Origin of the sequence: Photobacterium sp. CCB-ST2H9 (assembly GCF_023151555.2) — a bacterium.
Lineage (GTDB): Bacteria > Pseudomonadota > Gammaproteobacteria > Enterobacterales > Vibrionaceae > Photobacterium.
On sequence record NZ_CP100425.1, the window covers coordinates 2,476,040 to 2,533,710 of the forward strand.

Annotated in this window: 53 protein-coding genes and 1 riboswitch (2 of these 54 running past the window's edge); of the genes, 27 read left to right on the forward strand and 26 right to left on the reverse strand. The window is 49.1% G+C overall.

The window, feature by feature from the left end; all coding sequences use genetic code 11:
* The 11 genes from L4174_RS11505 to moaA form a co-directional block, all read right to left on the reverse strand.
* Nucleotides 1-1,118, reverse strand: the 5' portion of a protein-coding gene (locus L4174_RS11505) for a methyl-accepting chemotaxis protein (protein ID WP_248141006.1). 997 nt of this gene lie to the left of the window's left edge; only the first 1,118 of its 2,115 coding nucleotides appear in the window; the start codon lies at nt 1,116-1,118; its stop codon lies off the left edge, out of view.
* 171 nt (nt 1,119-1,289) lie between these two features.
* Nucleotides 1,290-2,279, reverse strand: coding sequence for a murein tripeptide/oligopeptide ABC transporter ATP binding protein OppF (oppF, locus tag L4174_RS11510; protein WP_248141007.1), 990 nt, complete (start codon nt 2,277-2,279; stop codon nt 1,290-1,292).
* The gene (locus tag L4174_RS11515; protein WP_248141008.1) at nt 2,279-3,244 is read right to left on the reverse strand and encodes an ABC transporter ATP-binding protein; all 966 of its coding nucleotides are present in this window, start codon (nt 3,242-3,244) and stop codon (nt 2,279-2,281) included. Before L4174_RS11515 ends, oppF begins: the two co-directional genes overlap by 1 nt.
* Nucleotides 3,245-3,324: 80 nt before the next feature.
* Nucleotides 3,325-4,236, reverse strand: coding sequence for an oligopeptide ABC transporter permease OppC (gene oppC, locus L4174_RS11520; protein WP_248141695.1), 912 nt, complete (start codon nt 4,234-4,236; stop codon nt 3,325-3,327).
* Nucleotides 4,237-4,251: 15 nt separating this feature from the next.
* On the reverse strand, nt 4,252-5,172 hold the full coding sequence (oppB, locus tag L4174_RS11525) for an oligopeptide ABC transporter permease OppB (protein WP_248141009.1): 921 nt from the start codon (nt 5,170-5,172) through the stop codon (nt 4,252-4,254).
* A gap of 96 nt (nt 5,173-5,268) precedes the next feature.
* Nucleotides 5,269-6,900 carry an ABC transporter substrate-binding protein gene (locus L4174_RS11530; RefSeq protein WP_248141010.1) on the reverse strand — a complete coding sequence of 544 codons (1,632 nt, stop codon included), beginning with the start codon at nt 6,898-6,900 and terminating at the stop codon, nt 5,269-5,271.
* Nucleotides 6,901-8,164: 1,264 nt separating this feature from the next.
* A complete protein-coding gene (locus L4174_RS11535; RefSeq protein WP_248141011.1) occupies nt 8,165-9,286 on the reverse strand; it encodes a porin in 1,122 nt (373 codons plus the stop codon).
* A gap of 649 nt (nt 9,287-9,935) precedes the next feature.
* A complete protein-coding gene (gene moaE / locus L4174_RS11540) occupies nt 9,936-10,403 on the reverse strand; it encodes a molybdopterin synthase catalytic subunit MoaE (protein WP_371929341.1) in 468 nt (155 codons plus the stop codon).
* 3 nt (nt 10,404-10,406) lie between these two features.
* Nucleotides 10,407-10,652, reverse strand: coding sequence for a molybdopterin synthase sulfur carrier subunit (moaD, locus tag L4174_RS11545; protein WP_248141012.1), 246 nt, complete (start codon nt 10,650-10,652; stop codon nt 10,407-10,409).
* On the reverse strand, nt 10,649-11,149 hold the full coding sequence (moaC, locus tag L4174_RS11550) for a cyclic pyranopterin monophosphate synthase MoaC (RefSeq protein WP_248141014.1): 501 nt from the start codon (nt 11,147-11,149) through the stop codon (nt 10,649-10,651). The genes moaD and moaC overlap by 4 nt, the downstream gene beginning before the upstream one ends.
* A gap of 36 nt (nt 11,150-11,185) precedes the next feature.
* Complete coding sequence (gene moaA / locus L4174_RS11555; RefSeq protein ID WP_248141016.1) at nt 11,186-12,175, reverse strand: GTP 3',8-cyclase MoaA; 990 nt, start codon at nt 12,173-12,175, stop codon at nt 11,186-11,188.
* Nucleotides 12,164-12,309: riboswitch (molybdenum cofactor riboswitch) on the reverse strand. Its footprint overlaps the gene before it by 12 nt.
* Before the next feature lie 207 nt (nt 12,310-12,516).
* On the opposite strand from moaA, the gene L4174_RS11560 reads away from it, so the two are divergent.
* The 3 genes from L4174_RS11560 to yvcK all read left to right on the forward strand — a co-directional run bounded on the left by L4174_RS11560 (nt 12,517) and on the right by yvcK (nt 14,576).
* Nucleotides 12,517-12,744, forward strand: coding sequence for a hypothetical protein (locus tag L4174_RS11560; protein ID WP_248141017.1), 228 nt, complete (start codon nt 12,517-12,519; stop codon nt 12,742-12,744).
* Between the two features lie 207 nt (nt 12,745-12,951).
* The gene (locus L4174_RS11565; RefSeq protein ID WP_248141018.1) at nt 12,952-13,527 is read left to right on the forward strand and encodes an LON peptidase substrate-binding domain-containing protein; all 576 of its coding nucleotides are present in this window, start codon (nt 12,952-12,954) and stop codon (nt 13,525-13,527) included.
* 149 nt (nt 13,528-13,676) lie between these two features.
* The gene (gene yvcK / locus L4174_RS11570; protein ID WP_248141019.1) at nt 13,677-14,576 is read left to right on the forward strand and encodes a uridine diphosphate-N-acetylglucosamine-binding protein YvcK; all 900 of its coding nucleotides are present in this window, start codon (nt 13,677-13,679) and stop codon (nt 14,574-14,576) included.
* Here the strand turns inward: yvcK and L4174_RS11575 are convergent.
* From L4174_RS11575 to uvrB, 3 genes are all read right to left on the reverse strand, one after another.
* Nucleotides 14,538-14,897 (reverse strand): Hpt domain-containing protein, encoded by a 360-nt coding sequence (locus L4174_RS11575; RefSeq protein WP_248141020.1) that lies wholly within the window; start codon nt 14,895-14,897, stop codon nt 14,538-14,540. The genes yvcK and L4174_RS11575 overlap by 39 nt on opposite strands.
* Nucleotides 14,898-16,352, reverse strand: a complete 1,455-nt coding sequence (gene luxO / locus L4174_RS11580) for a quorum-sensing sigma-54 dependent transcriptional regulator LuxO (protein ID WP_248141021.1) — start codon at nt 16,350-16,352, stop codon at nt 14,898-14,900.
* Between the two features lie 395 nt (nt 16,353-16,747).
* Nucleotides 16,748-18,769, reverse strand: a complete 2,022-nt coding sequence (gene uvrB / locus L4174_RS11585; RefSeq protein ID WP_248141022.1) for an excinuclease ABC subunit UvrB — start codon at nt 18,767-18,769, stop codon at nt 16,748-16,750.
* 669 nt (nt 18,770-19,438) lie between these two features.
* Here uvrB and rsxA point away from each other — a divergent pair.
* From rsxA to gloA, 8 genes are all read left to right on the forward strand, one after another.
* Complete coding sequence (gene rsxA, locus L4174_RS11590) at nt 19,439-20,020, forward strand: electron transport complex subunit RsxA (RefSeq protein ID WP_027252796.1); 582 nt, start codon at nt 19,439-19,441, stop codon at nt 20,018-20,020.
* 2 nt (nt 20,021-20,022) lie between these two features.
* Entirely contained in the window at nt 20,023-20,607 is a 585-nt protein-coding gene (gene rsxB / locus L4174_RS11595; RefSeq protein WP_248141023.1) for an electron transport complex subunit RsxB, read from the forward strand.
* Between the two features lie 5 nt (nt 20,608-20,612).
* Nucleotides 20,613-23,093, forward strand: a complete 2,481-nt coding sequence (rsxC, locus tag L4174_RS11600) for an electron transport complex subunit RsxC (protein ID WP_248141024.1) — start codon at nt 20,613-20,615, stop codon at nt 23,091-23,093.
* A gap of 2 nt (nt 23,094-23,095) precedes the next feature.
* The gene (gene rsxD / locus L4174_RS11605; protein WP_248141025.1) at nt 23,096-24,142 is read left to right on the forward strand and encodes an electron transport complex subunit RsxD; all 1,047 of its coding nucleotides are present in this window, start codon (nt 23,096-23,098) and stop codon (nt 24,140-24,142) included.
* Between the two features lie 11 nt (nt 24,143-24,153).
* On the forward strand, nt 24,154-24,786 hold the full coding sequence (rsxG, locus tag L4174_RS11610; protein ID WP_248141697.1) for an electron transport complex subunit RsxG: 633 nt from the start codon (nt 24,154-24,156) through the stop codon (nt 24,784-24,786).
* Between the two features lie 5 nt (nt 24,787-24,791).
* Nucleotides 24,792-25,496 carry an electron transport complex subunit E gene (locus L4174_RS11615; RefSeq protein ID WP_248141026.1) on the forward strand — a complete coding sequence of 235 codons (705 nt, stop codon included), beginning with the start codon at nt 24,792-24,794 and terminating at the stop codon, nt 25,494-25,496.
* Nucleotides 25,497-25,564: 68 nt separating this feature from the next.
* Complete coding sequence (nth, locus tag L4174_RS11620; RefSeq protein ID WP_248141027.1) at nt 25,565-26,206, forward strand: endonuclease III; 642 nt, start codon at nt 25,565-25,567, stop codon at nt 26,204-26,206.
* Nucleotides 26,207-26,230: 24 nt separating this feature from the next.
* The gene (gene gloA, locus L4174_RS11625) at nt 26,231-26,623 is read left to right on the forward strand and encodes a lactoylglutathione lyase (RefSeq protein WP_248141028.1); all 393 of its coding nucleotides are present in this window, start codon (nt 26,231-26,233) and stop codon (nt 26,621-26,623) included.
* Between the two features lie 40 nt (nt 26,624-26,663).
* On the opposite strand, the gene L4174_RS11630 is transcribed toward gloA, so the two are convergent.
* Complete coding sequence (locus L4174_RS11630) at nt 26,664-27,008, reverse strand: hypothetical protein (protein ID WP_248141029.1); 345 nt, start codon at nt 27,006-27,008, stop codon at nt 26,664-26,666.
* Nucleotides 27,009-27,183: 175 nt separating this feature from the next.
* Between L4174_RS11630 and L4174_RS11635 the strand changes: the two genes are divergently transcribed.
* Nucleotides 27,184-27,795 (forward strand): superoxide dismutase, encoded by a 612-nt coding sequence (locus L4174_RS11635; protein WP_248141031.1) that lies wholly within the window; start codon nt 27,184-27,186, stop codon nt 27,793-27,795.
* A gap of 12 nt (nt 27,796-27,807) precedes the next feature.
* Nucleotides 27,808-28,251, forward strand: a complete 444-nt coding sequence (locus tag L4174_RS11640) for a DUF2753 family protein (protein WP_248141033.1) — start codon at nt 27,808-27,810, stop codon at nt 28,249-28,251.
* A 61-nt stretch (nt 28,252-28,312) separates the two neighbouring features.
* Here the strand turns inward: L4174_RS11640 and L4174_RS11645 are convergent, their stop codons facing one another.
* Nucleotides 28,313-29,200 (reverse strand): OmpA family protein, encoded by an 888-nt coding sequence (locus L4174_RS11645; protein WP_371929342.1) that lies wholly within the window; start codon nt 29,198-29,200, stop codon nt 28,313-28,315.
* Between the two features lie 183 nt (nt 29,201-29,383).
* On the opposite strand from L4174_RS11645, the gene rnt reads away from it, so the two are divergent.
* The 4 genes from rnt to L4174_RS11665 all read left to right on the forward strand — a co-directional run bounded on the left by rnt (nt 29,384) and on the right by L4174_RS11665 (nt 35,660).
* Entirely contained in the window at nt 29,384-30,049 is a 666-nt protein-coding gene (rnt, locus tag L4174_RS11650) for a ribonuclease T (RefSeq protein WP_248141036.1), read from the forward strand.
* Nucleotides 30,050-30,333: 284 nt separating this feature from the next.
* The gene (locus L4174_RS11655) at nt 30,334-31,581 is read left to right on the forward strand and encodes a porin (RefSeq protein ID WP_248141037.1); all 1,248 of its coding nucleotides are present in this window, start codon (nt 30,334-30,336) and stop codon (nt 31,579-31,581) included.
* 35 nt (nt 31,582-31,616) lie between these two features.
* Nucleotides 31,617-34,031, forward strand: coding sequence for a VolA/Pla-1 family phospholipase (locus L4174_RS11660; protein WP_248141038.1), 2,415 nt, complete (start codon nt 31,617-31,619; stop codon nt 34,029-34,031).
* Nucleotides 34,032-34,337: 306 nt separating this feature from the next.
* Nucleotides 34,338-35,660 (forward strand): Na+/H+ antiporter family protein, encoded by a 1,323-nt coding sequence (locus L4174_RS11665; RefSeq protein ID WP_248141039.1) that lies wholly within the window; start codon nt 34,338-34,340, stop codon nt 35,658-35,660.
* Nucleotides 35,661-35,714: 54 nt separating this feature from the next.
* Here the strand turns inward: L4174_RS11665 and L4174_RS11670 are convergent, their stop codons facing one another.
* Nucleotides 35,715-36,056 carry a Grx4 family monothiol glutaredoxin gene (locus L4174_RS11670; RefSeq protein ID WP_248141698.1) on the reverse strand — a complete coding sequence of 114 codons (342 nt, stop codon included), beginning with the start codon at nt 36,054-36,056 and terminating at the stop codon, nt 35,715-35,717.
* A 315-nt stretch (nt 36,057-36,371) separates the two neighbouring features.
* On the opposite strand from L4174_RS11670, the gene sodB reads away from it, so the two are divergent.
* Nucleotides 36,372-36,956 carry a superoxide dismutase [Fe] gene (gene sodB / locus L4174_RS11675; protein ID WP_248141040.1) on the forward strand — a complete coding sequence of 195 codons (585 nt, stop codon included), beginning with the start codon at nt 36,372-36,374 and terminating at the stop codon, nt 36,954-36,956.
* Between the two features lie 82 nt (nt 36,957-37,038).
* Here the strand turns inward: sodB and asd are convergent, their stop codons facing one another.
* Both asd and yejK read right to left on the reverse strand, forming a co-directional pair.
* Nucleotides 37,039-38,154, reverse strand: coding sequence for an aspartate-semialdehyde dehydrogenase (gene asd, locus L4174_RS11680; protein WP_248141699.1), 1,116 nt, complete (start codon nt 38,152-38,154; stop codon nt 37,039-37,041).
* Nucleotides 38,155-38,854: 700 nt separating this feature from the next.
* Nucleotides 38,855-39,868, reverse strand: a complete 1,014-nt coding sequence (gene yejK, locus L4174_RS11685; protein ID WP_248141041.1) for a nucleoid-associated protein YejK — start codon at nt 39,866-39,868, stop codon at nt 38,855-38,857.
* Nucleotides 39,869-39,944: 76 nt separating this feature from the next.
* Here yejK and L4174_RS11690 point away from each other — a divergent pair, with 76 nt between their 5' ends.
* Together L4174_RS11690 and L4174_RS11695 are read left to right on the forward strand one after the other, a co-directional pair.
* Nucleotides 39,945-40,163, forward strand: coding sequence for a YejL family protein (locus L4174_RS11690; RefSeq protein WP_248141042.1), 219 nt, complete (start codon nt 39,945-39,947; stop codon nt 40,161-40,163).
* A 35-nt stretch (nt 40,164-40,198) separates the two neighbouring features.
* On the forward strand, nt 40,199-42,070 hold the full coding sequence (locus L4174_RS11695) for a DUF3413 domain-containing protein (protein ID WP_248141044.1): 1,872 nt from the start codon (nt 40,199-40,201) through the stop codon (nt 42,068-42,070).
* 58 nt (nt 42,071-42,128) lie between these two features.
* Here L4174_RS11695 and L4174_RS11700 read toward each other — a convergent pair whose 3' ends face one another.
* Nucleotides 42,129-42,404, reverse strand: coding sequence for a hypothetical protein (locus tag L4174_RS11700; RefSeq protein ID WP_248141046.1), 276 nt, complete (start codon nt 42,402-42,404; stop codon nt 42,129-42,131).
* A 394-nt stretch (nt 42,405-42,798) separates the two neighbouring features.
* Here L4174_RS11700 and L4174_RS11705 point away from each other — a divergent pair, with 394 nt between their 5' ends.
* Nucleotides 42,799-44,301 carry a sensor domain-containing diguanylate cyclase gene (locus L4174_RS11705; RefSeq protein WP_254589084.1) on the forward strand — a complete coding sequence of 501 codons (1,503 nt, stop codon included), beginning with the start codon at nt 42,799-42,801 and terminating at the stop codon, nt 44,299-44,301.
* Here the strand turns inward: L4174_RS11705 and L4174_RS11710 are convergent.
* From L4174_RS11710 to L4174_RS11720, 3 genes are all read right to left on the reverse strand, one after another.
* Nucleotides 44,288-46,252, reverse strand: coding sequence for a DNA topoisomerase III (locus L4174_RS11710; protein ID WP_248141050.1), 1,965 nt, complete (start codon nt 46,250-46,252; stop codon nt 44,288-44,290). The two genes, L4174_RS11705 and L4174_RS11710, sit on opposite strands and share 14 nt — an antisense overlap.
* Before the next feature lie 317 nt (nt 46,253-46,569).
* Nucleotides 46,570-47,118: an NAD(P)H nitroreductase gene (locus L4174_RS11715; RefSeq protein ID WP_248141051.1), complete on the reverse strand. Its 549-nt coding sequence runs from the start codon at nt 47,116-47,118 to the stop codon at nt 46,570-46,572.
* Between the two features lie 123 nt (nt 47,119-47,241).
* Nucleotides 47,242-49,257, reverse strand: a complete 2,016-nt coding sequence (locus L4174_RS11720; protein ID WP_248141052.1) for an NADPH-dependent 2,4-dienoyl-CoA reductase — start codon at nt 49,255-49,257, stop codon at nt 47,242-47,244.
* A 214-nt stretch (nt 49,258-49,471) separates the two neighbouring features.
* On the opposite strand from L4174_RS11720, the gene sppA reads away from it, so the two are divergent.
* The 3 genes from sppA to L4174_RS11735 all read left to right on the forward strand — a co-directional run bounded on the left by sppA (nt 49,472) and on the right by L4174_RS11735 (nt 53,241).
* Nucleotides 49,472-51,325 carry a signal peptide peptidase SppA gene (sppA, locus tag L4174_RS11725; protein WP_248141053.1) on the forward strand — a complete coding sequence of 618 codons (1,854 nt, stop codon included), beginning with the start codon at nt 49,472-49,474 and terminating at the stop codon, nt 51,323-51,325.
* A 116-nt stretch (nt 51,326-51,441) separates the two neighbouring features.
* Complete coding sequence (ansA, locus tag L4174_RS11730) at nt 51,442-52,455, forward strand: asparaginase (protein ID WP_248141054.1); 1,014 nt, start codon at nt 51,442-51,444, stop codon at nt 52,453-52,455.
* A 111-nt stretch (nt 52,456-52,566) separates the two neighbouring features.
* Nucleotides 52,567-53,241 (forward strand): glutathione S-transferase family protein, encoded by a 675-nt coding sequence (locus L4174_RS11735; RefSeq protein WP_256549295.1) that lies wholly within the window; start codon nt 52,567-52,569, stop codon nt 53,239-53,241.
* A 31-nt stretch (nt 53,242-53,272) separates the two neighbouring features.
* Here L4174_RS11735 and L4174_RS11740 read toward each other — a convergent pair whose 3' ends face one another.
* Nucleotides 53,273-53,572 (reverse strand): YeaC family protein, encoded by a 300-nt coding sequence (locus tag L4174_RS11740; RefSeq protein ID WP_248141056.1) that lies wholly within the window; start codon nt 53,570-53,572, stop codon nt 53,273-53,275.
* Between the two features lie 282 nt (nt 53,573-53,854).
* Between L4174_RS11740 and L4174_RS11745 the strand changes: the two genes are divergently transcribed.
* A complete protein-coding gene (locus L4174_RS11745; protein ID WP_248141058.1) occupies nt 53,855-54,667 on the forward strand; it encodes a DUF2989 domain-containing protein in 813 nt (270 codons plus the stop codon).
* 28 nt (nt 54,668-54,695) lie between these two features.
* On the opposite strand, the gene msrB is transcribed toward L4174_RS11745, so the two are convergent.
* Complete coding sequence (gene msrB, locus L4174_RS11750; protein ID WP_248141059.1) at nt 54,696-55,085, reverse strand: peptide-methionine (R)-S-oxide reductase MsrB; 390 nt, start codon at nt 55,083-55,085, stop codon at nt 54,696-54,698.
* A 345-nt stretch (nt 55,086-55,430) separates the two neighbouring features.
* Between msrB and gap the strand changes: the two genes are divergently transcribed.
* A complete protein-coding gene (gap, locus tag L4174_RS11755) occupies nt 55,431-56,426 on the forward strand; it encodes a type I glyceraldehyde-3-phosphate dehydrogenase (protein ID WP_248141060.1) in 996 nt (331 codons plus the stop codon).
* 116 nt (nt 56,427-56,542) lie between these two features.
* Nucleotides 56,543-57,415, forward strand: a complete 873-nt coding sequence (locus L4174_RS11760; protein WP_248141062.1) for a D-hexose-6-phosphate mutarotase — start codon at nt 56,543-56,545, stop codon at nt 57,413-57,415.
* A gap of 50 nt (nt 57,416-57,465) precedes the next feature.
* Here L4174_RS11760 and L4174_RS11765 read toward each other — a convergent pair whose 3' ends face one another.
* A protein-coding gene (locus L4174_RS11765) for a VOC family protein (RefSeq protein ID WP_248141064.1) crosses the window boundary here: on the reverse strand, nt 57,466-57,671 show its 3' portion. 175 nt of this gene lie beyond the right edge of the window; the window shows 206 of its 381 coding nt (coding positions 176-381); its start codon lies beyond the right edge, outside the window; its stop codon occupies nt 57,466-57,468.

Genomic DNA, 57,671 nt, shown 5'->3' on the forward strand with positions numbered 1-57,671 from the left:
GCGGCCGCAAACCACAGCATCAGTAAACCTGCCGCGGCAATCACGAAACTCACCAGCAACTGAACCACAGAAGATTCATCTCGTTGCTTCTGAATAGTCTGATCCAGAGCTGTGGCTTCTGCCAGAACATTTTCCGCCGGCAATTGAATCACAACGCCCCAGGTCGTCTGACCAAGTTCCACCGGATTGTAAGCCGTCAGAGACGTTTGGTCCTGACTCCAGCCGACACGCTGCTGACCAGCCTTTAACCACGCCGGAATCGCATCCGGCAAGCCATCACTGCTCTGAAGCAGACTGCCCACGCGGCTCTCAGCCTGATCCCAGGCAACCACTGTTCCGTTCTGGCTGATCAGGGAAACCTGCCCACTGCCATGAAACAGATTCCCGTCGACAACATTAATGACTTGCTGGAGCGAATCCAGCTTGATATCAATCCCCATTACACCAAGGGCTTTACCGTTGACGATCAGCGGAATCGTGATAGAGCTCAGCAATACCTGCTCGCCGTTATCCGTTGAAAACTTCGGATCCTGTATGCAGGATTGAGCCCCTTTCAGACTGCAGGTGTACCAGTGATTCGTGCCGTTATTCGTAATTTCTTCTTCACTGATAATTCGCTGTTCCGCCTCACCACTCTCACCGCGGTACCAATACGGCGCAAAACGACCGGTTGAATTTGCCCCGACATAGGCAGCGTCGACATAATTGCCGTCTTCGCCGTCCAGCGCATCCGGTTCAAAAACAACAAAGGCCCCGTGGATGTTCGAAAAGCCATTCACGGAACGTCTTAATAATTCGGTCACAGAGCCTCGTAACTCTGAGCTGTTAGTGTAATTTTCTTCTGCGTTATATTTCAGAAACAGAACACTCTGAGCCAGCATCTCCGCCCGGTAAGACGCTTCGTCAAAAAACTGCTGAATAGAAATAGCCTGTCGTTCCGCCTGAGCTTTCACCAGTGCCTGCGACTGGCTTCTGAGTGAACTGAAAGACTGCTGGCTGACTAACTGCTGGCTTTGTCCCGAAAAATAAAAAGATAAACTTGTAAGTACTGCTGCTGTTGCCAGTAAGGCAAACCCTGCCATGAGGGTAATTTTCCACTGAACAGAGAGCGACCGCATAAAACCATCCTTGTAAGTAATATCAGTCAAAAATGTATCTACTGGTGATAACTACATCAATAAATTGTTAACAGAACACTTGAAAGTTTGAGGTTTATTCAGTGTTTCGCATGGTGCGAACAAAAAAAGCGCGGGTTTTACGCCGCGCTTAAAGCCTGTCACAGGCTTAAATCAGTGCACATTCAGACAAGACACCGCATGTACGTCATTCCCTTCTAATTGAGGTTTTTTCTGAGCACATGTATCGGTTGCCTGAGGGCAACGGGTTCTGAACACACAGCCTGACGGCGGATTCATCGGTGAAGGCAAATCACCTTCCAGTAGCTGGATCGTCTTACTCCGCTCCAGTTCAGGATCTGGAATTGGTACCGCTGACATCAGTGCTTTGGTATACGGGTGCTTCGGTTCAGCAAACAAGGCTTCTCCTTCACCAATTTCCACTGCATTCCCCAGATACATCACCATCACACGGTCTGAAATGTGCTTCACAACAGACAGGTCGTGTGCAATGAAAATCAGGCTAAGGCCCATCTCTTTCTGCAGTGATTTCAGCAGGTTCACGACCTGTGCCTGGATGGACACATCCAGGGCCGAAACCGGTTCATCACAAATGATCAGTTTCGGTTTCAGGATCAGTGCACGGGCAATCCCGATGCGCTGACACTGGCCGCCAGAAAATTCATGTGGATAGCGGTTGATCACATTCGGCAGCAAACCAACCTTTTTCATCATTTCTTTGACACGGGCTTTGACTTCATCAACCGTCAGCTCCGGGTAAAAGGTTTTCAGCGGCTCAGCAATGATGTCACCCACCGTCATCCGTGGATTCAATGATGCCAGCGGATCCTGGAAAATCATCTGAATCTCTTTACGCTTTTCACGCAACGCATTATGTTCCAGCTTCGTCAGATCCTGACCAAGCCAAACCACGTTGCCTTCTGTCGCTTCAACCAGGCCAATCACAGCACGGGCAAAAGTAGACTTACCACAGCCAGACTCACCGACGACACCCAGTGTCTCACCTTCATACAGGCGAATCCCGACACCGTCGACAGCTTTCAGTTTCATCGGCTTTGTCCAGGGCCATGCAGACTTCGGCGTAATGTTAAAGTGAACCTTCAGATCTTGAATATCGAGTAAAACTTTCTTCTCTGCTTGCATTACCAAGTCCCCACATCAGAAAAACATGCACGTAAACGACCTTCAGCAAACGGCTGCAAAGAAGGTGCTTCCTGTGAACACAGGCTGGTTGCCCGATGGCAACGCTCCTGATATGGGCAGCCGACCGGCAGACGCAGCAAGTTTGGCGGGTTACCCGGAATCGTTGGTAATTCTTCACCTTCGGTATCCAGACGAGGGATCGCTTTCAGCAACCCTTCTGTATACGGGTGAGCTGGCTGGTAGAAAATCTCATTGATTTTGCCGTACTCCATCGTACGGCCAGCATACATGACCAGAACTTTGTCACAGCTGCCGGCAACGACACCCAGATCGTGGGTAATCATGATAATTGCAGTGTTAAAGTCTGATTTCAGTTCGTTCAGCAGATCCATAATCTGTGCCTGAACCGTCACGTCCAGAGCTGTGGTCGGCTCATCCGCAATCAGCAACTTCGGACGGCACAGCAGCGCCATTGCAATCATCACACGCTGACGCATACCGCCTGAAAACTCATGCGGGTACATAGTAATACGCTTGCGGGCTTCCGGAATTTTCACCGCATCCAGCATACGCACACTTTCTTCAAAAGCTTCCGCTTTCCCCATCCCTTTATGAAGCATCAGGACTTCCATCAGCTGATCGCTGACTTTCATATACGGGTTCAGTGAGGTCATCGGATCCTGGAAGATCATCGCAATTTGTTCGGCACGAATTCTGTTCAGCTCACGCTCAGACAAATTCAGAATTTCGCGGCCTTCAAACTTGGCACTGCCGCTGATCTTACCGTTTTTGGCCAACAGGCCCATAATGGCAAATACTGTCTGGCTTTTACCAGAACCAGATTCACCCACGATACCCAAAGTTTCACCCTGTTTCAGAGAGAAATTCAGATCGTTTACTGCGGTGACAATCCCATCTTGCGTGGTAAATTCGACGCGCAGATCTTTGACTTCTAATAGGCTCATATCTTGCTTCCTTTTCCTGCCGCCATCCAGTCCTGTATTTGCAGGGAGACTGAACAGCGGCAATCAATATTGCTTCGTTTTTATCTGTCTTTTGGATCCAGTGCGTCACGCAGACCGTCACCAACATAGTTAAAGCAGAACAGGGTCAGGACCATAAACGCGGCTGGGAACATCAATTGCCAGATGGCAATTTCCATTGTCTGCGCACCTTCTTGCAGCAGTGCACCCCAGCTGGTCATTGGCTCCTGAACACCCAAACCAAGGAAGCTCAGGAAAGATTCTGTCAATATCATTTGTGGAACAAGTAATGTTGAGTACACCGCAACAATACCCAAAACGTTCGGAACGATATGACGGGTAATAATGTTCCAGCGGCTGACACCACAGACATGAGCCGCTTCGATAAACTCTTTGCTTCGCAGAGAAAGCGTCTGACCGCGGACGATACGCGCCATATCCAGCCAGGAAATCGCACCAATCGCCACGAAAATCAGCATGATATTCCGGCCAAAGAAGGTCACCAGTACAATCACGAAGAACATAAACGGAATCGAATACAGAATTTCCAGAATACGCATCATGATACGGTCTGTACGGCCACCAATAAAGCCAGAGGTCGCGCCATACAACGTTCCGATAACCACGGCAACCAGCGCACCCAGTACACCAACCAGCAACGAGATACGGCCACCAATCAACGTTCGGGTATAAAGGTCACGTCCCAGACTATCAGTACCGAATAAATGGCCTTCTTCACCAAAACTTGGGGCTGCATGCAGCGCGTACCAGTCTGTATCATCAAATGCATACTGGCTGAACATTGGACCCAGAATCACCGCCAGTGTGATCAGGGACAGGATAAACAGGCTGACCATTGCCGCTTTATTTCGTGTAAAACGGGTACGGGCGTCCTGCCACAAACTACGGCCTTCAATTTCCAGCTGTTCTGAAAACTTCTCAACCGCTTGCACGTTTTCTTTTTTAGTTAACATCATCGGTCAGTTTCCTTAGTAGCGGATTTTCGGATCGATATACGCCAGAACAATATCCACAATGGCGTTAAACAGAATGGTCAGGGTACCGATCAGAATAGTCACCCCAAGCACCAGTGAATAATCACGGTTAAAGGCGGCATTCACGAACAGCTTTCCAATACCTGGCAGACCGAAGATGGTTTCAATGACAACGGAACCTGTGATGATACCGACAAAGGCAGGGCCCATATAAGAGACCACTGGCAGCAAGGCTGGCTTCAGGGCATGTTTGACAATGATGTATGGGTAACTCAGTCCTTTTGCACGGGCTGTACGGATAAAGTTACTGTTCAGCGTTTCAATCATGCTTCCCCGTGTAATACGGGCAAAAGTAGCAACATACAGCAGCGCCATACCAAACATCGGCAGCAGCATGAACTCAATCGAGCCCCCCTGCCAGCCACCTGCAGGCAGCCATTGCATGTTAATTGCGAAGATATAGATAAGAACCGGAGCCAGAATAAACGATGGCATCACCACACCGGCCATTGCGGTCGACATGATCAGATAATCTACCCAGGTATTTTGCTTCAGTGCCGCGATGGTCCCGACGGATACACCCATCACCATCGCAAAAATAAAGGCAAAGAAACCGATTTTAGCCGAAACAGGTAAAGCGTCCTGAATCAGTTCATTCACCGTAAAGTCTTTATATTTGAAAGACGGACCAAAATCGCCATGAAGAATATTTCCAAGGTACGTGGTGTACTGCTCAAAAACAGGCTTATCCAGGCCATATTTCGCTTCAATGTTTGCCATCACTTCTGGTGGAAGCGGGCGTTCACTTGAGAACGGATTACCCGGCGCGAAGCGCATCAGGAAAAATGAGATTGTGATCAATACCAACAACGTTGGGATCGCCTCAAAAATCCGTTTTGCAACAAACTTAATCATAATTGTTACCGACTATTAGCTGTGACAGAAATGCTGCATCTCCCCCTTCTCAGAAGGAGATGCAGTTGGTCTTATTTTTTTGGTTAGTACGAGCGCTTAATTCGCTTTAATGTACAGATCTTTCGAGAAGATCTTCTCTTCCGCATTGTTATATGGGAAGCCGCCAACTTTCTGGCTTAACAAGCGAGGCTTAACGTATTGATAGATAGGTGCAATTGGCATATCTTTCGCCAGCTGTTTTTCTGCTTCTACGTACAGCGCTTCACGCTCTTCATCAGAAGTAGACTTCAGAGCCTGAGCCATGATCTTGTCATATGCTTCGCTCTTATAACGCGGATCGTTTGAAGAGTTGTTGCTCTGCATCAGCGACAGGAAGCTGGACGCTTCATTGTAGTCGCCACACCAGCCGGCACGAGTGACTTCAAAGTTACCCTGGCGTCGGTTATCCAGGTACGTTTTCCACTCTTGGTTCTCCAGCACAACCGTTACACCCAGACTCTTTTTCCACATCGAAGCGATCGCAACAGCAGTCTTCTTATGGTTTTCATTGGTGTTGTACAGCAGAGTGAATTTCAGAGGATGGCTGCTGTCGAAACCTGCTTCTTTCAGCAGTTCTTTCGCTTTTGCAACACGCTCTTTCTGAGTCATCTTCGCGTAGTCAGGCTGAACAGGATCGAATCCAGCAGTGATTTCCGGAGTCAGGAAATAAGCAGGTTTCTGGCCTTGGCCTAACAGTGCTTTAGTGATGATGTCACGGTCAATTGCATAAGTCAGTGCTTTACGAACACGAACATCATTGAATGGTGCTTTTTCGTTATTAAAGCCGTAGTAGTAAGAACACAGGTTACCCGTAATGGTCATTTCTTTCGGGTACTCTTTCTCCAGACGACGGAAATGCTCGTTCGGTACTTCGTACGTGAAGTCGATTTCACCAGCCAGGAAACGGTTCATCTCAGCAACCTGGTTTTCAATCGGCAGGAAGGTCACTTTGTTGATAACTGTGTGCTCGTTATCCCAGTAGTTCTTATTGCGAACCAATTCGATACGCTCATTCACGACCCACTTGTCCAGAACAAAAGCGCCGTTACCGACAAAGTTGCCTGGCTTGGTCCAGTCATCACCATATTTTTCAACCACTTTCTGGTTGACTGGTTTCACGGTCGTGTGGCCCATCATTTTCACGAAGTAAGGAACTGCTTCCTGCAATTCGATTCGCAGCGTGTAATCATCGTCCGCAAAGACGCCCAGCGTGTCTTTATCTTTCTTCCCGGCGATGATGTCAGCGGCATTCTTCATGGTCGTCATTTCCAGATACCATGAATATGGAGAAGCGGTGGCAGGGTCTACAACACGCTTGAAGCTATACACGAAATCGTGTGCAGTCACAGGATCGCCGTTCGACCATTTTGCGTTTTTACGAAGGTGGAAAATAAATGTGCGGTTATCTTTGGTTTCCCAGCTCTTTGCAACACCTGGAACGGTTTTTCCGTCAGCATCCTGGTTGACCAGACCTTCCAGCAAATCACGAATGACATGGGATTCAGGCACACCTTCTGTTTTGTGAGGGTCAATCGAAGCAACTTCGGTACCATTACCACGTACCAGTTCTTGCTTATCGGCCAGTTTCACACCAGCAGGAACATGTGCAGCCACTGCAGAAAAAGAAGCGGCTGCAACACTAACGCCTGCACTCAGTAATAGTGCCTGAGTAATTTTGTTCTTAAACATGCATTATCTCCAATACATTATTTCATTGCGTCCATGGCTTTCTAAGGTCAGGTTAATGATAACCGTTATCATGCATTGTTATTCCAATTATCAATGATGATTTAACCGAAGAATTGATTGGCAACTTTAACAGTAACTAACAATATTTGCCATAAAATCATCACAAAAACAGAGATCGCACCTCATAAAAACGATTAGTACAGATAAAAAATCTGAGCAAAAATAGACAAACAGAGCATTTACCCACAATATCTGGTCCAAACAGTTGATGCAGCTAAACATCCTGATAACATTAATAAAAATACACTCAAAACACATATTAATTCATTTTTGTGCTATTTTTATCCGTGGGAACATTATTGTTTGAATGCATTCAACGAGAAAGATAGGAAAGGTTGATCAATGCCCACAAAAAAAGCGCCAAAACTGACGCTTTTTGATATGAAATGACAATTATTTTCGATCAGTTTCAATGGAAAAATGTCTGTCGTCATCTCGAGGCTGCGATCGTCTTCCTTCACGCAACGTGCCGTGTGGTTCACTCATTGCATCGCCCGACGAATCACGGATTCCAATCTCTTCAAGTAATTGCTTCACTCTTTTATTCGAAACGCGTCTGTGCTTCATAACTCCTCCCAGAAAAACAGAAGATCTATGAATCAATGACTGCATCATGACACCCGTTTACAGCACATGACCATTGAGGACATTTCTGTCTGCATTGTCCGTGCAATCATCACTGTGGCAGGTCGCCACAGATAATTAACTATGGCACAACATTTCCTGCTCTGCTGAACGCTGTTTCTAAGAACAAAAATATATAAAAAAAACGCTGTTAGATTTTGTTTTCACATTAGCATTTCAACGCAATTTTCATGTATCTCAGCCGGATGTTTAGCGCTAATATCTGCGCTATTGGCAAGGTTATTCAACCAGCAGCAGTTGTACACGATGCCAATACAACCTGTTCCTGAAATTTCCGTTAGTGATTGAGAGCGAAACTATGAGACCAGCGGGTGGCGCTTCGCGTCCCAGCCCTTCACGAGTCCGTCATGGCTACATGCCACCAGCCCGGAAAGTGAAAGAAGAAAGCACAAAATAAGGTCAGTTGACGTCAGTGACTCTTATGGTAAGAAATAGCCCCATTACGGGGCTATTTTTTGTTCTTGCAATTTTATGTCCTGAAAACACAAACCCGGCGCCAGGGCACCGGGTTCAAAGGCAGTAGTCTTTGCAAGTTACAAACTGCTTTTAGCGATTGTGATTACCAGTAAACACGGTAACCAACTGCGAAGGAGTTTTCCGCATCTTTCACGCCACGTGCAACAGTAATGTTCGCTTCATTATTCTCATAAGCAAGCGTTGTACCGTCTGCGTAACCATATTCAGCATAAACACGTGACCAGCTGTTCAGATGATAAACACCGCCCAGATAGATTACGGTGTAATCTTCTGACAGACTCTTCCCTTGGTCTTTCGCATCAAAATTCGTAAACTCATAACCGCCATAGATACTTGCATTACTTGCAACGCTATATGAGGCTGCCAGCATGATGCTATCGACATCAAGCGTACGATTGACACCGTCTTGCTCAAATGAACTGTTATTATAAGTCAGACCAACAGTGGCAGGACCAAACGTACCTTCGACAGTACCTTCGAAATAAGTGTTTTTGATATCCGCAGTAACGTCAGTCTTATTTGTAACTGTCGTAACACCATCGATAGTACCGTTGTTGTCGGTATCAAGTGCTACAGTTGATGTCGTCTTATTCTCACCTACGGAGAAAGTTTTGTCGCGGTTGTAACCACCACCTAAGTGCAAGTTGAAGTTCCCGACACTTGTACCAACATACAATTCAGCTAGCTCTGGGTTTGTGTCATCCTCAGACAGACCATAAATTGAGTTTACCCAAAAGCTCTCACCTTCAAACTTGTACTTGATCGCAGAATCATGTTTACCGCCTGAAAGTTTTTCTGCAGTCAGGCCAATGCCTGTACCACCAAAGAAGTAGGAATAATCTGCCCCCCAAACATCATCAGCTGAAACTAATTGACGACCAAAAGTAAACGTACCGCCTTTTGTAGCGAAACCAGCAAAGTGCAAGCGGTTCTTAATCTCATAAGAATCTTCTTTGAACCCAAGGCTGAATTCTGCGGTTCCAATAACATCCAAGTCATTATTGACTGCATACTTAGCATTCACACCAGCGCGAGAAGAACCAGCATTCAGGGTTACATCTTTATTTTCGTATTTTTCAACTTGAGTACGCAGTTGGCCGTAAAAATCAACAAATTTTCCTTCTTCGTTGACAAGTTCATAAGCATTCGCTGCGTTGGCAATCAGTAAGGTAGGAATTGCTACTGCTAAAAGTGTCTTTTTCATTTTACATTCCTGTAACGATTTTATGTTATTCGGCCCCATCCAAGGACGACAAAAACTTAACAGGCACTGAATGAGCACGCAATAGAACATTTCAACAATAAGGTTACAAAATAGTATAAAAATCCATCAAAACCGAAAGTGTGATCACGATCCATGTGGAATGTTTAGTCATTTTTGGTGAATTATTATTTACTTGTTATGGATTTCATTAACTTTATTTTACTTTTTATTCACAAAAAGAAACAACACAATAATGCGATATGGTTATAATAAATGAAAAATATCACTTAAAAAGATATAAACTTTTTTTGGAACTTTCTGGGTCACCGGACTAACTCACACAATAAAAAAGTGTCGGTTTTCACACTTCCTGATGTTAAAACTATGTTTGCTTTTGTTTGGTGAGCATAAATTCGCAGGTAAAATGGCGGGATGGTTAAATCTGCTGTTTATGCACAGATGGAGAAATCATATGCAAAAATGATTGAAATAAAAACCCAGTAAGGGAACTAAAACAGAGGTGAAGTTATGCAGATCAAATAGAATGTAGCTTTAATATCTGGATCAATGTCAAAATAAGGTGTTTTCCCCCATCATTTCAAAATCAGAGAGGAAAACACGGCCGTAACATTCCCGCAACAACGAACAGCTACCAACGCTCCCGCGCCTGCTGGTCACTCTCCCTTGCATCGACCCAGCTTGACTTGCCTTCCCGCACTTCTTTCTTCCAGAAAGGCGCCTCTGTTTTCAGATAATCCATGATAAATTCGCAAGCCTGGAAAGCTGCCCCGCGATGAGCACTGGATACGCCAACAAAGACAATCTGATCGCCTGAAGTTAAATGGCCGATTCTGTGGATGACAGTCACCTTGAACAACGACCAGCGAGATTTCGCTTGCTCGATAATGGATGCCAGTGACTTTTCCGTCATCCCAGGATAATGCTCCAGCGTCAGGCTGGTGACTGACTCACCTAAATTCATGTCCCGGACCTGGCCGGTGAAAGTGACGATCGCACCGGCCTGAGAGTTTTGTGCCAGTAATTGATATTCGATTCCGACATCAAAATCTTCAGGCTGTACGCGGACAACATCTGTCAATAATGTATGATCTGACATGGGTTAACCTCCGGTTACCGGCGGAAAGAATGCAACTTCATCACCGTCTTTTAACAGGGTGTCTGTAGAACAGATCGTTTGATTGACCGCCGTTAACAGCTTTGTGCTATCAAGCGCGATTGCCCATTTATCTCCGCGTAATGACAAGTGCTGGCGAACTGCTTCGGCATCAGAGAACTCATTCGGCAGCTCAAGCTTATCTTCCCCCACCAACTCACGCACCTGAGCAAAAAATAAAACAGTGATCATTGTTCTGCTCCCTGAGTCTGTTGCCCGATACGGAAGTCTCCCGACTTACCGCCGCTTTTTTCAAGCAATCTTACCGGTCCGATCACCATATCTTTCTGGACTGCTTTACACATGTCATAAATTGTCAGTGCAGCTACAGACGCCGCTGTTAACGCTTCCATTTCAACACCGGTTTTACCTGCCAGCTTACAGGTAGACAAAATCCGGACCTGATTACTGTCTGGTAAAGCTTCCAGTTGCACTTCAACTTTCGACAACAGCAGCGGGTGACAAAGCGGAATTAAATCCCAGGTTTTCTTGGCAGCCTGGATCCCCGCAATTCTCGCCGTCGCAAAGACATCCCCTTTGTGATGCTGGCCAGACAAAATAAGCGCCAGCGTTGTTTCAGACATTGAGACAAACGCTTCCGCTTTTGCTTCACGAACCGTTTCCGCTTTGCCGGATACATCCACCATATTGGCTTCGCCCGACGCATTAATATGAGTCAGTTCAGTCATTTACTTCTCTTCTATTCAGATTTTCAGGAAATTTCTTCATCCGCCAATTGAGGCTAAATGCGGCGTCATCCCGGTATCACCTTCCAGCAGATAGTGGCTGACCGATTTGTCTGTCAGGCCACCGCGAATGCGTGTTATCAACGCCTCATGCTGATTATCTTCTGCGAGCAGATCGCGGAGTTCAACGCCATGATCACCAAACAGACATAAATGTAATTTTCCGCGGGCAGAGACACGCAAGCGATTACAGGTCGTACAGAAGCCTTTCTCATAAGGCATGATCAGACCAATTTCGCCTAAGTAATCGGGATGGTAAAAAACCTGAGCAGGCCCATCGTTCAGACCTCTCGGCCGGAGGAGCCAGCCATTGGCTATCAGCGTATTTCGGATACTGACGCCGGATACATGGCAGCGCTGAAACAGATCATCCATTTCTCCGGTCTGCATCAGTTCGATAAATCTGAGCTGGATTGGGCGATCTTTAATCCAGGCAAGAAACTGCGGTAGCTGCTCCGCATTCATGCCTTTCAGCAGCACAGTGTTCACTTTTATCTGTGCAAAACCGGCCTCAAAGGCAGCATCAATGCCGGCCATAACCGTATGGAACAGATTCTCACCGGTAATCAGATGGAACTGACGCGGATCCAGACTGTCAACACTGACATTGATTTGCGTCAGGCCGGCTTGTCGCCATTCATGAACATGCTTTGCCATCCGGTATCCATTGGTGGTGGTTGCCACCTTCTCGATACCGGGCTGAGAAGCAACTGTATGGATGATGTCTTTGAAATCACGTCTCAGGCTGGGTTCTCCCCCAGTCAGCCTGACCTTGGTTGTCCCACAGTCAGCAAATGCCTTGGTCACTCGACGGATTTCATCCAAAGTCAGAAATGAAGGTTTCTTTCCTTGCTCAGGATGGTACCCGTCCGGCAGACAATAGGTGCATCTGAAATTACAGACGTCAGTAATGGATAAGCGCAAATAGTAGAACTTGCGCTGGAAGCTATCTTCAAATTGTTGAGCCACGGAACACCTTTCCAAATACGGGAGGCGAGCCCATTTCTGAACTTGCCCTGAGTGAAGCAGCGTGCAGCTGCTCACTGGCGACAACCTCATATCACGGATGACTTAGAGGGGGCCGCTCGGAGTTATGATGGCAGTTATGCGTATATGTCAGAATATTTTACAAAGAACTGTCACACTCTTTACAGAAAACACACAACAGCGTTGTAAATTCACACTACCAGAGATTAGCTCTGATTGACAAATAATTGAGAATTACCTTTTTAAGTCTACCCCTAGCTCAAGGATGCGACAATACTACTAAGGAGTAATCTTGTTGACCGGTACGAGTCAAGGGGGAATTTATGTCAGACATCGTTGAATCCGCGACTGTTGAAGACATTGCATTGTACTTACAAAGGGAAGAAGGCATAGATGCAAAGCTTGCCCGTACGCAAGCCAGACAGGTCATCGATAGTTTCATTGATATGCGTTCTAAAGGGCTCATCAAAGGCTGGTACTTTGACGAGCAGAATCACCTTGAGCTGCTGCCCAGTGATGCGGCGATGAAAATCATCGCCAATCAGAAATAGTTCTGAGATTGCACGCGAACATCTTGCTGAGGACGCAATTTGCAGATTGATTTTGCAGAATGCAAAGCGATTTGCATGTCAGAACAATGACATTTCTGTGACTGTCCTGCTGTGGGGTCGAAAATCCGGCATCTAAATTGCAGTGTTTATATGAAGCAACGTCGATAAGACAAAAAGTCCAATGAAAATGACAAATTGGAGCCGACTATGAGTGACATGATCCCACTGATATTTCAACAACGCCATATCCTGCCTGGCGGTCGGATCCCGGTACGAATCCCACCTGGCAGCCAGATGGAAACATTTAAAGTTGCCCTGGCATCAGAAAATGGGTTTGGTATCTGCATGTTTGACGAAGATGAACATGGCCAGCACTTTTGTTATATCGGCACGCATGTCACTGTTGAAGATTTTGACATCTCCAGTGAAGATGGTGCCCTGATCGCGACCTTATACGGACATAACAATTTCAGAATCAAATCGCTGAACCAGGCTGATAACGGCGTTTTTTACGCAGAGCCTGAAGACATTCCTCAGTGGCCGGATATGACGCTCAATAAAGATCAGCAGCAACTGGCAGACAAACTGAAAACCATGTTCAAGAATCATCCTGAGCTGGATAAATTGCATCAAACGAAGTATCTCAACAATTTAAGCTGGTTATGCCAGCGCTGGCTGGAGTTGTTGCCAATGCCGGCTTTCCAGAAACAGGCATTACTCACATCGCCTGATTGCCTGGACACTTATGATTATCTGCAAAGCATTATGCAACAAAACCATTAAGTAATTCCGGCGGATCAGTCATGACAGAGCGCATGACTGGCTGCCAAACTTCCCTGCTTGTCACCCAATTTATCCAATGCCCTTTCCTCACTGTCCAGCCTTGAGTACACTGTTCCGGACCCCTTGATTACCTAAGAGCATGATTCATAATGGCCAGCCAATCCATCTATTCCAGTCATAAAGTTGTCGCGATCGGTGGCGGTCACGGACTGGGGCGCATCCTGTCTTCCCTCTCTGCTTTCGGTTCGAACGTCACCGGTATTGTGACCACAACAGATAATGGCGGATCGACCGGTCGTATTCGTGCCTCAATGGGGGGAATAGCCTGGGGCGATACTAGAAATTGTATCAATCAGCTGATCACTGAGCCTTCAATTGGTTCAATGCTCTTTGAATACAGGTTCCGAGGTGATGGCGATCTCAACGGCCATAATCTGGGAAATCTAATCCTGACAGCACTCGATAATTTATGTATTCGCCCGCTGGAGGCCATCAACCTGATCCGGGAAATGCTGCACGTCGAAACTCACATTCTGCCGATGTCTGAGCACCCGACGGATCTGGCAGCCTGGTTACCGGATGGCAGTATTATCAGTGGGGAAACCAGTATTGATGAATTACAGCAAGTGCCGAAACGTCTGCTGATCGAGCCTTCTGTGCCAGCGACAAAAGAAGCCCTGTCGGCGATCAAACAAGCCGACCTGATCCTGCTGGGTCCAGGCAGTTTTCTGACCAGTGTGATGCCGCCGCTCTTACTGAGCGATCTCGCCCACGAACTGAAAGTCTGCAAAGCGCCGGTTTATTTCATCACCAATTTAGACAAAGAAAATGGCCCGGCGGGAAACATGTCGATGGAAACCATGATTCACTGGTGTGAAAGGGCAATGGGCGGAAGGAAGATCGATGGATTATTGTCCGATAAACACAGACCAGAACTTTCCGCTGAATATGACCAAGTGGTTGGGGAGTTTGCCTCCCGCAACCACGAATGGCGTCATGACAGACAGATGCTAAAAAATGCGGTTGAAAGCCTCCTGATCCGAAGCTAGATGACGATATTGCTCAGCCATATCGCCCACTAACTTCTGCAGCTCAGGTAAGTGTTCACTCACCCAGTTTTCTTGCCCCTGTTTGACACGTGATTCACACTCCTGGGCCATTTGCGCCAGGTCATCAGCTCCGAAACTGGCAGCGCTGCTTTTAATCGCATGGCTGATCTCTCTGATTTGCATCACGCTGGGCTGTTCAGCCAGTTGCTGTAAGTACTGCTCTAACTCACCGCTGAATACTTCAAGCAAGAGTGCAACAGTTTCCTGACCAACTTCTTCAGCCAGTTTCTTCAGTGTTGCTTGATTAATCATGGCAGTCATTTAATCGCTCTCCCTTTGACTACTCTCGGCCTCTTGCCAAGCCTGTAACTTTCGATAAATCGTAGAGGGACTGACTTCCAGTAATCCTGCTGCCCTCGGAATATTCCCGTCACAGGCAGCAATTGCATGCTGAATCGTCCGCTTCTCTACTTGCCACAAAGGCTCTATCTGGCCAGGAGTCACCGCTGACGGTGTACCCATATGTTGATGCACCGCCCCGGCTTCTGATACAGAAGAGGTGGGCTCTCTTTTCGATGATGCAATTTCGGCGCCAGAATCAGAGGATACCGATGGCGGGAGCATTTGTGTGAGTACTTCTTCACCATCATTGAGTACAACGATATTACGGATCACGTTCTGCAGCTCTCGAACATTACCCGGCCAGGCGTGCTGACGGAAGCGTTCAAGTACCTCGGGAGAGAACCGGCAGAACCGTTTACTTTCCTCCACTGAAATATGTCCCAGCAAAGCATGAGCAATTTCAATGACATCGTCACCACGTTCACGTAGAGGCGGCAAACTGATCGGAATCACATGCAGACGATAATACAGGTCTTCCCGAAAACGCCCCTGCTTCACTTCTTCCCAGGGATTCCGGTTCGTTGCACAGACAAAACGGACATCCACCGAATTGGTCACCGAGGATCCGACCTTTTGATACGTACCCGTTTGAATGAACCGTAGCAATTTGCTTTGCAAATCAAGATCCATTTCGCAAAGCTCATCAAGAAACAGTGTTCCCTTGTTCGCCAGTTCGACAGCTCCCTGCCTTTCAGTCAATGCGCCGGTGAAAGCCCCCTTTACATGACCAAAGAGTTCACTCTCAATCAGTTCTTTTGGAATTGCCGCACAGTTCAGAGCGACAAAAGGCATGTTCGAACGCGGACTTGCTGCATGAACCGCCTCAGCACACACTTCTTTCCCTGTACCACTTTCACCGGTGATAAACACGGTCGCCCGGCTGGAAGCGGCCGACTCAATCACACGATAAACCGCCTGCATCGGTAAGCTGGTTCCGATAAACCCTTGATATTGCGCACCTTGCGTAAGGTTTGTGCGTGTTTTGCTGTCGTCTTTGTCACGCTTCAGCGCATTGTTCACCGTAATACGTAACCGGTCAGCTTCACAGGGTTTGATCAGGAAATCTTTTGCGCCAAAACGCATCGCTTCCACCGCAACATCAATGGAGCCATGTGCCGTCATGATCACGACAGGCAGTTCAGGATGATTACCGCGGACATCTTCAAGCACTTCCATGCCGGTCATATCCGGTAAACGCAAATCCAGCAGAATTAAATCAGGTACCGAAGCTTTCATCGCCTTCAGCGCATCCGCCCCTGTCCCGACGATATTTACATTCAGCCCGAGAGGATTGAGGTAGGATTTATATAAGGCCGCGACAGACGCCGTGTCTTCGACCATTAATACCTGCCGCACTTTCTGCTTGCTATCCATTCATCCTCCGATGCAGACAATATTGATGTAATTGTAATCAATAGAAAAATAGTGACCTGCAAATTTTCCCTGTCCCTTGCAGTTTACTATTTCGCATTGCAAATCGGTTTGCAAAATGCAAAACAACATATTCAGTATAACTTTTTTGCGCGAGGAATGTGGGGAAAAATGCGAAATCACGTCTTTTTGCTCAGGCAAAAAAAGTTGGCACACTTAGTGCATCTATAAATACGACTCTGATAGAGTCAACCTAGCCAACTGACGTTGTTTGTGGAATATTTTCACTTAAACAATGATGCCAACCGAACATATTTGCGGTTGGCTTTTTTTTACCTGAAATTTGGCAAGAGACAACGGAGGCACAATGTTGCTGCCTCCGGATCACAACCATCAGTTTAGCTGTTCGCGATAAACTGTTCCCGCAGTGCATGAATCTGATCCCGCAGCTGAGCTGCTTTTTCAAATTCCAGATTCTGCGCCATATCGTACATCTGGGCTTCCAGTTTCTGGATTTCAACTTCCAGCTCCTGTGGAGACATCACACTGTAGCTGCCCTTACGTTCAGCAACTTTATGTAATTGCTCCGCTTTACTGGCGCGTCGGGTACGTCCCTGGCCCAACTCCATAATATCAGCAACCTGCTTGTTCAGTGCCTGCGGCGTAATCCCACGTTCCAGATTATATGCATGTTGTTTTTCACGACGGCGTTCAGTCTCGCCAATAGCCCGCTGCATGGAGCCCGTCATGCGGTCAGCATAAAGAATCGCTTTCCCGGATAAGTTTCGCGCTGCACGACCAATCGTCTGGATCAGTGAGCGCTCTGAACGCAGGAAGCCTTCTTTATCTGCATCCAGAATCGCGACCAGAGACACTTCCGGCATATCCAGACCTTCCCGGAGCAGGTTGATCCCCACCAACACATCAAATTCGCCCAGTCGCAAATCGCGAATGATCTCAACACGTTCGACTGTATCAATGTCAGAATGCAGGTAACGCACCCGCACCCCATGCTCATCCAGATATTCGGTTAAATCTTCCGCCATGCGCTTGGTCAGCGTTGTGACCAGGACCCGTTCATTCTTCGCTTCCCGGATCCGGATTTCAGACAACAGATCATCGACCTGGGTTGCAACAGGACGAACTTCAATTTCCGGATCCAGCAAGCCCGTCGGACGCACCACCTGCTCTGCAATATCCCCTTCGGATTTTTCCAGTTCATAATTGCCGGGCGTTGCCGAAACATAAATGGTTTGTGGGGCCAGAGACTCAAACTCTTCAAATTTCAGCGGCCGGTTATCCAGAGCCGAAGGCAGGCGGAACCCGTATTCCACCAGATTTTCCTTCCGGGAGCGGTCACCGCGGAACATCGCACCAATCTGCGAAACCGTCACGTGAGATTCATCAATAATCAGCAGGCCATCCGGCGGCAGGTAATCAAACAGCGTCGGAGGCGGTTCTCCTTCGGCCCGGCCACTCAGGTAACGGGAATAGTTTTCGATCCCCGAGCAATACCCCAGCTCGTGCATCATCTCCAGGTCAAACTGAGTACGCTGCGTGATCCGCTGCTCTTCAATCAGCTTATTATTCTCAATCAACTGTTTCCGGCGAATTTCCAGATCGGTTTTGATGTGCTCGACCGCTTCCAGGATCCGTTCACGCGGTGTAACGTAGTGCGTTTTCGGATAGATGGTTGCGCGCGGTAAGTCTTTCTGGATCACCGCACCTGTCAGCGGGTCAAAACTGCTGATACAGTCCACTTCATCATCAAAGAGCTCAATCCGTATCGCATCGTTTTCAGACTCCGCAGGAAAAATATCGATGACCTCGCCTCGTACCCTGAAGGTACCGCGCTCAAATGCCAAATCATTCCGGGTGTATTGCAGTTCTGCCAGACGACGCAGAATATCCCTTTGGTCCAGTACATCACCGCGACGCACATGCAACATCATCTTGAGATATGAATCCGGATCACCCAGACCATAAATGGCAGAAACAGAAGCAATAATCACCACATCCCTGCGTTCCATCAGCGCTTTGGTTGCAGAAAGACGCATCTGTTCAATGTGCGCATTCACGGAAGCATCTTTCTCGATAAAAGTATCGGTTGAGGGCACGTAGGCTTCAGGCTGGTAGTAATCGTAGTAAGACACAAAGTATTCCACGGCATTATTCGGGAAGAACTCCTTCATCTCACCGTAGAGCTGTGCTGCCAGCGTTTTATTGGGTGCAAGAATCAGTGTGGGACGATTCGCGGAAGCGATCACATTCGCCATGGTAAAGGTTTTACCAGACCCGGTCACACCAAGCAGGGTCTGGTGAGCGAGACCCGAATCCAGGCCTTCCAGTAACTGATGTATAGCCGTGGGCTGATCTCCCGCAGGGGCAAAAGCGGCAGCCAGATTGAACGCTTTACTCATGACAAATTCCAGAAAAGGTACAGAAAAGATTCTGTTCCCATTGTGCTGCCGCCGTCATGGTTGTCAACCAAGAAAGATAAAATCAGTGGTTGACCCGACCTTATTATCGGCGTAGTATCACGCACCTTAATACGCCTCTCTTTGATGTCTCCGGCGTCAAAAAAATGTGATAAACACATCGGATTACCTGCATCAGCATTCCCTCTGGGAATACAACTTCATCCACAGCATATCCTCAGTCTGTATTTTTTAATGCACAAGCCCAACTTGCTGATCTCTGCGTCTAGAGCATCTATTCAAATCAACCCTCGCCATATTTTTGACGATCGCCTTACGCCTATGAAACAGTGCATTAGCACCAAAGCATGATATCGATTACAAAGTAACAACTCAGAATGAAATTTAATCAAAAATGGATTTTCCCGAACTCAATCAACATACTTATCCACAGTTTCCGTGGATAAGTGAGCCAACCCCTTGTGTCCTCTGCTTTAACAAAGATCAAGTGCTTTTTTTCTCACAAGAACCAAATCGATTTTTCACCCAAATCTGACTCAAATTTTGCTGAAAAAAACAGCAACCTTGAAAAACCCCTGCGCTGAGGAGTTGTTATAGCCATCACAAAGGCAGATAATGGTTGGATTACTGGCAAGCATTAAAAAAGATGGTATGACGGAATACCTGCTCCTTCTGATCGGCACTGTTTTAGTCAACAACTTTGTTCTGGTCAAATTTCTTGGACTGTGCCCTTTCATGGGCGTCTCAAAAAAACTGGAAACTGCAATTGGCATGGGACTGGCGACGACCTTTGTGCTGACCCTGGCCTCTGTCTGCGCGTATCTGGTTGAAGCCTATATCCTTCAGCCGCTGGGGATTCAGTACCTGCGAACCTTAAGCTTCATTCTGGTCATCGCGGTTGTCGTCCAGTTCACTGAGATGGTTGTACACAAAACCAGTCCGACGCTGTATCGCCTGTTGGGGATTTTTCTCCCACTCATCACAACAAACTGTGCGGTGCTTGGTGTCGCGTTGCTCAACATCAACGAACGCCATAACTTCATTGAGTCTGTTGTATACGGTTTCGGTGCCGCGGTCGGTTTCTCTCTGGTTCTGGTGCTCTTTGCGGCGATGCGTGAACGGATTGCTGCTGCGGATGTTCCCTCACCATTCAAAGGCGCATCCATTGCGATGATCACGGCTGGTTTGATGTCGCTTGCCTTTATGGGCTTTACCGGATTAGTGAAACTGTAGTTATGAGTGGAATTTTAATTGCCATTATCGCTATCGCAATTCTGGCAGCGATCTTCGGACTGATTCTGGGTTTTGCCGCGATTCGTTTCAAAGTCGAAGCGGATCCGATTGTGGAACAAATTGATGCGATTTTACCGCAGACACAATGCGGTCAGTGCGGATACCCCGGTTGCCGACCTTATGCCGAAGCCATAGCCAACGGTGATGAGATCAATAAATGCCCGCCGGGTGGCCAGGCAACTATTGAAAAACTGGCCGACCTGATGGGTGTTGAAGTTAAAGACTCAGCCCATGATGCGGAAAAAAGCATCAAAAAAGTCGCGTTCATTCACGAAGATATGTGTATTGGCTGTACCAAGTGTATTCAGGCCTGTCCGGTCGATGCGATTGCCGGTGCAACGAAAGCACTGCATACCGTGATTAAAGAAGAATGTACTGGCTGCGATCTCTGTGTGGCCCCTTGCCCGACAGATTGTATTGAGATGATCCCTGTCGAGTCGACGCCTGAAAGCTGGCGCTGGAATCTGGACCAAATCCCTGTGGTCAACCTTCCTGCCACTGAGCACCACGGCCATAAGGTAGAATAACCGTCATGCTGTCTATTATTGAACAATTAAAACTGGGAAAACTCTGGGATTTCCCGGGTGGCATCCATCCGCCTGAGCAAAAAACACAATCCAATCAGCAGCCGATTGCGCAAGCTGCACTGCCAGAAGAACTCATCATTCCGCTCAAACAGCATCTGGGTGCCGTAGGCAGCCTTTGTGTGAATGTCGGCGACAAAGTGCTGAAAGGACAGGTATTAACCCGTACAGATGTGGCACTGAGTGTGCCTGTACATGCCCCGACTTCAGGGGTGATCAGAGCCATTGAATCACGCACGATTGCACATCCTTCCGGATTATCAGATCGCTGTATCGTGCTTAAGCCAGACGGCGAAGACCGCTGGGGTGACAAACATCCCCTTTCAGATTACCGCCAGACTGAGCCGGCAGATCTGATTGAACATATCCGCAGTTGCGGTATCTCTGGGATGGGCGGAGCCGGTTTCCCGACCGCACGTAAACTACAGAGCGCGCTGGGTAAAACGGATCTGCTGATTATCAATGCCGCGGAATGTGAACCTTACATCACTGCCGACGATCGCCTGATGCAGGACCATGCTGACGAGATTGTTGAAGGAATCCGTATCATCAGCCACATCCTGAATCCCAAAATGACGGTCATCGGGATTGAAGATAACAAACCCGAAGCCATTCAGGCACTGACGCAGGTGGTCACGGCAGAAGACAACATCCTGATCCGGGTGATTCCGACCAAATACCCGTCCGGCGGTGAAAAGCAGCTGATTAAGATTCTCACCGGCCGTGAAGTGCCAACGCAGGGCATCCCTGCTGATATTGGCATCATGATGCAAAACATCGGTACAGCACATGCAATCAAACGCGCCGTCATAAACGGTGAGCCCCTGATTCAGCGAGTTGTGACCGTCACCGGACAGACAATCAAAGAACCCGGCAACACCTGGGCACTGCTGGGTACCCCGGTTCAGTTTCTTTTGCATCGCTTTGGATACAAGCTGGATAAAAAACTGCCGCGCGTGATCATGGGCGGACCGATGATGGGATTCACCCTCCCCCACACCGGCGTGCCAATTACAAAAACAGCGAACTGTATTCTGGCCCCCAGCCGCAAAGAGCTGAGTGCTTCCAGCGACGAAATGTCCTGTATCCGTTGTACGGCCTGTGCAGAAGCCTGCCCTGTATCCCTGCTGCCCCAACAGTTACAGTGGTACGCCAAAGACGGCGACTATGACAAGTGTGAAGAATACAACCTGTTCGACTGTATTGAATGCGGTGCCTGTGCGTATGTCTGCCCAAGTGAAATACCGCTGGTGCATTATTACCGTCAGGCTAAAGCAGAAATTCGCCATCGCAAACAGGATGAACTCAGCGCGGACCGCGCCAAACAGCGATTTGAAGCCAAGAAAGAACGTCTGGAACGCGAAAAAGAAGAGCGCGAACAACGCTTCAAGAAAGCCGCAGATCAGCGCCGGAAAGACATGGCTGCCAAAGGCGGAGATGATGCCGTTGCCGCTGCCATTGCTCGTGTGAAAGCGAAAAAAGAAGCCGATGCCGCAGGTCCGGAAGTCAAACCTGCCGTTGCGGCAGCAATTGCCAAAGCAAAAGCCAAACAAGCAGAGGCTCTGGCAAATGCCCAGTCCGCTGCACCCGGCGACACAGTGCTGCCAGACAACAGTGAAATGGCGAAGTTACGGGAGCAGCGTAAACAAGAAGCCCGGGAACGAAAAGCCGCCGTTGCGGCGGCTGTTGCCCGCGCCAAAGCCCGAAAAGCGGCGCAAGGAACCGGAAGCGCAGACGCTGAAGAGAAGAAAGATGCCGTCGCCGCAGCCGTTGCCCGTGCCAAAGCACGGAAAGCTGCTCAGGAAGCTTCACAACAGCCTGAGTCCAAGGCTGGGACTGAGTCACAAACCGCAGCACCTGACGCGTCTGACAATGCAGGAGACGCGAAGAAAGCTGCCGTCGCTGCTGCCATTGCACGTGCCAAAGCCCGTAAGGCTGCACAATCGGCTGAGCAGCCACCTGCTGCTCAAGCGGAAGCAACTGAATCCCCGGAACAGACAACCGATCCGAAAAAAGCTGCTGTTGCCGCTGCGATAGCACGTGCCAAGGCTCGCAAAGCAGCTCAACAAGACAATTCAGAAACGGCGTCTTCAGACATTGAGGCTGCTGCAGAACCCGAAGTGACACAAGCAGAGCGTTCGGCAGAACCAGGCGAGACGATCGATCCCAAAAAGGCCGCAGTTGCTGCAGCCATTGCACGCGCCAAAGCACGCAAAGCAGCACAACAGGCAGAGAAACAGCCCGTGCCATCTGACAGCAATTCATCAGAAGCTGAATCAGAAAAAACGGCTGTGTCTGATGTTCCGTCAGATGATCCGAAAAAAGCAGCGGTTGCTGCCGCCATCGCCCGTGCCAAAGCCCGGAAAGCCGCTCAGGAAGCGGCACGAAAGCAAACAGATAATCAACAAGAATCAAACGAGGATAACTAACCGTGGCTTTTAATATTGCCAGTTCTCCCCATGCCCACAGCCGTCGCAGCACGCATGACATCATGCGTAACGTCATTCTTTGCTGCGGTCTCGGTTTTGCCGCGCAATGGTATTTTTTCGGTTGGGGAGTTGTCTTTCAGGTCCTGTTTGCCGGTTGCCTTGCCGTCCTGGCTGAAACCATCATTCTGGCACTGCGTCAACGCCCGCTCCGTCAGGTCAGAGATAACAGTGCTCTGTTAACCGGCGTGCTGCTCGGCCTGTCCATCCCACCTCTGGCGCCCTGGTGGATCACGGTAATCGGTATTTTCTTTGCTGTGGTGATCGCCAAACACCTCTACGGCGGGCTGGGTCAGAACCTGTTCAACCCGGCCATGGTTGCCTATGTCGTTCTGCTGATTTCATTCCCGGTTCCGATGACTTCCTGGCTGCCGCCAGCCGCTATCAGCAATCATCCGGTCACCCTGATGGAAAGCCTGCAGGTCATGTTCACCGGATTCACCGCAGACGGATTCAGTGTTCATCAGCTCCGAAACGGCATTGATGGTGTCACCATGGCCACACCGCTGGACACCATCAAAACGGCCATGAAAGCAGGATTTACAGCAACCGAAGGCATGAACAGCCCGGTATTCGGCACGCTGGCAGGTATCGGCTGGACATGGGTCAACATCGGCTTTCTGCTGGGTGGACTGGTGCTGCTGAAGCTGCGCATTATTCAATGGCAGATCCCGGTCGCTATGCTGGCTGCCCTGTTTGTCATCAGCATGTTAGGCTATATCATCAGTCCTGACGGCACAGCCTCCCCGCTTGTCCACCTGTTTTCCGGTGCGACCATGCTGGGTGCATTTTTTATTGCCACCGATCCGGTATCTGCGTCCACCACCACCCGCGGACGACTGATTTTTGGTGCCATGATCGGCATTCTGACCTATCTGATCCGTACCTTTGGCGGTTTCCCGGATGGCGTTGCCTTCAGCGTCCTTCTGGCAAACATGTGTGTGCCGTTGATCGATTATTACACCCGCCCGCGAACCTACGGCCATTCATAGGAGTCCTCATGATACTGAAGAACATGCAGAAAAACGGGGGAATCCTGGCGGTTTCAGCTTTACTGGCAACCGCCCTGGTTGCCCTCACCCACCAGGTCACCGCATCACGTATTCAGGAGCAGGAACAGAAACAACTGCTCCAGGTCCTCAATCAGGTCATTCCTGAAGATAGCCACGACAATGAAATCTATAAAAGCTGCACACTCATTCAGCAGCAAGATTATCTGGGCACCAGTGATCCGATGCCGGCCTATCTGGCGACCAAAGGCGGTCAACCGAGCGGTGCTGCCATTGAAGCCATTGCGCCGGACGGTTACAACGGCGCGATCAAGCTGATTGTCGGCCTGGACATGACCGGCACGGTCACGGGTGTCCGGGTGCTGGCTCATCAGGAAACCCCGGGGCTGGGCGATAAAATCGACATCCGGATCACACACTGGATTTACAGTTTCACCGGGCGCAAACTTGAAGGAGAAAAAGACCCCCGATGGGCCGTCCGAAAAGATGGTGGCGATTTTGACCAGTTCACCGGGGCAACCATTACGCCACGCGCTGTCGTCAACGCTGTAAAACGGGTGTCACTCTATTTTGAGAAACACAGTGACATGCTGTTCACTCAACCGACTCAATGCGAAGGAGCCTGATACCGATGAGTTCCACGCCAAATAAAGAACTGATGGCCAACGGCCTTTGGCATAACAACCCGGCGATTGTTCAGTTGCTCGGGCTGTGTCCGCTGCTGGCTGTCTCTGCAACGGTTACAAATGCGCTGGGCCTTGGCATTGCCACCACCCTGGTCCTGGTGGGCTCGAACCTGATCGTCTCACTGATCCGAGAATGGGTTCCCAATGAAGTTCGTATTCCGATCTTCGTGATGATCATTGCCGCTTTGGTGACTTGTGTTCAGCTGCTGATGAACGCTTATACCTATGGTTTGTTTTTATCACTGGGTATTTTTATCCCGTTAATTGTCACCAATTGCATCATCATTGGCCGTGCCGAGTCTTTTGCTTCCAAAAATGCCCCCATGCCTGCCGTGATAGACGGCCTGTGGATGGGCCTTGGGATGACCGCGGTGCTGGTTGTGCTGGGTGCCGGCCGGGAAATTCTGGGCAATGGCACCCTGTTCGATGGTGCTGACCGCCTTCTCGGAGACTGGGCCTCCGTCCTGCGGATTGAAGTCTTCAGTACCGAGAATAACTTCCTGCTGGCCATGCTGCCGCCAGGCGCCTTTATTGGCGTCGGTTTCCTCATTGCCCTGAAAAATATCATCGACAGGAAACGGGCAGAAAAAGTGAAAGCTGCTGAGACGAAACCTGAAATTGAACGGGTACGGATCACTTCAGTCAACTAATCAATGCTTCCGGCATCCCTACACACTCAACTGTGCCGGAAGCTGCCCTGCTGAACCTGGGAGCGAACATGAACAACCAGAAACGCGTTCAAATCCTTGAGCGACTGCGGGAGAATAACCCGCACCCTGAGACCGAGCTGAACTGGAGCACTCCCTTCGAATTGCTAATCGCCGTCCTGCTGTCTGCGCAGGCAACCGATGTCAGCGTGAACAAAGCGACAGACAAGCTGTATCCGGTTGCCAACACCCCAAAAGCCATGCTGGCACTGGGTGTCGGTGGCGTGAAGGAGTACATCAAAACCATTGGCCTGTTTAACTCAAAAGCCGAGAATGTCATCAAAACCTGCCGCATTCTGGTCGAGCAACACGGCGGGGAAGTACCGGAAAGCCGGGAAGCCCTGGAAGCACTGCCGGGCGTCGGTCGTAAAACAGCGAATGTTGTCCTGAACACGGCTTTTGGCTGGCCAACCATTGCCGTCGATACCCATATTTTCAGGGTTTCTAACCGGACCAAATTTGCAATGGGCAAGAATGTCGACGAAGTAGAGCAAAAACTGCTGAAAGTCGTTCCCAAAGAATTCAAGGTTGACGTCCATCACTGGCTGATCCTGCATGGCCGTTATACCTGTATTGCCAGAAAACCTCGCTGCGGCAGTTGTATCATCGAGGATCTCTGCGAATTTAAAGAAAAAGTCTATCCGGCTGAATAAGCCCAAAAAACAGAGGAGAGATTCATGGCTAACGGACGTATTTTGCACACCATGCTGCGTGTGGGTGATCTTGACCGTTCTATCGCGTTCTATACCGATGTCATGGGCATGAAGCTGCTGAGAAAATCAGAGAACGAAGCCTATCAGTACACACTTGCTTTCGTCGGCTATTCCGACGAGTCAGAAGGGGCTGTCATTGAGCTAACCTATAACTGGGGTACCAGCGAATATGACATGGGGACCGCATACGGTCATATCGCCATTGGGGTTGAAGATATCTATGCGACCTGTGATGCAATCAAAGCATCAGGCGGGAATGTGACGCGTGAACCGGGACCAGTCAAAGGCGGGACAACACATATTGCTTTTGTCCGTGACCCGGATGGTTACCAGATTGAGCTGATCCAGCGCAGCTGACCCAACAAATCAGGGCAGGATCAACCTGCCCTGTCTGTCTTTATTCCACCTTGCCAAAGTACTCCGTTACCTCCACCCGGTAAGTTTCATCCTGATTGCCAGGCTCCATGACTTCCACTGAATAATATGGCATATCTGACCCTTTCAGCTTCTCCAGTACATTTTCTGTCAGGTTCTCTGCACTGACGGAGCTGAACACTTCATAAGTTGCCGCTTTATTCAGCGCCATTTCTTCGGCCTGCTCTTTGGTAATCAGCTGAGCCTGAGTTGCCTCAGCCACTTTCTCTTTTAATACCTCTATGTCGCTGTCATTGAGATATTTTTCTTCTGCAAGCCCGGAAGTGGCAGTCAAAAGCACCGAGATAGCCAAGAGTTGCCATTTCATATTTTCACCACGCTTTTTCCATTTATCTGTATTGAATCTTTGATCCTTGCTTCTATCAATCTAGCGTGTTTTGCCTGTCTCTCAGCTTCAATTGTGAGAACAGTGATCATCATTCAGTTGATATTGATAATCGATCTCATTATCATCTATTGGTATTTCTTACAGGAGAACCACCATGTCATTCCACTTCCCTGCCCTGCCTTATCCCTTTGATGCACTCGAACCTTACATTGATGCGAAAACAATGGGAGTGCACTACAGCCGCCACCACAAGACATACTTTGATAAATTCATGGCTGCAATTCAGGGGACAGAGCTGGAGCATCAAAGCCTGGAAACGATTTTTGCCCGGGTATCTGAGCACAGCCCGGCCGTCAGAAACCATGGCGGAGGTTTTTTTAACCATAACCTTTACTGGCAATGTATGTCGCCTCAAGGCGGCGGCCAGCCCGGCGGCTTACTGGCTGAAGCGATTCGCTGCCATTTCGGGAGTTTCGAAGATTTTAAAACGGCTTTCTCAGATACCGCAGCGACCCATTTCGGGTCTGGTTTTATCTGGCTGTCTGTCGCAGAAGGCCGACTGGAGATTTCATCCACCAGCAACCAGGACAATCCGCTGATGGATGTCGCAGAAAAGCCCGGCATACCGATTCTGGCACTGGATGTATGGGAACATGCGTACTATCTGAGCTACCAGAACAAACGTCCAGATTACATTGATGCATGGTGGCATGTGGTGGACTGGGATCAGATCGAACAAAACTACCTGGATACACTGCAACGATAACAGGAGCATCCTATGAACGTGTCACGGTGGGAAATGCATACGTTAATGGCTTTAGAGGCAGAAAAAGCCAATAAGCCCATGATGTCGGTCATCCACTATCAGCTGGCTCTGGCTGAATCTCAGCAATTAAGACCGACTGCAGGAAATCTGGATGAGCTCGAAGAACTGCTGACAATTCAGGTCACGGCCTGCCATAACATGGCAAACTTTTGGCGGAAACAGGGGGACAATGAGTATGAACTCAAATACCTTCAGCTGGCATCAGAACAAATAATGACACTGATTCCGCAATGCCCTCACCGTGACTGTGAAGCCTTTATCAGCTCGATTGGTTGCTGCAAATCGGCACTGATCGACTTTCTCAAACGCCATCCGGATCCGAGAATCGCTCAGCAGGTTGCACAGATCACAACCTCAAATCAGTGCGAACTGATTGCCCGGTTCCGTTTACAGTGAGTTGAAACCAAAACCAGCCCATCCGGAGTCGATTCCTTCCGGATGGCCGGATCAGGCCGCCTTACATCAGACTTGAGGTTCTGCCCATAGAAATCACCACGCGGCGGTTTTTATTTCGTCCAATTGGTGTTCCGTTGTCCGCAATCGGACGACGTTCGCCAAATCCCTGCACCTGAATCCGATCTTTCGGCAATCCTAAAGACACAAAGTACTGCTCGAGCTTCTCAGCCCGGCGTTCTGACAGGGTCTGATTGGTATTCTTACCGCCGGAAGCATCGCTGTAAGTCGCAACCAGCACCAGATCAATATCCGTGCTGTACTTGATGAAGTCAGCAATTTGCGCCAGCCGTTTCTGCGATGCCTTGTTCAGCTCATCGCTGTTTTTGTCATAGTGAAGGACGGTGAAAGAAATATCTTCAAAGTTGTATGGCAGCAAATTCGCCAAACAACTGCTGAAAGTTTTGTATCCGGTGTTAAATGCAACGGCTGACAGCCCAACTTCAACTCGTTCGTTTCTGTGCTGCCAGTCGGGATAACTGAATGTAGGGATTTTCCCTTCTTCCAGTTCCGACAACATGGTCCAGGCTGTCTGTCCGCCGACGTAACCATCAAACTGTTTGAAAAATTTCAGCTTCGCCAAAGGCTCGGCGGCTTCTCCGGGACGCCATCGCGGTGGCATCGACACCAGAGTTACATTACTCGTCTGCCCCAGCGGACGACGCATCTGAAGCTCAAAATCAAGATTCATTTTTTTACTGGCGCGGGCAGTAAACTCAGCCTGGCCAAAATTCGGAATCTGATGCTGAAGCCGGCATTCTAAAGGGGTATCGACCGCCATCTCCCAAGTCGAGTCTCCGGGTGTCGCGACATAATATTTTCCTGCCCAGGCCGGTGAACAGGCTCCTATCAGTGCTAAAGACAAAGCCCCCAGCTTTAATGGCAACGTCATTTTTTTCATCCCGGTTAACCTACTTGCAAGAACTGAGTATTGTATCGGATTCTGGTGCAAAATCTTTAACCCTGTTTTCGCTTTATGGCTCTGTATCAATAATTTTTACTGTTTAGGGTTAGGGTTTAGCTTCACGGCCAGATCTGACATAATGCGGGCCTCTTTTTTTTCAACAGCATTATCATGAGCCAAGAAAACACAACAAATACCCTGAAAAGTCGCTTTCGTGGTTTCTTCCCTGTCGTCGTCGATGTGGAAACTGCCGGTTTCAATGCCAGTACAGATGCCCTGCTTGAGATTTGTGCCGTCACTTTAACCATGGACGAAGATGGATGGCTCAAACCTGCCAGCACAATGCATTTTCATATCACCCCTTTTGAAGGTGCCGTGATTCATCAGGAAGCGCTGGACTTCAATGGGATTAAAGATCCTTTCAGCCCTTTACGTGGTGCTGTTTCTGAAGAAGAAGCCCTGAAAGAGATCTACAAAGAAATCCGCAAAGAGCAGAAGGCGGCCGGCTGTTCCCGTGCCATTATGGTGGCCCATAACGCAAATTTTGATCACAGCTTCGTTATGACAGCCTCAGAACGCGCCAGTCTGAAACGTATCCCTTTCCATCCGTTTGCGACGTTTGACACAGCGGCACTCAGTGGCCTTGCATTCGGACAAACGGTGCTGGCGAAAGCCTGCGAGGCGGCCGGGATCCCATTTGATAACAAAGAAGCCCACTCAGCTCTCTATGATACGGAACGAACCGCAGAATTATTTTGTGAGATCGTTAACAAATGGAAAAAATTAGGCGGATGGCCTGTCGCACCGCTTCAAACAGATGATGCCGCACAAGCCTGACGTTCCTGAGCCAATACTCATCAGACCTCTTACCAAAGCCCAGCAATGCTGGGCACTTTTCTGAGACAAATTAATTCACAGCACAAAAGTCAAACATATGTTTTAAACATAATTTAATAATACACCGTCCAAAACCTCTGTTCAGGCATAAAACGACCTGTTACATATGGTTAACATTAGTGTATCGAATCCTTATACTGCACCGGTATGAGCAGATTCACCTTTCCTTCATGGATTGAAGAACGCGAAGCAGATAAATAATTAACAACAAGAGAGGCAGCATAATGTCCAAAAAGTTTCATGTTACCGCACTCGCCGTGGCCGCCGCGCTGACGTCCCTCCAGGCTCAAAGTGCCGGTTTCCAGGTAGGCGAGCACTCAGCCAGCGGACTAGGCCGAGCTTTCGCAGGTGAGGCCGCAATTGCAGACAACGCCGCAGTTTTAGCCCGTAACCCGGCTGCATCGACCATGTTCAAAGAGCGCGCAATTTCTGGTGCCTTTAGTATTGTTGACCCGGCGATTGATGTGGAAAGTGTCGACCGCGATCAGATCGCCAATGACATCGCACCTCCGGGCTTTGTACCTGCGGGATACTATATTCAGCCCATCAATGACAAGCTGGCATTTGGTCTGGGAATGTTCTCAAACTATGGCGTTACGACAGACTACAGCCCAGCTTTCCATGCAGGTTCACTTGCAGGGAAAACATCTCTGATTACCGTAAACTTCAATCCGAGCCTTGGTTATCGTGTGAATGAGCAACTGAGTCTTGGGGCGGGGATCAGCGCAATTTATGGCAAAGCTGAACTGAACCGCCATTATGGTGATCTCGCACTTGCTGTCCCAGGTGCAGACCCAACTGACAAAACTATTCGCATGGAAGGGGACAGCTGGGGATTTGGCTGGAATGTCGGCGCTCTCTTTGAGCTGGATGAAGACAACCGCTTCGGCCTGAGCTATCGCTCACGAACAGACCTGGACTTTGACGGCGATTTCACCGATTACTCCGGCCGTATTACCGGCACGCCAAACAACAAAGTCCCGGGCGATCTGACCGTTGTCCTTCCGGCGATTGCTGAATTTTCTGGTTTTCATCAGCTCAATTCGCAATGGGCTGTCCATTACAGTGTTCAATGGACCCAGTACAGCAAATTTGAAGAGCTGCGCGCAACCGGCAGTCAATGTACTCCGGGTTATAACAACAACGCTGGCCTGTGTCTGCTGAAAGAAGAAGATTATGACGACGCTTTCCGCTACGCGATTGGTACCACTTACACCATCAATCCGGAGTGGACAGTTCGTGGCGGATACGCATACGACGAGCAAGCAGGTCAGCCAACACTGAGCATTCCTGATACTGACCGTAACTGGTTCACGGCTGGTGCCACCTACAACGTCAATTCAAAATTGTCTGTTGACGTTGGTATCGCCTATCTGATCGCTGATGAACTGACTTTCACCGAAGATGACATCAAGTTTGAATCCAGGGGCGGTGCAATTATTGGTTCCGGTCAAGTTAACTACCGTTTCTAAGCCAGTTGCTCTCAGTTAAAAATTAGGGATTAAAAATGAACAAAAAATTACTCGCCCTGCTGGTTGCTTCCAGCTTTGCACTTTACGGTTGTGGTGATGAACAAGGCCTGAGCGGTTCTCCGACGATCGATCCGGATATTAAAAACAGCCTGAGTGCTGAAACAAAAATTGATTTTAATTTGCTCTCAGAAAAAAAAATCGTCATTACACCGAGCTATATGGCGATGGATCTGCCTGACGGTACTCTCAAAACAGAAAGTAAAGCAGCTTCCGACGTGAACGACCTCGGTGATCCTGCAGTGGCCTGGGGTAAAACAGATGGCTGGAGTACCACTCAGCCAATCATCATCAACTTTACCGGGAATGATCTGGCAGCAGAAACGGCGGCAGACAGTTTCTACTTGATTAAATCCGGTGATCCAACAAACTCGTCTGACACCACGACACCAGAAATTCTGTCGGCAGCCAACGGAGACTTTGTCGTTACCGCTTCCGGAAAAACACTGACCGTCATTCTCACCAAGCCTTTAGAGCCGGCCAGCAACTATATGTATGCGGTCACTGAAGATTTAAAAGATGCCAAAGGCCAGCCCGTGGGTATGACCAACTCATACGCTGTGATCAAAAATATTGGCCAAGTTCCTGACCCGCTGTTGAAAAAGCCTCAGGCCATCACGCATGCTGTTGAAACAACAATGGCGACAGTTGCCGGTGTGCAGAAAAATAAAATTATTTTCTCAAACTGGTTTACCACGGCTTCGGTCGGTGAAGTGCTATACGCTGCAAAATCTGCTTCAGCATTGGCGCTCAAGTTTGGTGCAGGCAATATCTGGCATGGCAGTGCCATCGCTGATGGAATCAGTCAGTCAGATTTGAACGAAATGTTCCAGATGACAGTACCTACCAGCTCCGGTACGACTAGTGGTGGTAATCTGGTGTACACCGGAACGATCAAGCTGCCTTACTTCCTGGAAAAAGATCCAACCAAGTTCAGCAATACGCCATGGCAAAGCGCGATGCCGAGCCTGGCAAAAATCTCTAACATTCTGAGCGAAGGTTCTGATGCCGATAAAGCAACGATTGCTCAACAATTAGCTGCTTTAGAGATCTCAACCGATGATCTGAAAGCGGTGAAAACCGATCCGGCAACACAAGTGCGCGTACTGAAAGCTTTGACTGGTGCCACCTTAACCAAAGCAGATGGTTCTCAGCTGGATACAGAACGACTGATTACCCGCTACAGCCCTGTGCCTAAGCTAAAGGCTGTAGATACTGTCGAGTACACATTAGTCTTGCCATCAAATACGGCAACCTGCGCAACCGGCACAAGTACAGTGTCCATCTATCAACATGGTATTACCTCGACGAAAGCGACAGTCACAGCGTTGGCCGATAGTGTCATTGGGGCAGGTTGCCAAGCGATTTTTGCCATTGATCATCCATTACATGGTACCCGAGGCATTGGTGGTAAGAGTGCTTCTTCAGGTAACCCGGAGATGTATCTGAACCTTGCTTCACTCACTGTCGCCAGGGACAACATGCGCCAAAGCACCATTGATGTGCTAAACCTCCGTGCAGGTGTTGCGCTGGTCTTTCAGAAACTGGGAACAGCGATTCAAAGTGGTGACACTGCGACTATTGCCGCCATGGGACCACTGGCAAGACTGAACCCACTCAGTAAAGTTGGTTTTGTCGGCCATTCATTAGGGGCAATCACCGGCATTAATGTCGCCGATGCAGCCAACAGAACCCTGAACGACGCAACCGGTGATGCTGCCTATGCGATCGATAAAGTTGCACTGGCTAATCCGGGCGCCGGGATTCCTTATCTGTTGCTGCAGTCGGGTCAGTTTGGAGACTTTATCAAGGGTTCTTTGCTGTACAAAGCAAGTGCAGACTTCCAGAAGTTCTGCACAGATAATTCACTTGCAGATGCAGCAGCTTGTTTCAAAGCATTTGAAACCGCTTTGGTCAACGCAGGGGATCCAGCAGGCGCTCTTGCAAAAGCCTATGCTCAATTCAGCCAATTTGCTTACGTTGCTCAGGGCGTACTGGATACAGTGGATCCAATCAACACTTCTCTGCAAGTGTCCGCCGATTTACCGGTCTACCTAACTCAGGTTGAAGATGATTCCACAATTCCAAATCTACTGGCACAACCAGGTACTGCCGGTTCTGTCGTCACAGGCACCAGCATCTTGCTGCCATACTCGCCGTTTGGCGGAACGCTGCCGCTGTTGCAGACAATGAGCCTTGTTCCGACAACCGCGTCTATCAACGGTCAGACCGTGCGAAATGCAGTGCTGTTTGATAATACAGGTTCACACAGTTCGCTTTTGAACGGTGATGGCTTAACGAATGAAATGCAAAGCCAGATCAGTTCATTCCTGAACGGTGATGGCACTGTAATGACAGTTACTGACAACTCACACATCAATTCGGCGCCATAATTGTTGATATGTGTTTCTTTTCCAAAGGCCAGCGCTCGCTGGCCTTTTCTTTATCCGTGAATGAAAAATGAATAGTCCGGCAAGACATGTCCGCCGGATATTCTGCCTGAAATCTGACAACCAAGCGGTTTCCTGTCCTGCTCATGATTGCTGCATGATTATCTGGGGCTAAAAACCCTACCTTGAGCACAATTTTTTCTCGACATGTATGAAAATTTCAGCAAACTAGACGGCCTGCTCGTTGCAGTTTGAATAGAATGATTATTCACTTATGCAATCACACGAATTCAAAATGGAAGTAGTTTTATGAATCCTGTCGTTATTTCCGTCTGTGTCATGCTGGTGCTGGCGCTGATGCGAGTCAACGTCGTGGTCGCACTGACCTTCAGTGCCATCCTCGGCGGACTTGTCGGAGGGCTCTCCCTCACAGATACCATTGCAGCCTTTGAAGGCGGCCTGGGCGGTGGTGCTACTACGGCTCTCAGCTATGCCATGCTGGGTACTTTTGCTGTCGCCATCTCCCGTTCAGGCATTACCGATGTCCTGGCACAAAAAGTCATCAAACGGATCAGTGGTCACCACAATGCCGCTGCGGCGACAGGTGTGAAATACTCAGTACTGACAATTTTGCTGCTGCTGTCTATTTCGTCGCAAAACGCCATTCCGGTACACATTGCTTTTATCCCGATTGTAATTCCCCCTCTGCTGCATGTGTTTGCCAAACTGAAACTTGATCGCCGTCTGATCGCCTGTGTACTGACTTTTGGTCTGGTCACCCCTTACATGGTTCTCCCTGTTGGCTTTGGCGGAATTTTCCTCAACAATATCCTGCTGAAAAACCTGCACGACAATGGTCTGGATGTCGCTGCCAGCCAGGTGCCCTACGCGATGATTCTTCCTGCTGCGGGCATGCTGTTTGGCCTGTTGCTGGCAACTTTCGTCAGCTACCGCAAGCCGCGTGAATATTCAGAAGAGCAAATCCTTGCCAGTGAACCGGAGCATGCCGAAATCAACATGCAACATGTCTATGTTGCCATGATAGCCATCGCTGCAGCACTGGGTGTGCAACTCTACAGTGGCTCGATGATCATCGGGGGACTGGCTGGTTTCATGGTGTTTACTGTTGCAGGCGTGATCAAATGGAAGGAAACCCACGATGTGTTCACCAAAGGTGTTCACATGATGGCCATGATCGGTTTCATCATGATTGCCGCAGCAGGATTCGCTTCAGTCATGAAAGCTACCGGTGGTGTGGAAACGCTGGTCAGCTCACTGGCACATGCGATTGGCGACAATAAGAGTCTGGCAGCGCTGCTGATGCTGGTTGTTGGTCTGCTGGTCACCATGGGCATCGGTTCTTCATTCTCCACCATCCCGATTCTGGCGACCATTTATGTTCCGCTGTGCCTGAGCTTTGGTTTCTCACCACTCGCAACCGTGGCACTGGTCGGTACTGCAGCCGCACTGGGTGACGCAGGTTCACCAGCCTCAGACTCCACTCTGGGTCCGACAGCTGGGCTCAACGCAGACGGTCAGCATGAGCACGTCTGGGATACCGTGGTGCCAACTTTTATCCACTACAACCTGCCGCTGATTGCCTTCGGCTGGATCGCATCGATGATCCTGTAACCGGATACAAAAAGACCCCGCACTGGCGGGGTCTTTTTTTTACGCAACGCAATCTTATTCAGACGCTTCTGCGCTGTCACGACGTTCAGCCGCTTCTTTGATCAATGGCTGCAGTTCACCTTTCTGGAACATTTCCAGAATGATGTCACAACCGCCAATCAGCTCCCCTTCAACCCACAACTGCGGGAAAGTTGGCCATTGCGCATAAATTGGCAGCTCAGCACGAATATCCGGGTTTTGCAGGATATCAACATAAGCAAACTTTTCACCGCAAGCCATCAGTGCCTGAGAAGCCTGTGAAGAAAAACCGCAGCTTGGCAGTTTTGGTGATCCTTTCATGTACAACAGAATTGGGTTTTCTGAAATCTGTTGCTTGATTTTATCGATGGTTTCCATAGCTTCCTCTAACGGCATCAGCTCTAAAGTAAGTGTGATACCCACATTCTACTTTGTCACGGCAAGGAAAAAAACGCCTAATACAATTGTGGTTAAAGCTTATACTTTCTGAACGTCTGCTTGACGACTATTGCCCATGATACGCTTTTTCTTCCTGAGTACTTTTAATAAAGAAAAAACTTGCTAAAATGTTTTGCAAACACACAAGCCAATCGCTTGTATACAATAACAGACATCTAAAGTGAGGTAGGCGTAACCTACCAACGGAAGCAATGTCGTGGGAAAACCCACACCATCAATATGGAGAATCGAGTAATGGCATTCGAACTACCTGCTCTACCGTACGCGAAAAACGCACTTGAGCCACACATCTCTCAAGAAACTCTGGAATATCACCACGGTAAGCACCACAACACCTACGTTGTGAAACTGAACGGCCTGATCGAAGGTACGGAGTACGCAGATAAATCTCTGGAAGAGATCATCAAAACTTCTACTGGCGGCGTTTTCAACAACGCAGCTCAAATCTGGAACCACACGTTCTACTGGCACTGCCTGAGCCCAAATGGTGGCGGTGAGCCAACTGGCGAAGTTGCTGACGCAATTGTAAAAGCGTTCGGTTCTTTCGAAGACTTCAAAGCGAAGTTCACTGATGCGGCTATCAACAACTTCGGTTCTTCATGGACCTGGCTGGTGAAGAAAGCTGACGGTTCTCTGGATATCGTCAATACTTCTAACGCAGGTACTCCGCTGACTGAAGCTGGTGTGACACCACTGCTGACCGTTGACCTGTGGGAACACGCTTACTACATCGACTACCGTAACCTGCGTCCAGACTACATGAACGCATTCTGGGCACTGGTAAACTGGGAATTCGTTACGAAGAACCTGGCTGCTTAATGCTGCTCACCCATCGATGAGTATAAAAAAGGCCCGCACAACAGTGCGGGCCTTTTCTTTATCTGACGAATCAGTCTTTGATTCAGGCTTTTTCGGCCAGGATAATACGCAGTGTGCGACGCAGCGGTTCAGCAGCACCCCACAGCAGCTGGTCACCGACCGTAAAGGCATTCAGGAAATCATCACCCATCGCCAGTTTACGTAAACGGCCAACCGGTACAGACAGCGTCCCCGTCACTTTCGTTGGAGACAACTCCTGCATCGTGATATCACGCTCATTCGGAATCACTTTGACCCAATCGTTATGAGACGCAATGATGCCTTCGATTTCATCCAGCGGAACATTCTTCTTCAGCTTCAGGGTCAGCGCCTGGCTGTGACAGCGCATTGCACCGATACGAACACAAGTCCCGTCAATCGCAATCGGGCTGTTACCAGTGCCGAGAATCTTGTTCGTTTCAACACCGCCTTTCCACTCTTCCTTGCTTTGACCATTGTCACGCTTCACATCGATCCAAGGAATCAGCGAGCCCGCCAGCGGTACACCAAACTCAGAAGCAGGGAAATCAGCTGAACGCATGGTTTGCGCAACTTTACGATCGATATCCAGAATCGAGGTCGCCGGATTAGCAAGCTCACTGGTCACGCAATCGTTGATCACACCCATCTGGCTGATCAGCTCACGCATGTTCTTCGCACCCGCACCGGACGCGGCCTGATAAGTTTGTGAAGTCATCCACTCAACCAGACCCGCCTGGAACAGACCACCCACAGCCATCAGCATCAGGCTGACCGTACAGTTACCACCGGCAAACGAACGAACACCGGTGTGAATACCTTGCTGAATCTGATCAAAGTTGACCGGATCCAGAGTGATGATCGTTTGATCATCCATACGCAGCGTCGAGGCTGCATCAATCCAGTAACCTTTCCAGCCTGCCTGGCGCAGTGCCGGATAAACTTTCTCGGTATAGCTACCACCCTGACAGGTAATAATGGCATCCAGCTTCTTCAGCGCTTCAATATCGAACGCATCCTGAAGCATTCCCGCATCTTTACCGAAGTTTGGCGCAGGGATACCCACCTGAGAGGTTGAAAAGAAAACAGGTTCAATATGGTCGAAATCTTTTTCTTCCACCATACGTTGCATCAGTACGGAACCGACCATACCGCGCCAACCGATCAAACCAACTTTCATCATAGTTTGCTACACTCCTTGTTGACATGATTGGGCACCTCCAAAAACAATGACGGAGAAAAGCCACACGCATGCATCTGGTCAAATAAAGGCCCTCAGTCACACACTGACAGCCGCATACATTTCAATCACGCTTTAAAAAACAACTTCATGGCAGATTTTGAAAAAACCAGCAGGATAAACAGCTGATACCATGAAACGAAGATAGCTAAATACCATAAAGCAAAGCCCCTACCAACGCAACAAAATGCCCCAAATAACCTGTATCAAAGCAACCAGAAGTCAGAGCATGATGAGAGATTCAGTATTTACAGAGCATTTCGCTCAATGATGACAGACCAGCTGGCTTTTCATACCAGTTCTCCCCGGGAATCCACACCAAATTCACTGAAATAAGACTTCTTTCATTTTCATCAGACTTCTGACATCCATCACCAATAAATCTGATTTTTTTTATAGTCTTTTAAAGACTTGGCATTGAATCCGAATCAAACCTGAAATAAACACAAATTTACTGTATCTCTGTCACCAGACTGACTGACATACAGAGTTACACAATTCTTAAACAAAAAAGCAGAGATTCCGGCAGGCAGACTCGAAAACTGAGTCAGTATCCAACACAGTGAAGTGGCATGGTGAAGTTCCTGAAATCATCGTCTTCAGAATGACGGCTGCACTGATTACAGCACAGCCGCCGTTTTCAGTTGTCGCTGTTCAGCCGACGCTGAAGCTGATCTTTCAGGTTTGGCGGAGTGCCTTTGATCGTCAGGGTATCTGTTTCTGCATCGTAAAAAATACGCTCACCCAGCAACATGCTGTCAAAATTGATAGTCAATCCGCCACCGGAGCCAACAAACTTCGTCAGTTTACGCATCGCCGATCGGTCTGCCGGGAAGGTCTCCTCAAGTTCATATCCCTGATTTGAAGTGAACTGATAAAAATCCACACCTTCATCTGAAGCAGGAAGTTCGCCCGCAAGCTCTTTGATCGCAACCTCTTCACCCGATTGCAACTGGCCATTACAGTAATCATAAACTTGCTTGCGGTACTGCTGCTTCTCTTCTTTGTCCATCCGGGAATCAGCACAAAAATCTTCAACCGCCTGCATCAGTACCTGATTCTGCACTTTCACATCCAGACCAACTTCCGCCTGCAGGAAATCCAGAAAAAAGTCTGCGACTTTCCGGCCGACACGCCCCTTGATAAACGTCAGGTAGCGGTTACATTCTGGATCTGTCTCCCAGGATGACAAATCAATTCGGGCCACAATTTCCATTTTGCTGACATCCAGATAATCTGTCGCGCTAATATCCAGTTGATCAGTCACTTTCATGCTATGGCAGGTCGGCAGCAAGCCGATAAACAAATAATCAGTCGCCAGCGACTGGTACTGTGCCAGCACTAAAGTACCTGCATCAGCAAAAGGGTATTTCACTAATTCAGACTGAAGACGCTGCGCCGACTGGTTCGAAAACGACAGAAAATCCAGGTCACCCTGGCGGTATTGTTTCAGCCAGAAACCAAATTCGCTGTCCTCAGCAAAGCGCCCAAAACCTTTGGCTCCTTTGCTGCTGTAAACACGGTGCAACTCGGCAACCAGTTCTGTCGTGGTGTCGGAATGTTCTAGCTCCTGTTCTCTGAGCTGAACGGAGAGCTCATCCTGACCATTCTTCAGGAACTGATGCAGGATGACGTTTGAAAGCGTGAGACTCATAATGGAAAAGTTTTTCAGTAAATCTAAAGTGTAGGGTATTATAAGTCGCTTTCTTCACCATAAAACAAGACCTGATATGCCAATTACATCAAAATACAGCAATGAAAAAGTGGAACAAATCCTTGATGATGTGTTCGAAGTGTTTGAAAAGCACGGCGCATCTGCAGAACTCGCACTGATGATTGTTGGTAACGTCGCAACCAATATTATCAATGCTGATGTTCCGGCCTCCCAGCGTGAAGCAATTGCTGAAAAATTCGCCCAAGCTCTGCTGACTTCAATCAAGAAAGATTGATTCCGGCACCAAAGAGAGAAGAAGAACACAGGTATATGGTCGCCAGCGGAAACAACTACAAAGAAACCGTGTCCCAACTGATCAGCTGGGGACACTGGTTCAGTTTTTTCAACATCATCGCCGCCATGCTCTTGGGCACCCGGTATATCGTTCATTCTGAATGGCCGGAAACGCTGTTAGGGCAACTCTACCTGGGGCTGAGTTGGGTTGGCCACTTCGGTTTTCTGGTTTTTGGCTTCTATATCCTGATTCTTTTTCCAGCCAGTTTTCTGATCCCCTCTCAGCGTTTGATGCGATTGTTTGCGGTGCTGGTTGGAACCGTCGGCCAGACAGCGCTGCTGCTGGATACCCATGCCTATCAAAGCCTGGAGCTTCATCTCAGTCCGCTGGTCTGGGATCTGCTGCTCAGTGGCGAGCGAACCGACCTCAATGCCCGCTGGCAATACCTGTTTATTGTGGTGCCAGCCATTTTTCTGTTACAGCTGTTCCTGTCTGAATGGCTGTGGCGCAAACTTCGCAAACTCACCCGCAAACATGTGGGTGTGCCAATTGCAACTGTCTTTGGCTTATGTTTTCTGACCAGCCACCTGCTCTATATCTGGGCCGATGCCAACCTGTACCGCCCGGTCACCGCACAACGATCCAATTTTCCGCTCTCATACCCGATGACGGCCAAATCCTTTATGGAACGCCACGGGCTGCTGGACAGACAGGAATATACCCGCCTGCTTGAAGAGCAAGGCGTTGAAAACAGTGAAAGAATTCGTTATCCGCTGAAACCGCTTTCGTTCAGCGATAAAGGGACAGGACAAAATGTGTTGATCATCATGGTCGACGGATTGCGCAGCGATATGCTGACACCTGAGACCATGCCTTATCTGTCGGCGTTTGCTCATCAGAACCTGAACTTTTCGGATCACTACAGCACCGGAAACGACAGTGCTCTGGGCACATTTGGCCTTTTCTACGGGCTTCCCGGTGTCTACAGCAACAGTATTCGGGCAGAGCACAATCAACCGGTGCTGCTGGATACATTGAATAAGCGGGGTTACCGGTTCGGGCTGTTCAGCGGTTCCGGTTTTGAAGATGCTATCTATCAGCAGGCAATATTCACTCAGGCACAGCTGAGCCAAGCGATGGCACTGAACGGTGACACTCAGAACGATCAAACTGCGATTGCCAATATGAAATCCTGGCTGAGCAAGCAGGTTGCAGACAAACCCTGGTTTGGCTATTTAGAACTGACTTCTGTACAAAACTATGAAGACGCCAGTGCGGATTATCAGGCAAGGTTCACCCCTTCCCTGACAGAAACCAAACCCGGAAAACACTCCGGCACGACACCAGATCAGTTGCTGAAAAATTCATACCGTAATGCCGCCTATCATGCAGATGAGCAGATCATTAAGGTTTTCGACAGCTTGATTGAGCGTGATTTACTGGATAACACCGTTGTCGTGATTACTGCCAATCACGGAATGGAATTTAATGAAACGGGTACCAACTCTTGGGGCTCGGGTACGAACTACAGCCAGTACCAGTTAAAAGTGCCACTGATCATTCACTGGCCGGGCAGCCGGGCTGCTGAAATCACGCGAGCCACCAGCCATCTGGATATTGTACCGACCCTGATGGAGACTTTGCTGAACACGACGACAGCGCCAGAGTTCTACAGCAGTGGTATCAGCCTGTTTGATAACAGCGGCAAACGACGCTGGGTCCTGGCAGGTAACGGAACTGATATCGTTGTCGTTCAGCCGGAAAGTACAACAATCGTTGATAAATATGGCAACTACACCGTGTACAGTCCGGATTACAAACTCAAGGATGACGGCAAGCCAAAACTCTCAACGTTAATGCAAGTCATGCATGAGCTGAAGCGGTTCTATCAGCCTGTCTCCAAGTAACTTGCAAATGAGCTGAAAGAAAGGCTGCCACGGCAGCCTTTCTCTCTTTTGTGCGGCGTTAATGATAATCCTGGTTACTGGCATAGCATTGTTCGTAGCCATCGTTCCATCCGTTTGCATATTTGTTCTCTTTTTTCATTCTTTCCGGATCCTGACGAAAGCCGTTGATATACGTCGTTGCTTCTATCTTTCGACTGTCGCACCCGTCCTGATAGCCATCAAGATAGTTCCGTGCGAATCCAAGCTCCGCCAGCTGATCATGGCGGGTCTGGCTACAGGCAGATAAAAATAGCGGTATCATCAACCATAATAAAAACACATATCGTCTTTTCATGTTCTCACCTGAGTGGATTGACGAATCAAAAAATCCCCTCTGATAAAATTAGTGAAACGGCTTAATGGCACTTGTCTCAATATTGACATTTTGAGATCTATGCAGGTTTCAATTCTGCGATTTTATCCCTATCCTATTGATAATACTAAAATCAATGACTTCCGTTCGAGTGTCATTTTTTGTACTTCAAAGACCAAAATTTATTTGTCATGTTCACATTATTCCTGCAACAAATATTTCATAAAAAACATTTTTTCCGAGATGCTGCTTAAAACAATGATTTTCTATACAACTATTTTTTTCTATCTGCCCTTCTGTCGCAGGTCTTTGACCCATACTTGCATATCAGCTTCACTACACATTCAAAATACCCTTAAATTGCGGCGAAGACGGAATGGATTCCTTTTACCAAACTTATTTTTCACTATGGCAGACCAGTTCGGACGTCCCGGAGGCCATTGAAAATCTCTTGACGCTGTTACGCCAAAATTTTCATGCTGAATCCTGCCAGCTGTATGTAAAAACAGCATCAGGCTGGCAATACTTTGCAGGTTCCGCACCGCATCTCAATCCGCTCCCGATAGAGAATGAGCTGGACCTGTCTGAATGGCTGCAGCCAACAAAACCTTTTTATCAGAACAACACCGGGCTCTGGCTGCCATTGCATCGACATCAGCAGGCCATTGGCCTACTGACGGTTCAATTGCCAACTCAACCACAGCCGCTCGACCCTGAATACTTTGTCCCCCTCGCCGTCCATCTGAGTGCGGAAATTGACCATCATATTTCCCGGGAATGCCTCTCCTCTTCACATCAACCACTGCTCAATATGCTGCAAGGATTACACGACATTTCCTTCATGCTGTGGCGGGCCAACAGCCTTGATGACCTGCTGTTCAAAGCCGTCGATCAGGGTAAGCAAGTCTTGCAAATTGACCGGATTGCGATTTTCCTGCTCACCGGTGAAAACAAAATGAAAGGCACCTATGGCACCGATATCCAGGGCAATACGGTCAAAGAAGACTATTTCGAGACCTCAATTCCTTCGCTTTGGTATAGCGATCATCCGCAAGCACTACATGGATATCTGGCTATCAAAAACAACACCCCGCTTTACCATGATTTAAAACCTGTCGGCAAAGGATGGAGTGCCTATACCTCATTGTGGGACGGTGACCGGCGGGTCGGCTGGATTGCATACGATAATCTGGTCACCGGGAAACCGCTGGCTGATTATCACTCACATATCCTGAAGCAATTCAGCTTTATTGTGTCCCAGCATCTGGTTCGCAGGCAGGCAGAAGAAAGTCTCAGTCAGCTCAATACCGAGCTGGAGCAAAGAGTCTCTGACCGAACGCAACAATTACAGCAGCTCAACTGGAAGCTCGAACACACGTGTCGTCAGGACCCGCTGACTCAGGTCCCAAACCGTCGTGTTTTTGATCAGACGCTTCCCCTGGAATGGCGGCGGGCAAAACGTCACCGTCTGCCCGTTTCGCTGCTGATGATTGATGTCGATCACTTTAAAAAATTCAATGACAGCTATGGTCATGCCGCCGGCGATCGCTGTCTGAAGCTGATCGCGACGAAGCTGGCTTCACAGGAACGCCGGGCAGGGGCACTTTTTGCGCGTTACGGTGGCGAAGAGTTCGTCCTGTTACTGCCAGGCCAGAATGCACAGGCAGCAGTTGTGGCCGCCGAGAAAACACTACATGCAGTCAGAACACTTCAGATTCCGGTTGACGAGCACCAGTTCAGTCATGTCACTGTGAGTATTGGCGTCAGCAGTATTGTTCCGGATAGCCAGAATTCAGCTGATTTACTTTTCAGTCAGGCCGACCGCGCACTCTATCAGGCCAAATCATCCGGACGTGACAGCTACTTTATGTTCGGCTAGGTTGACTGCGGCCCTTTCCTTTTTTGCTCCGGCCCGAGCTTTTATATTTCCGTCCCTGACTTTGTCTTCCCTGAGGTGAAACGGCCTGAAGACCACGCAGACTGGGTGGTACCTCCCCCTGCTTCACGCTGTCCATCATCTGCTGGATCTGCTGCTGAAGGGCTGCCATAAAGGGCTGATAGGCGCACTTTCGGTCCGCCATATCCTGTAACTGATGTTCCCAGTTCGCCGTCATATCCGGATAAGTTGCTTCATCGGGTAAAGCGTACACCAGCGCTTTTCCCGCCTCCGAAGCGTGAATACTTTTCCCCTGACGGAAAAGCAGTTGCCTTTTGAATAAAATTTCAATAATTCCGGCTCGTGTCGCTTCAGTGCCCAAGCCATCTGTCTCTCTCAAAATTTTCTTCAGCGACTGATCTGCGACAAAACGGGCAATCCCTGTCATTGCCTGCAGCAGTGTTGCTTCAGTGAAATGTTTCGGTGGTTCCGTCACCCGGTCTTTAATTTCACCATCGGTGCAGATCAGTTCTGTGCCTTTCTCCAGCGGCGGCACTTTTTCGGCCAGATTCTGATCATTGTCTGCATCTTCTTTGCCTTGCAGGGCTTTCCAGCCCGACTGCATCAACTGCCGGCCTCTGGCAATAAAGATCCCGCCAGCAATCGTAAAGGTCAGCTTTGCTTCTGCGTACACAGCCGGCGGGTAAAATTGCATCAGGTATTGCCGGGCGACCAGCTGATAAACCTTCGCTTCCCAATCGCTGAGTGAATTAGGATTTACAGCCTTCGGCGTCGGGATAATGGCATGGTGCGCATCCACTTTACTGTCATTCCATGCTTTCGAACGCAAAGACAAATCCGCGCCCTGCACTTCACCCGCCATTCCGGGTACTGTCGAGGCCACCGCCTTCACCACATCTGCAGCCTGACGGTAATGATCATTCGGCAAATAACGACAATCTGAACGCGGATACGTAATCACCTTATGTTTTTCGTACAGAGTCTGGCAGCAAGCCAAAACATCCGCCGCACTCATTCCGAAGCGACGGGCTGCATCAATTTGCAGCGCTGAAAGCGAATATGGCAGCGGCGGTGCCTGTCTGGTTTCTTTCCGTTCAGCATCCGATACCAGCGCAGGCTGACCCTGGATGCGGGCCACCACATTTTCACACAGTTTTCGATTGAGGATACGCCCCTCTTCATCCTGCCAGGGTTCACAGGCTTTACTCGGTTGCCAGCGGGCACGAATGACGAGGTCCTGATAGGGGATCAGCGCATACACATCATAAAATGGCACCGGAACAAAATTTGTAATCTCATCGTCCCTGCGTGTCACCAGGCCGAGCACCGGCGTCTGAACCCGGCCGACCGACAGCACCCCTTTATAACCACCACGTTGTCCCAGCAAGGTATAAGCTCTGGACATATTCATGCCATAGAGCCAGTCGGCCCGGGAGCGGGCCAGTGCAGAAACGGAAAGCGGGATAAAATCTTTGTTGTCTCTGAGTTGTGCCAGCGCACGTTTAACCGCTGCCGGGTTCAGGTCTGAAATCAGCAAACGCTTCATGGACGCTTTTTTACTCGCAGCCAGCTTAATGTAGTCAATGACTTCATCCACCAGCAGTTGCCCTTCTCTGTCGGGGTCTCCGGCATGAATCACTTCATCCGCCTGTTTCGCCAGCTTACGGACCACACTGAGCTGCTGCCTGGCCGATTTACGCGGTGCCAGCTGCCACTGAGCCGGAATAATGGGTAAATCACCCATATCCCACTTCTTATAACGGGGATCGTAAACATCGGGTTCAACCTGCTCGAGCAAATGACCAATACACCAGGTCACAATATCGCCATTGGCAACTTCGATGTATCCCTGATGGTTTTTATGCGGGCGAGGCAGAACCGCGGCGATTGCGCGGCCAAGGCTGGGCTTTTCGGCAATGTAGATACGGGCCATGAAACCTGATTTGACTGGAAAAAACTCCCAGCACTATAAAGAATTCACCACGCGGAGACAATCTTTACTGGATATAAACCCAGTACCAGTTCACAAAGCCAGCATCCGGATTCATCTGTTTTCGGCTCACCGTGGCATGCTGTAACCCTTTTGAGGCAATACGAATCCCCTGATGAAGTCCGGCATACGCCGAACTTTCTGAGTCTCACTCAATTAAGCGGAAATCAGGTGCCACCACATAGCGGACTCTGTCACCGAAGATCAGGCAAACAAAAAAGCAGCGTCAAACGCTGCCTTTTTGGTCATCCCGCTTTGAATCAGAGGTATTCGACAAACTGTGACAACTCACGTTCCGGTGCTTTCACTTCACGGCAATCTGCTGTGCCCAGATACAGAAAGCCAACAATCATGTCATCACCCTGCACGTCGAGCGCTTCTCTGACGACTGGGTGATAAGCCCAGCTGCCTGTGCGCCAGAAACCCGCGAAACCCTGAGCAACCGCTGCCATCTGCATCGCGTGGGCCGCACAGCCTGCTGAAATATGCTGCTCTACTGTCGGAATTTTTTCACTTGGCTGTACTTTTGCAACGACAGTAATCACCATCGGAGCCCGGAAAGGTGCCTTCGACGCTTTCTCGATGACGGCCTCTTCCGCCTGATCTGCCTTTGCAGCAGCAACCAGAATATCAGCCAGCTTTTGTAAACCTTCGCCTTCAGACACAATAAAACGCCAAGGTGTCAGGGCACCGTGATCCGGCGCCCGCAGACCAGCACGCAGTATATTTTCCAGCACTTCTCCCTGTGGACCCGGGGCTGCCATTTTTGGCAGCGAGCGACGATTCAGCAGCAGCGATAACGCATCCATAAAAAGATAATTCCTTGATGATAACGATTCTTGTTAATTGACATACCATACCCGGCTAACTGAGTAACGACAACAAAAAAGAGGCTCCCGGGGGAACCTCTTTTCATCTGGAACATGGTCTGTTTACAGGCGTGCTGCCAGCTCAGTTCCCTGGCGGATCACCCGCTTGGCATCGACCTCACCGGCAAATTCAGCACCGCCAATCACATGTACCTGAACGCCCAGCGCTTTCAGCGGCTCCGACAGCACCTCAACCGAGGTCTGACCGGCACACAGCACAATATGATCGACTTCCAGAACCCGCTGCTGGCCTTCAACTGTAATATGTAAGCCCTGTGCATCAATCTTGTCGTAACTGACTCCGGACAACATTTCCACACCACGCTTCTGCAGCACTTTCTGATGGATCCAGCCGGTTGTTTTACCCGGTCCTTTCCCCATTTTGCCCGGACGACGCTGCAACAGCCAGACCTGACGTTCACTATGCTCGCTTTGTGGCGGACAGAGGCCGCCGGCATGAGAGATGGTTTGATCAATTCCCCAGTCCTTCAGCCAGCTTTCCAGTGAGGTATCCTGAGGTTCGGTCAGCATACTGGAGACATCAACACCGATACCACCCGCCCCGATGACAGCCACCCGCTGTCCCAGCTGCACTTTATCCCGGATCAGGGTCTGATAATCAATGACCTTATCACTGTCTTCCAGCCCGGGGATCTCCGGAATACGGGGTTTCACGCCGGTCGAGACGATCACATTATCATAACCTTGAAGCGTTTCAGCGCTGACTGCCTGACCCAGCTTGACATGAACACCCGTCTGCTCAAGACGACGGCTGAAATAGCGGATCGTTTCGCGGAATTCTTCCTTACCCGGTATTTGCATCGCCAGATTAAACTGGCCACCGATATAATCATTCTTTTCAAACAAGTCGACGTCAAAACCACGTTCAGCCGCAGCGGTCGCAAATGCCAGACCCGCGGGACCGGCCCCGACCACTGCAACTCTGCGCTTTTGAACCGCAGGTGCCAGAACCAGCTCGGTCTCGTAACAGGCCTGCGGGTTCACCAGGCAGCTCGCGCGCTTGCCAGCAAAAACATGGTCCAGACAAGCCTGATTACAGCCGATACAGGTATTGATGTCATCAGATCGGTTTTGTTCTGCTTTCACCACAAAGTCCGGATCAGCCAGGAACGGCCGGGCCATGGATACCATATCAGCCTGATTCGATGACAGAATCGACTCGGCCACTTCAGGGGTATTAATCCGGTTACAGGTCACCAGTGGAATCGAGACCTTACCTTTGAGCTTTTCCGTCACCCAGCTAAACGCTGCCCGCGGTACCTGGGTCGCGATCGTTGGTACACGCGCTTCATGCCAGCCGATCCCGGTATTTAAAATCGTAACTCCGGCGGCCTCTAAAGCCTGCGCCAACTGAACAACTTCATCATAAGTACTGCCCTGTTCGACCAGATCCAGCATCGACAGACGGAAAATAATGATAAAGTTTTTCCCAACACGGGCACGCACTGCTTTCACTAGTTCGATCGGGAAACGGACCCGGTTTTCATAACTGCCGCCCCATTCGTCGGTCCGGTGATTGGAACGCTGACAGATGAACTGATTAATCAGATAGCCTTCCGATCCCATCAGCTCCACGCCATCATATCCGGCTTCCCGGGCCAGTTCAGAGCTGCGTGCAAATGCATCTATGGTTTTGAGGATCTGGCGGCGGCTCATTTCCTTCGGGGTAAACTTTGAGATAGGTGCTTTGATACCTGATGCACTGACGGCAAAGGGATGCATCGCATAACGACCGGCATGCAGCAGCTGAAGGGCAATTTTACCGCCTTCCTGATGAACGGCATCGGTAATTACCCGGTGTGCTCTGACGGCCCTGCCACTGCTGAATTCAGCACTGAGCGGCGTCAGCCGGCCCCGGAAGTTCGGTGAAAACCCTCCGGTCACAATCAACCCCACCCCACCTCTGGCGCGGGCGGCATAAAATGCGGACAGCTTTTTAAAGCCATCATGAGCTTCTTCCAGACCGGTGTGCATAGACCCCATCAGCACCCGATTCTTCAGCTGTGTGAAGCCAAGATCCAAAGGTGCCAGCAAGTGCGGGTAGGTAACATTGTCCATAGCTTCCCTTTTCTCATTCATTTTTTATAAGGTCAGACCACCTATATAGCATAGGGTTAACGGTCATTCAAACAGCTGTTTACATAATCTCAACAAACATCACTCACCTTCCTGTTTTCGTCCCGTGCTTTTTAGGTCGCAATAAAGCTAGTATTAGGTATTCGTACAGTGTCTCAGTTAGGATAGGCACTTAGATTCATTTTCGGGAAAGGCCATGAAAGTACTATTAAAAGGCATTGCTAAAGTGCTGCGCGGATGCTGGAAACTGCTCAGTTTCACCCGCCAGTTATTTTTCAATCTGTTATTTCTCGCTTTGATTGGGATTATTATCTTTGCATTTCAGGAAGGTGCGGAAGCGCCAGCCCTGCCGGACAAAGCTGCACTGGTGCTGGATCTGGATGGCCCAATTGTAGAAAAGCGTAGCTACGTCAATCCGTTTGATCAGGTTGTTGACAGTGCACTGGGGCAGGTTCCTGTTCAGGAAAACGTCCTGTTCGATATCGTAGACACCGTTCGTGCAGCAGCGAAGGACGATAAAATTACCGGCCTGATCCTCAATTTAAAAGAAATGCCGGAAACCAGTCTGACCAAACTGCGCTATATCGCTAAAGCCATTGAAGAATTCAAGCAGGCTGGAAAACCGGTCTACGCAATGGGCGATCACTTCCGCCAGAGCCAGTATTATCTGGCCAGCTACGCCGATAAAATTTACATGTCACCGGATGGCGGGGTCATGCTGACGGGCTACGGCAGCTACTCGCTTTATTATAAGACCCTGCTGGAAAAACTGGACGTCACCACGCATGTTTTCCGGGTTGGGACCTACAAGTCTTTTGTGGAACCTTATACCCGGGACAATATGTCTGACGCAGCCCGCGAGGCAAATACCGTCTGGCTGAACCAGATGTGGGACGCCTACACGCAAGATGTCGCCCGCAATCGACAGATTGATGCGGGTATCCTGACACCAGAAGTGAAAGATCTGGTCAGTGAGCTGAAAAGTGTTCAGGGCGACTTTGCCCGGCTGAGTCAGAAAATGGGACTGGTAGATGAGCTGATCAATCGTACCCAGTTGCGCCAGCAGTTCATCAAAGAATTCGGCAGCGATGGTGATCACGGCTTCAATCAAGTCAGCTACTACGATTACCAGCCGACAATCGGCAGCCCGTTCCAGCCAAGCAAGAACGGGATTGCTGTCGTCGTTGCCAGTGGTGCGATTGTCGATGGCCAGCAGGCTCAGGGCAGCATCGGTGGTGATACTGCAGCAGCACTGCTGCGTCAGGCCCGACTGGATGATGACATCAAAGCGGTCATCCTTCGTGTCGACAGCCCGGGCGGCAGCGCATTTGCTTCTGAAGTCATCCGCAATGAGGTGGATGCCCTGAAACTGGCTGGTAAACCTGTCGTGGTTTCCATGTCGAGCCTGGCTGCATCCGGCGGTTACTGGATTTCCTCCAGTGCCAGCGAGATCATTGCTCAGCCAACCACCATCACCGGCTCAATCGGTATTTTCGGCATTCTGGCCACCTTTGAAAAAGGACTGGAAAACATCGGTGTCTACAGTGATGGTGTAGGAACTACCCCATTTTCAGGCATCGGTATCACCCGCGGACTGCCGGAAGATGTCGCGGAAATTTTCCAGCTGGGTATCGAAAATGGCTATCAGCGCTTCATCAGTCTGGTCAGTGAAAATCGCCACATCTCGCTGGAAGAGACTGACAAGATTGCACAGGGCCGTGTCTGGACCGGTCAGGATGCGCTGAAGCTGGGACTGGTCGATCGTCTGGGTGATTTCGACGATGCGATTGTTTCGGCAGCAAAACTGGCCAAACTGGATGATTATGATCTGCACTGGATCGATCTGCCGCTCAGCCCGTTAGAGCAATTGCTGCAGGACATGACTTCAGAAGCCAGTGTCAAAGTCAGCCAGATGGTTGCAACCCAGATGCCGGCAGCCCTCCAACCGGCAATCCGTCAAATCGCAACTGATGTGAACAGTCTGAACAGCTTTAATGATCCGAAAGGGCAATATGCTTTCTGCCTCAACTGTAACAACACAGGGATTTAAACTTTCCTGTTCAGCGTGATGAAAAGTCCTGAAAGCCCGGTCTCACCGGGCTTTTTTTCATCCCGTTTCGCCGTATAATGCTGCTACCATCAAATCAACGCTGTACCCGTACTCAAATGACAAAAAAACATATCTATATCGCCTACACTGGCGGCACCATAGGCATGCAGAAATCAGCCCATGGCTACATTCCTGTCGCCGGTTTTATGGAACAGCAACTACAGAGCATGCCGGAGTTTCACCGCGCCGAAATGCCTGACTTTACGATCCATGAATATGCGCCTCTGATTGATTCTTCAGACATGACGCCTGAAGACTGGCAGCGCATTGCAGATGACATTCTGGCCAACTACGACAAATTTGATGGATTTGTGATTCTTCATGGTACGGACACCATGGCCTACACCGCATCTGCATTGTCTTTTATGCTGGAAAATCTGGGCAAACCTGTGATTGTAACCGGCTCTCAGATCCCGCTGGCTGAGCTGCGCTCAGATGGCCAGAGCAACCTGCTGAATGCCCTGCATCTGGCAGCCAATTATCCGATCAACGAAGTCACGGTATTCTTCAATAACCAGCTGCTTCGCGGTAACCGCAGCACCAAAGCGCATGCGGATGGCTTCAATGCTTTCATTTCACCCAACCTGCCTGCGCTGATCGAAGCCGGGATCAACATTCAGGTGAAACAGACTGCAATTCTGAACAAGCAGCCGGAAGGGGATTTCCACGTACAGAAAATCACCCCCCAGCCAATTGGTGTGATCACTATGTATCCGGGGATTTCTCCTGAAGTGATCCGTAACACCCTGCGTCAGCCCGTCAATGCGATGATTTTGCTGACCTTCGGCGTTGGGAATGCCCCGCAGAATCCTGAACTGCTGGCTCAGCTGAAAGAAGCCAGCGACCGCGGTGTGATTGTGGTGAACCTGACGCAATGCCTGTCCGGAAAAGTCAACATGGATGGCTATGCAACCGGCTGTGCTCTGGCAGATGCTGGAGTACTCAGCGGTTTTGACATGACCCGGGAGGCCGCGCTGGCAAAATTGCATTATCTGCTGAGCCAGAACCTGCCAACGGAAAAAGTGCGCGAACTGATGCAGCAGGATCTCCGGGGTGAGCTGAGTCGCTGACCGCTGTCTGCATCACATCATCTGAATTCAAAGAGCCGCCTGAAGCGGCTCTTTTTATATCTCAGCTACACTTATAACAATTTCGTCCACCGGTTATGAGTAACGCTGATTATGATTCTGCATGGCGCATCTATCTCTCCGTTCGTCAGAAAAATCATGCTGGCCTTATCCTATAAAGGGCTGAGCTATGAGTTACAGCCACTCAACCCCTACCTTGAAAAAGAGCTGGCACATAAACGCCATCCGATGGGCAAAGTTCCCGTGCTGGAGCATGACAGCCTGACCATTATTGACTCTACGGTGATTGCGCATTATCTGGACGATCTCTACCCCGTCCCGCCACTTTACCCGGGAGATGCCGGGGAACGGGCCAAAGTCAGATGGCTGGAAGAGTATGCGGATACACGTCTGAGTGCACTTCTGGCCGGCGTCCTGTTTTATCAGCGGATACTCCGGGGCCAGATTCTGAAAAAAGAAATCGATCAGGAAGCAATCGATGACTGTCTGCAGTATCACTTGCCACCTGTGCTCAGATATCTGGAAGAACAAATACCGGATACGGGGTACATCTCCATACATTTCTCGATGGCAGAAATCTCACTCTGGAGTATTTTTCGAAGCGGCTGGATGGCCGGGTTAAGGCTGAACCATCATTATCCGAAACTGGAAGCTTATCTGGCGGGGATTGAGCAGGAACCCTGGATCGCGAACCTCATCACGGAAGAAGACCATGAACTCAGCGGGTTTTACTGTGCCCCTGTCTCATTCACTATTGCAGAATCCTGATTCTGTCAGTTAAAACAGGGGCTGAAAAAGCTTAACTTTCGTTGAGCGGGAAGCGGGCAATATCGGCGACAGGTGTTTCGGAATCTTCAACCGCAAACTCACGTTTCAGTTCGGCTTTGGACTTGAAGCGGATTTCCCCGCCGGCAGCAACTGTCATATGTTCAGCATCCGCATTGTGGCGTGACTGATACAACATGACCGCCTGCATGGTTGATTCTTTCTGTGCCTCCGTCAACGGGGTGTCATCCGCCCATTTTCCGGTTTCAACCGCAGCCAGCAGTCGCTGATATACCTCAGGCGTCATTGCCGCCAGGATCTGTTGAACATCCATTACCTTACTCCTCTTTTCGCCCGGTTTCGGGCAACTCCGCAATGGTAGGGCTACGATAATGACCTGAGCCGGTCAGTCAAGTGACCGCGATATTTTAGTTTTCTTTTGTTTTCGTGATCACACTGCAGCCAAGTCACATTTTTCTTCCTGTTTGACCCGTTTCTGCCGTCTTTTATTAGGGTATTCTTGACTGTAGTGATCCAACTGATGAGCAACGCACCACACATGACCACCTCAGGCCTAAAAGCTCGCAACCTATTGTTTTTATTATCAGCTATTTTGATGTTATCCGCCTGTCAGGATGAATTTAAAACGACGGATAGCCTCTGCGCTGCTTATCCCCAGCTTTGCGAAGGCCTGAATAATAATGATGGCCAGTGCCGTATTCAGCGAACGGATCTGATCTGGCAACGCTACAAACAAATGAAGACACCGACAGATATCGAGAAATTTCATACGCTTCAGTATACCCGTACCTATCAGGGATGTCTGGAGTATGCGGCTGAAATTGAACCGACCCGCTACAAAGAACGAAAATCAAACCGGGCAACCGCGCTGGTCAACAGCTATGAAATCGTCGAACAACTGACCGAAGAACTTGCTGGCTCTCAGGAACCCGAAATCATTTATGATCGCTGGAGCCGGGGCATTCATGAAGCCAAAGCAGAGTTTTTGAAACTGGAAGGATCCGGAAAACTGCAGACGCCGGATTTACAACTGGCACTGGCCTCTTTTTATACCGATATAGATAAAGACAAAACCCGAAAAATTCTGCTCAGGGCATTAGAGCTTTATCACGGTAAAAACCAGATCAAACCAGATATTATTCTCACACTGGCGACACAAGCTCATCAGCGCGGGGATAAGGCTGAAGCCTATTTGTGGTCACGGGTTGGCAGCCTGATGGGCCTTCCCGTTGCAAAAGCGGAGACTCTCGCACGCCTTTACCCGATGCCTCCGGAAGATAAAATTCATCTTGACCTGCAGGCTGACAATATCATTCAGAGTCTGAGTACTGGTCACTTCAACAGTATCACTGTCGAGAGAAACCTGAACGCACTCCCCAGCCTTCAGGCAGCCTCAACTTCAGGCTGAACCCATTTATCACAGGGGAGTGTAAGTGCTATTCCTGCTCGCAAAATTCCAGCGAGACCGAATTAACACAGTAACGCTCCCCGGTGGTTACCGGCCCGTCATCAAATACATGACCCAAATGACTATCGCATGCAACGCAGCGAATTTCAGTCCGCTTCATCCCATGACTGGTGTCATTTAAATAACGGATTACACTGGAATTAACCGGCGCATCGAAACTCGGCCACCCGCAACCAGAATCATATTTTTGTTCAGAATGAAATAATGCAACACTGCAACAAATGCAGTGATATATCCCTGTTTTTTTATTATGCAATAACGTGCCTGAGAATGGTGCTTCTGTGCCGCCTTCACGGCAGACATAATATTGCTCGTCGGATAATCTATCCTTCCAGTAAGCTTCTGATTTAAAAGTCATTCACTATCCTGCTAACACAATTCCCCAAACCCGTCTCACTTTAAATTTGCCAATTTTCGCAACCATGGCACATACTTTTGCTCGAAAGGTTTTTACACCAAAACATTGCATTTAAGCATATCCATCTATATTTCGGGTACTAAATTAAAACTGAGCAACATTACTGATTACTTTGCCAGCACTTTCACAGGCTATTTTCAGCCTTCGTCCCGGATTGTAATAAAAATCCGAAAGTTTTTTGATTAAAGACAATTTGAGGTCTGTTTTTGCTTGCAGACCCGCGTGAGATTATGTAATTTTACTACCAGTTATCTTTCATTAGAAATTAAGTTGTGGAGCAACATAATGACTATCAAAGTAGGTATTAACGGTTTTGGCCGTATCGGTCGTTTCGTTTTTCGTGCTTCTGTAGAGCGTGATGACATCGAAGTTGTTGGTATCAACGACCTGATCGATGTTGAATACATGGCATACATGCTGAAGTACGATTCAACTCACGGCCGTTTCAAAGGCACAGTTGAAGTAAAAGACGGCAACCTGATCGTCAACGGCAAGACTGTACGTGTTACCGCTGAACGCGATCCAGCGAACCTGCAGTGGGATGCCATCGGTGTTGATGTTGTTGCTGAAGCAACTGGTATCTTCCTGACTGACGAGACTGCACGTAAGCACATCGAAGCTGGTGCCAAAAAAGTTGTTCTGACTGGCCCTTCTAAAGACGAAACACCAATGTTCGTTATGGGTGTGAACCACGAAAATTACGCAGGTCAGGACATCGTTTCTAACGCGTCTTGTACGACTAACTGTCTGGCACCTATCGCGAAAGTTCTGAACGACAAGTGGGGCATCAAAGACGGTCTGATGACGACTGTTCACGCAACGACTGCAACTCAGAAAACTGTTGACGGTCCTTCTGCGAAAGACTGGCGTGGTGGCCGTGGTGCTTCTCAGAACATCATCCCATCTTCAACCGGTGCTGCAAAAGCTGTAGGTAAAGTAATTCCTGAGCTGAACGGCAAACTGACTGGTATGGCATTCCGCGTTCCAACTGCAGATGTATCTGTTGTTGACCTGACTGTAAACCTGGAAAAACCTGCAACTTACGAAGAAATCAAAGCTGAAATGAAGCGCGCTTCTGAAGCAGAGATGTCTGGCGTACTGGGTTACACTGAAGATGCAGTTGTTTCTCAGGACTTCATCGGTGAAGTACGTACTTCTGTATTCGATGCTGACGCAGGTATCGCACTGACTGATACTTTCGTGAAAATCGTTTCTTGGTACGATAACGAGATCGGTTACTCAAACAAAGTACTGGATCTGGTAGCTCACATCTCTAAGTAATCCTTAGACGATGATTCAAAAGGCGGCTGTTGGCCGCCTTTTTGCTATCTGACGCCCAGAACGCGCAGACAGATAGCTGAGTTCAGAACATTTCTTGGCTTTATGAAGGAAACACGATGAACTTACGTCAACTCCCAACAACAAAAGTGCTTTCAGAACACATCAGTCTGTGCCGGCTGGACGGCATCGACGTAGTTCGGATCCTCCACCCGCAATGTCAGGCTGCAATTTCACTGTTCGGTGGCCATCTGCTGAGCTTCCGTCCCAAAGGGCATGAAGATGTCATCTGGATGAGCGAAGCGGCCGATTTCTCTGGTCACTCAGCAATTCGTGGTGGTATTCCGGTCTGCTGGCCCTGGTTTGGTAAAGTGGCCAGTCCTTCCCATGGTTTTGCAAGAACCAGCCTGTGGCAACTGGAAAGCTTCAATGATCATAAACAAGGCGTGACAGTTACCCTGACGCTGCATGACTCGCCGAAAACACACGCTATCTGGCCCTTCCGCTTTCTCAGCCGGCTTCATTTTGACTTGGGCGAAAGACTCAAAGTTCAGATCACCAGTACCAATACAGATTACCGTCCATGGACGATGTCCGGTGCACTTCATACTTATCTGAATGTCGGGGATATCACCCAGGCTAAACTGACCGGTTTGGGGAATGAGTACACCGATAGCCTGGCTGGGAATCAGCGTTTTCCGTCAAATGGAACACTTATGATTGATGATGCCGTGGACCGCCTCTATCCTGAATCGGAACCATCCATAATGGTTGAAGATCCCCCCCACTACCGTCGGCTGACCGTCAAAAACAGCGGACATAACAGTGCGGTCGTGTGGAATCCGTGGCAACAGGCCTCAGCAGGCATGGCTGACATGACACCGGATGGCTACATCACCATGCTTTGTGTGGAATCCGCATTGGCCGATCAGGGGATCACTCTAGCCCCGGGCCAGTCGCACCACATCACGACAGAAATCAGTGCGGATTAAGAATACAGACTCAAATTCAGGGTTGAACCAGTTTATTGCTGGCCTGTTTTTCAGGCCAGCATTGTCGTGCTTGCTTCAATCAGCACCCATCCATTGCCATCCGGATCAGAGAAGGTTGCAAACCGTCCACCGATCAAAGTAACAATCTCTGACAAGCTGACCCCGCGGTTCGTCAATTCATCATAGGTCGAGGTGATATCATCGGTATGAACCACCAACCCCTGAACCGAGCCGGCCCGCATTCCCCCAAAAGGCA

Coding starts and splice junctions, on each gene's coding strand:
- L4174_RS11705 (WP_254589084.1), top strand. CDS start 42,799: ATGGATTCCTTTTACCAAACTTATTTTTCACTATGGCAGACCAGTTCG.
- L4174_RS11575 (WP_248141020.1), bottom strand. CDS start 14,897: ATGACTGCCATGATTAATCAAGCAACACTGAAGAAACTGGCTGAAGAA.
- sppA (WP_248141053.1), top strand. CDS start 49,472: ATGAAAGTACTATTAAAAGGCATTGCTAAAGTGCTGCGCGGATGCTGG.
- msrB (WP_248141059.1), bottom strand. CDS start 55,085: ATGACTTTTAAATCAGAAGCTTACTGGAAGGATAGATTATCCGACGAG.
- L4174_RS11720 (WP_248141052.1), bottom strand. CDS start 49,257: ATGGACAATGTTACCTACCCGCACTTGCTGGCACCTTTGGATCTTGGC.
- L4174_RS11645 (WP_371929342.1), bottom strand. CDS start 29,200: ATGACGTTGCCATTAAAGCTGGGGGCTTTGTCTTTAGCACTGATAGGA.
- L4174_RS11710 (WP_248141050.1), bottom strand. CDS start 46,252: ATGGCCCGTATCTACATTGCCGAAAAGCCCAGCCTTGGCCGCGCAATC.
- yvcK (WP_248141019.1), top strand. CDS start 13,677: ATGGCCAGCCAATCCATCTATTCCAGTCATAAAGTTGTCGCGATCGGT.
- L4174_RS11615 (WP_248141026.1), top strand. CDS start 24,792: ATGAGTTCCACGCCAAATAAAGAACTGATGGCCAACGGCCTTTGGCAT.
- L4174_RS11630 (WP_248141029.1), bottom strand. CDS start 27,008: ATGAAATGGCAACTCTTGGCTATCTCGGTGCTTTTGACTGCCACTTCC.
- L4174_RS11660 (WP_248141038.1), top strand. CDS start 31,617: ATGAACAAAAAATTACTCGCCCTGCTGGTTGCTTCCAGCTTTGCACTT.
- moaD (WP_248141012.1), bottom strand. CDS start 10,652: ATGATCACTGTTTTATTTTTTGCTCAGGTGCGTGAGTTGGTGGGGGAA.
- L4174_RS11635 (WP_248141031.1), top strand. CDS start 27,184: ATGTCATTCCACTTCCCTGCCCTGCCTTATCCCTTTGATGCACTCGAA.
- rsxA (WP_027252796.1), top strand. CDS start 19,439: ATGACGGAATACCTGCTCCTTCTGATCGGCACTGTTTTAGTCAACAAC.
- L4174_RS11560 (WP_248141017.1), top strand. CDS start 12,517: ATGTCAGACATCGTTGAATCCGCGACTGTTGAAGACATTGCATTGTAC.
- moaE (WP_371929341.1), bottom strand. CDS start 10,403: ATGTCAGATCATACATTATTGACAGATGTTGTCCGCGTACAGCCTGAA.
- L4174_RS11700 (WP_248141046.1), bottom strand. CDS start 42,404: ATGAAAAGACGATATGTGTTTTTATTATGGTTGATGATACCGCTATTT.
- gap (WP_248141060.1), top strand. CDS start 55,431: ATGACTATCAAAGTAGGTATTAACGGTTTTGGCCGTATCGGTCGTTTC.
- sodB (WP_248141040.1), top strand. CDS start 36,372: ATGGCATTCGAACTACCTGCTCTACCGTACGCGAAAAACGCACTTGAG.
- asd (WP_248141699.1), bottom strand. CDS start 38,154: ATGAAAGTTGGTTTGATCGGTTGGCGCGGTATGGTCGGTTCCGTACTG.
- L4174_RS11740 (WP_248141056.1), bottom strand. CDS start 53,572: ATGGATGTTCAACAGATCCTGGCGGCAATGACGCCTGAGGTATATCAG.
- yejK (WP_248141041.1), bottom strand. CDS start 39,868: ATGAGTCTCACGCTTTCAAACGTCATCCTGCATCAGTTCCTGAAGAAT.
- L4174_RS11695 (WP_248141044.1), top strand. CDS start 40,199: ATGGTCGCCAGCGGAAACAACTACAAAGAAACCGTGTCCCAACTGATC.
- rsxB (WP_248141023.1), top strand. CDS start 20,023: ATGAGTGGAATTTTAATTGCCATTATCGCTATCGCAATTCTGGCAGCG.
- ansA (WP_248141054.1), top strand. CDS start 51,442: ATGACAAAAAAACATATCTATATCGCCTACACTGGCGGCACCATAGGC.
- moaC (WP_248141014.1), bottom strand. CDS start 11,149: ATGACTGAACTGACTCATATTAATGCGTCGGGCGAAGCCAATATGGTG.
- nth (WP_248141027.1), top strand. CDS start 25,565: ATGAACAACCAGAAACGCGTTCAAATCCTTGAGCGACTGCGGGAGAAT.
- L4174_RS11640 (WP_248141033.1), top strand. CDS start 27,808: ATGAACGTGTCACGGTGGGAAATGCATACGTTAATGGCTTTAGAGGCA.
- L4174_RS11515 (WP_248141008.1), bottom strand. CDS start 3,244: ATGAGCCTATTAGAAGTCAAAGATCTGCGCGTCGAATTTACCACGCAA.
- L4174_RS11715 (WP_248141051.1), bottom strand. CDS start 47,118: ATGGATGCGTTATCGCTGCTGCTGAATCGTCGCTCGCTGCCAAAAATG.
- L4174_RS11670 (WP_248141698.1), bottom strand. CDS start 36,056: ATGGAAACCATCGATAAAATCAAGCAACAGATTTCAGAAAACCCAATT.
- L4174_RS11655 (WP_248141037.1), top strand. CDS start 30,334: ATGTCCAAAAAGTTTCATGTTACCGCACTCGCCGTGGCCGCCGCGCTG.
- luxO (WP_248141021.1), bottom strand. CDS start 16,352: ATGGATAGCAAGCAGAAAGTGCGGCAGGTATTAATGGTCGAAGACACG.
- rnt (WP_248141036.1), top strand. CDS start 29,384: ATGAGCCAAGAAAACACAACAAATACCCTGAAAAGTCGCTTTCGTGGT.
- gloA (WP_248141028.1), top strand. CDS start 26,231: ATGGCTAACGGACGTATTTTGCACACCATGCTGCGTGTGGGTGATCTT.
- uvrB (WP_248141022.1), bottom strand. CDS start 18,769: ATGAGTAAAGCGTTCAATCTGGCTGCCGCTTTTGCCCCTGCGGGAGAT.
- oppC (WP_248141695.1), bottom strand. CDS start 4,236: ATGTTAACTAAAAAAGAAAACGTGCAAGCGGTTGAGAAGTTTTCAGAA.
- L4174_RS11760 (WP_248141062.1), top strand. CDS start 56,543: ATGAACTTACGTCAACTCCCAACAACAAAAGTGCTTTCAGAACACATC.
- L4174_RS11735 (WP_256549295.1), top strand. CDS start 52,567: ATGATTCTGCATGGCGCATCTATCTCTCCGTTCGTCAGAAAAATCATG.
- L4174_RS11530 (WP_248141010.1), bottom strand. CDS start 6,900: ATGTTTAAGAACAAAATTACTCAGGCACTATTACTGAGTGCAGGCGTT.
- L4174_RS11665 (WP_248141039.1), top strand. CDS start 34,338: ATGAATCCTGTCGTTATTTCCGTCTGTGTCATGCTGGTGCTGGCGCTG.
- oppF (WP_248141007.1), bottom strand. CDS start 2,279: ATGCAAGCAGAGAAGAAAGTTTTACTCGATATTCAAGATCTGAAGGTT.
- L4174_RS11690 (WP_248141042.1), top strand. CDS start 39,945: ATGCCAATTACATCAAAATACAGCAATGAAAAAGTGGAACAAATCCTT.
- rsxC (WP_248141024.1), top strand. CDS start 20,613: ATGCTGTCTATTATTGAACAATTAAAACTGGGAAAACTCTGGGATTTC.
- oppB (WP_248141009.1), bottom strand. CDS start 5,172: ATGATTAAGTTTGTTGCAAAACGGATTTTTGAGGCGATCCCAACGTTG.
- L4174_RS11745 (WP_248141058.1), top strand. CDS start 53,855: ATGTTATCCGCCTGTCAGGATGAATTTAAAACGACGGATAGCCTCTGC.
- L4174_RS11535 (WP_248141011.1), bottom strand. CDS start 9,286: ATGAAAAAGACACTTTTAGCAGTAGCAATTCCTACCTTACTGATTGCC.
- L4174_RS11565 (WP_248141018.1), top strand. CDS start 12,952: ATGAGTGACATGATCCCACTGATATTTCAACAACGCCATATCCTGCCT.